The sequence below is a fragment of the Sphingomonas sp. FW306-1B-B10E genome, from assembly GCF_058782005.1.
Genome location: NZ_JBYSXG010000017.1, coordinates 1 through 53907 on the forward strand (window position 1 = coordinate 1; position 53907 = coordinate 53907).

Consider the following 53907-nt stretch of genomic DNA (forward strand, 5'->3'; position numbering starts at 1 on the left):
ACCCCTAACCCCTCCCTTGCCGGAAGGGGGATCAGCGTCGTCCTACTGCTCGCGCTCGCGTTTCCAGCGCACGCCCAGCAACTCTCGCCCGAGCAGGCGGCGCTACAAGCCCATGTCCAGTTCCTCGCCGCCGACGCGCTTCGCGGCCGCGAGGCGGGGACGCACGATTACGACATCGCCGCCGAATATGTCGCCGCGCAGATGCTTGGCCTAGGGCTCACCCCCGGCGGCGAGGGCGGCTGGCTTCAGCCGGTCGGGCTCGCGACCTACAAGCCCGCCGAAAAGGCGCAATGGACGCTCACCCGCGGCGGCACCGCGATCCCGCTCCAGTTCGGCATCGACTTCGTCAACCAGGGGATCGCGAACACGCCATCCTTCGCCACCGAGGGACAAGTTGTCTTCGCCGGTTACGGCGTGGTCTATCCCGAGGCGAAGCGCGACGATTATCGCGGGCTCGACGTGCGCGGCAAGATCGTCGCGCTCTATGCCGGGGTCCCCGCCGGGCTGCCCGACGATGTCGCCGCGCATCTCGGCGACGACGACCAGAAGGCGCGGCTCGCCGCGGCCCGCGGGGCCAAGGCGGTGATCATCGTCGAATCGCTCGAGCGCCGCGCCGAATTCCCGATCGAAGCGATGGCGCCGTATTATGACTACGAGCGCACCACCTGGATCGGCCCCGACGGCAAGGCGCACATCCTCTCCCCCGGCGCGCCCGTGGTCGGGCTGATCGGCCAGACCGGCGCCGAGAAGCTGTTCGCCGGCGCGCGAATCCGCTGGCGCGACGTGCTCGGCGCCGAGCTGCGCGGTAGCCGCATGCCCACCGGCCCGCTCGCCGGCACGCTCAAGCTCGCGGCGAAGACGGAAGTGCGCACCACGCGCAGCAGCAACGTCGTCGGCATCCTGCCCGGCGCGGACCCGGCGCTCCGGAACGAGTTCGTCGTGTTGTCGGCGCATCTCGACCATATCGGCGTCGGCGAGCCCGAGAAGGGCGACGCGATCTACAACGGCGCGCTCGACAATGCCGCCGGCATCGCGACGATGCTCGAAGTCGCGCGCGCCTTCCAGGCATCGGGCAGGCCGCCGCGCCGCTCGATCCTGTTCGTCGCGCTCACCGCCGAGGAAAAGGGGCTGGTCGGCTCGAGCTATTTCGCGACGCATCCGGGACTGCCCGCCGGCGCCAGCCTCGTCGCCGACATCAACCTCGACATGCCGATCCTGACCTACGCGCTACAGGACCTGGTCGTGCTCGGTGGCGAACGCTCGAGCCTCGGCGCGACCTATGCCGCGGCGGCCGCGGCCGAAGGGCTCAAGATCGTCCCCGATCCGGCGCCCGAGGAGAACTTCTTCGTCCGCTCCGATCATTACAGCTTCGTCCAGGCGGGCGTGCCCTCGATCTCGGTCGACACCGGTCCCGGCGGGCCGGGCGAGGCGGCGCAGCGCGAATTCCTCGCCAGCCATTACCACAAGCCTTCGGACGATCCGTCGCTGCCGATCGACTGGAATTCCGCGGCGAAGTTCACCCGCCTTAACTACGCTGCCGCCCGCGCGATCGCCGATGCCGATGCCCGCCCGCGCTGGAACAAGGGCGATTTCTTCGGAGCCGCGTTCGGGGGTTATGGGGGAAGATGATTTGATCCTCCCCCGGAGGGGGGCGCGCGCGCAGCGCGACGGAGGGGTATTCTCCGCAAGCGACGTCGCCCGTGGAGACTGCCCCTACACCAGCCTGCGGCTGGTCCCCCTCCCCCTCGGGGGGAGGATTTGCATATGCGCCTGCTGATCTTCGGCCTCGGCTATACCGGCAGCGCACTCGCGCGGCACCTCGCCCCCGGCGGCTGGCGCATCGCCGCGGTGACGCGCGACGGCCGCGACGGGACCATCGCTTTTGCCGACACCGAGCGCGTCGGCTTCGAGATCGCCCAGGCGACGCACATCGTCTCGACCGTCGCGCCCGAGGAGTCCGACGCGATCCTCGCCGCCTTCCACGCCGAGCTTTCGCAGGCCCGCGGCTGGCTCGGCTATCTTTCCTCGACCGGTGTCTATGGCGACACAAAGGGCGCCTGGGTCGACGAGACTGCCGCCACCGGCACCGGCCGCCGCACCGCCCGCGCCGAGGCCGATGCGCAATGGCTCGCGCTCGGTGCCCGCGTCTTCCGCCTCCCCGGCATCTACGGCCCCGGCCGCTCGCCGCTCGATCGCGCGGCACGCGGCGACGCGGCGCGGATCCACGTGCCCGGTCAGGTGTTCAGCCGCATTCATCTCGACGACCTGATCGCGGGGGTCACCGCCGGCTTCGACGCACCGCGCGGCGCCTACAACCTCGCCGATGATCTCCCCGCGCCGCAGAGCGATGTCGTCGCTTATGCCTGCGCGCTGCTCGGCATCGCGCCGCCGCCGCTGGTCCCGCTCGAACAGGCCGCGCTCAGCCCGCAGGCGCGTGCCTTCTATTCGGAGAATCGCCGCGTCGCGAATGGCAAGGCGAGGCGCGTGCTGCGCTGGCGTCCGCGCTTTGCCGACTACCGGTTGGGCCTGCGCGCCTTGAGCGCGAGCACCAGCCCGACCAGCACGAGCACCGCACCCGCCACCGCGAGCAGCGACCAGCGATAGCTCTCGTAGAGCGTCGACAGCAGCATCGCGATCACCGGGATCAGCACGCTGGTATAGGCCGCCTTGGCCGGGCCGATCGTGCGGATCAGCTGGAAATAGATGGTGAAGGCCAGCGCCGACCCGAACACGCCGAGGTACAGCGTCCCCGCGACATAGCTCCACCGGGTCTCGATCACTGGCGGCCCAGTAGTTGTCCAGGCGAACGCCGCATCGATCGCCGCGCCGATCAGCATCGCCCAGCCCAAGGTCGTCGCCATCGGATAGGCCTTGGCGGTCCGCGTCGCCTGCATGACGTTGGCGACCGAGGCCGAGAGCACGCCGAGCAAGGCGATGCCGATACCGATCAGCGCCGCCTGCGGCCCGGCATCGCTCAGCCGCGCCTCGTGGACGAATAGCAACGCCACGCCTGCCATTGCCACCGCCGATCGGATCAGCAGCTGGCGGCCCATAAGCTGGCCGAGGAAGATCCGCGCCAGAATCGCATTGGGGACCAGCAGCAGCGCATAGACGATCGCCACTACGCCCGAAGTGATGTGCTGCTCGGCGCGGTAGACGAAGTTGAAGTTGAGCACGAACTGCATGAAGCCGAGCAACGCCGCGAAGCGCCACCCACGCCCATCGAGCCGCAGCGGTTCGCGCCGCAGCAATGCCCAGCCGAGGATCACCACCCCCGCCACCGCGAAGCGATACGCCACCGACCAGCTCGCCGGCACCACCGAAAGCTGGTCGCGGATCACGATCCAGGTGGATCCCCAGATCAGCGTGACGACGAGGAACGGGATCAGGACCGACAGACGCGCGGAGCGAGGGGTCTGGTCCGACATCAACTCCTCCCCGGAAACGGGGAGGGGGACCGCGACGCGAAGCGGCGTGGTGGAGGGGGCGTGCCGCAAGTGGATCGCTCGCGGTGAGCCCCCTCCACCATGCTGCGCATGGTCCCCCTCCCCGTGCCGGGGAGGATCCGGCGGAAACCCCCTCACAACTTCGCGATCGCCTCAGCCAACGGCCGGATCGCCTCCGCGCTCTGGTCCCACGACGTCACCAGCCGGACCTCGCCCGGTGCCCAGTCATAGAAATCGAACCCGAGCCCGCGCAGCGACGCCGCCTCGTCCGGCGTAACCCGCAAGAACACCTCGTTTGCCTCGACGACGTGCACCAGCCGATCCCCCGCCGCATCCGCGAGCATCCGCGCCCCGGCATTGGCAGCACGCGCATTGGCCAGCCAAAGATCGCCCTCGAGCATCGCGAGCAATTGCGCCGCAAGGTAGCGCCCCTTGGAAAGCAGCAGCCCGGCGCGCTTGCGGCGGTACAGGCTGGCCTCTGCAAGATCTGTATCGAAGAAGACCAGCGCCTCGGCGCTCATCCCGCCATTCTTGACGAAGCCGAAGCTCAATACGTCCACCCCGGCGCGCCAAGTCACCTCTGCGGGCGCACAATCGAGGTAAGCGACCGCGTTTGCAAAGCGCGCGCCGTCCATATGCAGACCTAGTCCACGTGCCTTGGTGAGGTCGCCGATCGCCGCGACCTGATCGGGCGTATAGACCAATCCATATTCGGTGGCGTTGGTGATCGAGAGCGCGTGCGGCTGGACCCAGTGCACGCCCTTCTGGACACGGTCGAGCACCGCGGCGGCGCTTTCCGGGGTCAGCTTGGCACCCGGACCTTCCGCGAGGAGCAGCTTGGCGCCGTGGGTGTAGAATTCGGGCGCGCCGCACTCGTCGTTCTGAACATGCGCATCGCGGTGGCAGACCACCCCGCCGTGCGGCGGGCACAAGGCCGCCAGCGCCAGCGCATTCGCCGACGTCCCCGACGGTACCCAGAGGGCGCGCACCGGCGTTTCGAACAAATCCGAGAAAGCGCCGTCCAGCTGCTGCGACCAGCGATCGCCGTCATAGGCGGTGTCGAGCACGTTGACGCGGGCAAGGGCCTCGAGAACCTCGCTGCAGACCGGGGCGGCGTTGTCGGAGAAGAAGCGCATGCCCCGCCATTGCGGGCCGTGCGCGTCAGGTCAATTCCCCTATTCCTCGCCGCGCCGCCCGTCGGCTCCGCGCGGCGGCGGGCCCTGCTCGTCATCCTCGGGCGGGAATTGCTCGTCCTCCTGCGGGCGGTCGCGCGGCCCGACATCGGTCTGGATTCCCGACCCCTCGACGAAATCGCCGACGCTATTGAGCACGTCGTCGAGCGACATCGCATTGTCGTCTTCGTCCTCGACCACCGGCGCCGGCGGCAGCGAGACGCCCAGCGCCCGCATCATGAAGTCGCGCCACACCCGCGCGGGAATCCCGCCGCCCGACAGTCCCGGGATCGGCGAATTGTCGTCATTGCCGATCCACACCGCCGCGACGAGATCCCCGGCATAGCCGATGAACCAGGCATCGCGCGCATCTTGCGTCGTCCCGGTCTTGCCATAAGCCGGGATCGACAGCGCCGCGCTGCGTCCGGTGCCCGAGGTCACCACGGTCTGCAGCATCGAGCGCAGATCCTCGAGCTCCCCGCCCGGGATCCGCGTCGCCGAGCCCAGACGCGCGGCGAGCCAGTCGTCGGCCGAATCGTCGTCGTTCAGCCCGCGCGGACGCACCGGATAGCTGCCATTGGCGATCGCGGCATAGGCCGCGGTCAGCTCGAGCAGCGACACCGTCGACGTGCCCAGCCCGATCGACGCCTCGTTGGCGATCGGCGTGGAGATGCCGAGGTCGCGCGCCGCGCGGATCACCTTGCCGACGCCGATCTCGTTGGTCAGCCGCGCCGCGACGACGTTGCTCGATTTGGCGAAGGCCTGGCGCAGCGTGATCTTGCCGGCATAGCGCCCGTCGCTGTTGGTCGGCGACCATTCGCCGATCGTCACGCGCGAATCGTCGACGATGCTGTCGGGCGTCATCCCGGAACGCAGTGCCGCGAGATAGACGAACAGCTTGAAGGTCGATCCCGGCTGGCGCCGCGCCTGGGTCGCGCGGTTGAACGGGCTCTGCGCGTAGTTCTTGCCGCCGACCATCGCGACCACGCGTCCATCGGGCCGCATCGCCACCAAAGCGATCTGGGTCTTCTTGAGCCCCGCCCCGCGCACCGCGCGCTCGGCGGCACTCTGGATATTGCTCTCGAGCGTCGTGCGCACGGTCTGCTCGGTCGCCACCCCGCCGGCACGGTCGCGCGCCTCGGGAAGCACCCAATCGGCGAAATAGGTGCCGTTGGGCAGTTCCTTGTCCTTGCTCACGCGCAGCACCGCCGGGCGCACCCGCGCCGCCTCGGCCGCGCTCAGCGCCCCGCTCGCGACCATCGCGCCGATCACCAGCTTCTGGCGATCGCGCGCCCCCCGGAGGTTGCCGGTCGGCGCGAGCCGGCTCGGCGCCTTGACCAGCCCGGCGAGCAGGCTCGCCTGGCTCACCGTCAGATTCTCGGGCGCGACGCTGAAATAATGCTGCGCGGCGGCGCGCAGGCCGTAGACATTGTCGCCGAAATAGACGTTCGACAGATAGCGCGACAGGATCTCGTCCTTCGACAGCCACGCCTCCAGCCAGAAGGCGATCATCACTTCGCGCAGCTTGCGCGTCACGGTCCGGTCGGCGGTGAGGAAAGCGTTCTTGGCGAGCTGCTGGGTGATCGTGCTGCCGCCCTGCGAGCCGCCGTCGCTCGTCGTATTGTGGAGGAAGGCGCGGGCGATGCCGCGCGGGTCCACCCCCATATGCCCGTAGAAGCGCCGGTCCTCGATCGAGACGAACGCCGCGCCGACATGCTTGGGCAGCTTGGTCACGTCGACGGGCGCTGCGATCACTGCGCCGCGCCGCGCGATCGGCTTGCCGTCGGACGAGAGCAAGGTGATCGACGGCGGCGCCGGCGGCTGGAGCGACTTGGACAAGGGCGCGGTCAGCGCCAGCCACGCCACGGCGAGCACGAACAACAGGATGAACCCGGCGATCCCCCAGCTCAGCCAGCGCCAGCGAAAGCGGAAGCGTTTGCGGACCGCCGGCAGATTGGTACCGTCTTCGCCCGACGGCAGCCCCTCGGGCGGGGGCGGAGGCGGGGGTGCGCGCCAGAACGGATCGGGCGTCAGGCTGGGCCGGGACTCGGGCGGCGGCGCGTCGATCGTCCGCGGCGGCACCGGATCGGCGCGCTCCGGGCGCCAGGCACGCGGCGCCGGCTGCGAGCCGTCACTCGATTCGGGCGTCCGCCGCAGCGGGAAGCGGATGTCGCCGGAGCCGGGTTCGCGGGCCATCAGCGCCTCTTATCGGCTTGGAGCGATTGGGAAAAGCAATACGCCACGGTGTGTTGTTATTATAAGACAGTTCGCGAAGCAACAACGCTGCCGCGCCCATTCTTCATTTCGTGCAGCGCAGCAGGTCGGGCGCCGGGCTGTTGGGTCCGTCGGCATAGCCCGCCCCGATCAGCCGCTTGCCGTCCGGCGACAGCCGCAAGGTCGCGGATGCGGGCTCGTCGCCGTCATAGGTCGAAAGCGTGCCCTCGTAGCGGACGCTGTCGCGGCCGAGCACGGTGACGCGCTTGATCGTCACGCTTTCCTCATAATGCCCGATCTCGCGCGGGCCAATCGTCATGCCTTCGGTATTGTCGCCGCCCTTCGAGCCGCAATCGCTCAGCCGTACCGCCCATTCGCCCTGGAAGCGCGCGGGTATCATGCCCTCCGAAGCCATTGCGGGCGCGACGAGGAAACCAAGGGAAAACAGGATAGACATCTTCACTCCTCGACCGGACGGGCGTCGCCATAGACGCCGCGCCGCGATCGCCCAGCACTGAACGGAGATCAAGCCTCGAGCTCGACGTCCCAATAGAGCCAGTCGCGCCAGGTCTGGTGGAGATAATGCGGCGGGAAGCGCCGGCCATGCTCCTGGAGCTGCCAGCTGGTCGGGCGGATCGGCTCGATATGGAGCGGCATGCCGGCCTGCTTGGGGGTCCGCCCGCCTTTCTTGAGGTTGCACGGCGCGCAGGCCGTCGCGACATTTTCCCAAGTGGTGCGCCCGCCCTGGGCGCGGGGAATGACATGGTCGAAGGTGAGGTCGCGCGGGGTGCCGCAATATTGGCAGGAGAATTTGTCGCGGAGGAACAGGTTGAAGCGCGTGAAGGCAGGAAATTGCGAAGGCCGGACATATTGTTTGAGCGCGATGACCGAAGGAAGCTTCAGCCTCGCGCTGGGACTTCGCACCTCGCGCTCGTAATAAGAGACCACGTCGACGCGATCGAGGAACAGGGCTTTGATCGCGGTCTGCCAGGGCCACACGCTGAGCGGATAATAGCTGAGCGGGGTGAAATCGGCGTTGAGCACCAGCGCGGGGCAACCGTCGGGATGGCGGATCAGATCGGGATGGTACATGCGCTCCCTCACCTTTTGCGGCCGCCACTCCCTGGCCGGGATTGGTGACGGGCGCATGACAGCATATGCCGCGACTCGCGGTCAAGGGCCGGTTTGATGACAATCCACACCCGATTTGCGCCGAGCCCGACCGGGCGCCTCCATCTCGGCCATGCCTATTCGGCGCTCCAGGCGCACGATTTCGCGCGCGCCGCCGGCGGCCGCTTCAGCCTGCGCATCGAGGATATCGACGGCACCCGCAGCCGGCCCGAGCATGTCGACGCGATTTTGCGCGATCTCGAATGGCTCGGGCTCGGCTGGGACGGCGAAGTCACCTTCCAGTCGCAGCGGCTGGGCCTCTACCAGGAAGCGCTCGACCGGCTGCGCGGCATGGCCCTGCTCTACCCCTGCTTCTGCACTCGCGCCGACATCGCCGCGAGCCTGAGCGCACCGCACGGGCCCGAGGGCGCGCTCTATCCCGGGACGTGCCGCGGGCTGGAAGCGCCGGACCTGTCTCGCCCGCACAGCTGGCGGCTGGATATGGAGAAGGCACTGCAGATCCTCCCCGTGCCGGGGAGGATCTATACTGGCACGACGCCTTTGCCGGCTGGGTCCGCGCCGACCCGCTCGCGCACGGCGACGTCATCCTCGCCCGCAAAGATGCCCCGGCTTCTTACCATCTCGCCGTCACCGTCGACGATGCCGCCCAGGGCATCAGCCATGTCGTCCGTGGGCGCGACCTGTTCGAGGCCACGCATGTCCACCGCCTGCTCCAGGCATTGCTCGGCCTGCCCACTCCCGAATATCGCCACCACGATCTGCTGACCGGCCCCGGCGGCACGCGTCTTGCCAAGCGCCACGGCGCGCCGACGCTCGAGGCGATGCGCCTCGCCGGCGAGGACGGCCCAGCGCTCGCCGATCGCCTGCGCCAGGGGCTGCTTCCCATTGGATTCGCGTCGGCAAGCGCGTAGGAGGGCGGGATGACCTTCTTCCTCGCCGCCCTGCTCATTGCCGCGATGCTCGCGGTGGTCTTCGTGCTCATCAAGGGCCTGGTCAACATGGCCCAGACCACCACCAAGGATCTCGAGGGTGAGGGCCCGAGCGAGCGCGCGCTGCGCTCGAACAAGTTGATGCAGCAGCGCATCTTGCTCCAGGCCGTGGCGATCGGCATCATCGCGCTGCTGCTGCTGATCCTGTCCGCCAAGAGCTGACCGCCTGCTCAGCCGACCAGCATCACGACGCACCAGATCAGCACGACGAGCATCACGCAGATCAACACTTCGAGTTCGAGGTCGATAAGGGGTGGCCGTCGCACCGCCTCATCCCGCGCGGCTCATAGGAAGCCGAGATGCGTCACCAGGGATTGGTGCAGCGTTCCCTTGAACTTCAACCCGACCACGCCCTCGCCGGCCCAGGCGACGCGCGCGGGCATCGGCGCGAGATGCGCGATCGCGATCCACACTTCGTCGCCTTCGTGCAGCCCCCAGGTGTAGATCTTGCAGCCGTCGACCGAGACATCGGCGACCTCGCCCTTGATCCGCCGGACCTCGCCGCTCGCGCGGATCGTCGCGGTCAGCGCCGTCGAGGTGCGCGGGTTCGCACGCCGGTCGGCTTCGGCCAGCCGGGCGATCAGCGCATCGTTCTTGTCATGGTCACTCGGGCGCATACGGATTCCCCTCGCTGCGAGGCTAGGACCCATTGGTTGATTCCGCGTGCGCGAATCTGGTTAGCGGCGCATCAGCCATGTCAACGCAGCAACCCCGCTTCCGCCCCGCGGCTTCCCGGCGTAGGAGGCGCCGATGGTCAAGCTCAACAAGATCTACACGCGCACTGGCGACGATGGCAGCACCGGGCTGGTCGACGGATCGCGCGTGTCCAAGGCCGATCCGCGGATGGCCGCGATCGGCGATGTCGACGAGGCCAATAGCGCGATCGGTGTCGCGCGTGCTGCGATCGGGCCGGGCAGCTTCAGCGAGATGCTTGCGCGCATCCAGAACGACCTGTTCGATCTCGGTGCCGATTTCGCCACCCCGGTCGAGATCGAACCCGCGCTGCGCATCGTGCCGAGCCAGACCCAATGGCTGGAGGATCGGATCGACCATCTCAACGCCGCGCTCGATCCGCTGACCAGCTTCATTCTTCCCGCGGGCGAGCCCGGCGCCGCGGCGCTCCACCTCGCCCGTGCAATGGTCCGCCGCGCCGAGCGGACTGCGGTCGGCGCGGCGGCGCAAGTGCCGCTGCGGCCCGAGGCCCTTGCATACCTCAACCGGCTTTCCGATCTATTGTTCGTCGCCGCGCGCGCGCTGAACCGGAACGGTGCCGGGGACGTTCTCTGGGTGCCCGGGGCGTCGCGTTAACCTGGATTGATTTGTGTTGACGCCGGCATGGTCCCGACGTAAAGGAACATAATGAGAACGGAGCGCGACGTCAGCCTGGCTTCCTCCGCCCTTGCGTCGCGCTTTGCCGCGGTCCGCGCGCTCAGCGCCGACCTCGTCGCGCCGCTCTCGGATGCCGATGCTACGATCCAGTCGATGGACGATGCGTCGCCCGCCAAATGGCACCTCGCGCACACCACCTGGTTCTTCGAGACCTTCGTTCTGCGCGATCATGTGCCGGGCTACCGGATCCACGACGAGCGCTTCCCCTTCCTGTTCAACAGCTATTACGAGGCTGAGGGCCAGCGCCACGCCCGCCCGCGCCGCGGCATGCTGTCACGACCGTCGCTCGACGAGATCCTGCGCTATCGCGAAGCGGTCGACGCGGCGCTGATCGCCGCGCTGCCGCAGCTCGCCGAACCCGTCCAGGCGTTGGTCCTGCTCGGCTGCAACCACGAGGAGCAGCACCAGGAGCTGTTGCTCACCGACATCCTCCATCATTTCTCGGTCAATCCGCTCGAGCCGGCGGTGTGGCAGGGGGATCCCAAAGTGCCCGTCGCGATGCCCGGCCCACTCGACTGGATCCGTGGCGCGTCGGGCGAAGTTGCGACCGGCGCGCAGACCGCAACTTTCTCAACTTTGAAAGGCTTCGCGTTCGATTCCGAGACGCCGCGCCACGCCGCGTTGCTTTCTCCGCATGCGATTGCCAACCGAACGGTGTGCAATGGCGAATGGATCGCCTTCATCGAGGACGGCGGCTATCGCGACCCGCGGCACTGGCTGTCCGACGGCTGGGCGTGGGTGCAGGCGAATGCGGTCGAAGCGCCGCTTTACTGGCAGAAGCGCGAGGACGGCTGGACGCGATTCGGGCTCGACGGCCGCCGCCCGGTCGACCCCGCCGCGCCGGTCACCCATGTCAGCTTCTTCGAAGCCGATGCCTATGCGAGCTGGGCCGGCGCGCGGCTGCCGACCGAATTCGAATGGGAGGCCGCCGCGGCCGTCCATGATCCGAACGGCGGCAACCAGCTCGATCGTGCCGGCGCGGTCGAGCCGCGGCCGTCGCCGGGCGGCCCGGCCTTTTTCGGCGACGTCTGGGAATGGACCGGCAGCGCCTATCGCCCCTATCCCGGCTTCCGCGCCGCCGAAGGCGCGATCGGCGAATATAACGGCAAGTTCATGAGCGGGCAGTTCGTCCTGCGCGGTGGCAGCTGCGCGACCCCCCGCGGCCATGTCCGCGCCAGCTACCGCAACTTCTTCTATCCGCACCAGCGCTGGCAGTTCACCGGCGTACGCCTGGCCAAGGATCTGTAACCATGCTCAAGCAGGAACTGGAAGACGGCGACCGCAGCCTCGCCGATCCCAATTTTCGTGCCGACGTGCTGACCGGCCTGGCGGCACGCCCGCGCGCGATCCCGGCGCGCTGGTTCTACGATCGCCGCGGCTCCGAATTGTTCGAGGCGATCACCGACCTGCCCGAATACTACCCGACCCGCACCGAGACCGCGTTGCTGATGCAGATCGGGCCGCAGCTCGGCGCGCTCGCCGCGCCCAATGCCGCGGTGGTCGAGTTCGGCTCGGGCTCGTCGGCCAAGACCCCGATCCTGCTGCGCGCGATCCATCCTTCGGCCTATGTCCCGATCGATATTTCTGGCGAGTTTCTTCGCCATTCGGCGCGCGAACTGGCCAGGGGCTTTCCGGGCCTCCCGGTGCTCCCGGTCGAGGCAGATTTCCTGCGCCCGGTGCCGCTGCCGGACGAAGTTTCAGGGCTGCCAAAGCTCGGCTTCTTCCCCGGTTCGACGATCGGCAACATGCAGGCCTTTCACGCCGTCAACCTGCTGCGCGCGATGCGCGACTGGCTCGGCGACGGTGCGCGGCTGCTGATCGGGATGGACCGGGTCAAGTCGCCCGATATCCTGATCCCCGCCTATGACGACGCCCAGGGCGTCACCGCCGCGTTCAACCTCAACCTGCTCGAACGGATCAACCGCGAGCTGGAGGGCACGATCCCGGTCGATGCCTTCCGCCACCGCGCGATCTGGAATCCCGACGCGGCGCGGATCGAGATGCATCTCGAGGCGCAGCGCGAGGTGGCGTTCAGCGTCGACGGCCGTCCGTTCGAGATGACGGCGGGCGAGACGATCCACACCGAGAACAGTCACAAATACGGCCCCAATGGCGCTCGGCAGCTGCTGCGCGCTGGCGGCTGGACCCCGATCCGCGAATGGACCGACCCGCAGGACTGGTTCGGACTGATCCTCTGCGAAGCCCAGCCGCTACGCATGGCGCCTTAGTTGGAGGAAATGGAATAAAAATGCCCCTCCCCTTCAGGGGAGGGGTTGGGGGTGGGGCATGTCAATCTCATCGAGACCGTCGTTCGCCTGGACAGGCTCCACGCCACCCCCCTTGAAAGGGAGTGGCTCGAAACGCCTACCGCGCCGGAACCGCCTCCGCCTTCCAAATGCGCAGCCAGTTGGGCGAGCCGCGGCACTCGCCCATCGCCCGCGCCTCGACCATCTGGAACATCGCGCCGTCCCACACATAGGTTTCGTCGCTGCCGCAATCGCCGACGCCGCGCCCCTTGAGGTGGCTGTTGAGTTCGCCCTTCACCGGATCCCAGCCGGCGTTGACCAGCGTGGCGATGCCTTCCGCCTCGGTCCAGCCGGGCGGATAGTCGAACCGCGCCGCCACGGCCTTGCCGCCTTCGACGATATAGGCCACGCTCGAATAGTTATACGCGCCGTTGCCGCAAGGCACCAAGGCAAGCGTACGGCCCCCGCCGAGGGCGTGGGTCTCTATTTCTGGCTTGTCACCTTCCGTCCCGGCATAGGCTTCGTCGCACCCAGATTGCTTGTCCATCATCTGGCGCAACGCCGCCGGGATCGCCGCCGCCTTGCCGCTGGGGCGCACGAAGCGCACCTTCGGCGCGGCCGGAACGGCGAGAACCGCGCCCGCGGGCCTGGCGCCCTTGGCGACCAGCGCGGTTACGGTGTCCGCACGCCCCTGCTGCGCGTCGAAATAGCGCAGGGTTGCGGAAATCCCCTTGAGCGAGGCCTGGCTCAGCACCTTGCCGCCGCCGCGCAGCACCATGGTCTGCCCCTTGAGCATCGCGTCGGCGAGCTGCTGCGCCGCCGCGCCGCGCAGCACGACACTCTGGCCGGTAACGCTCCCGCTCGCCGCCATCTTGCCGTCCACCTCGATCCGCCAGGCGCCGCGATATTCGGGTTCCGGCCAGATATCGATCGCCAGCCCGCCCGCCGGCCCGCCCTCCCGCGTGATCGCAATTTGCGGGACATCGTCGAGCGCCTCGTTCGACACCAGCGACGCCGCCTCGCAATAATGCAGATTGTCGCAGGCGACCGCCCAATCGCCGAACGACTTGACGTCGGAGGGGCCGGTCGCGGCCTGTGCCACGGCGAAGAGCGCGAGGATCAGCATGGCGCGCACCCTAGCCGAACCGCCCGCGCGGCGGTAGGTGGCGCGAAAGACAATGGAGACGGATGATGCAGACGGTTGGCGTGATCGGGGCGGGGCAAATGGGCGCGGGGATCGCGCAGGTCGCGGCGCAGGCTGGATATACCGTGCTGCTCTCCGACATGGATCTCGCCCGTGCCGAAGCGGGCAAGGCGGGCATCTCGAAGCAGCTCGCCCGTCAGGTCGACAAAGAGAAGATCAGCGCTGCCGATGCCGAAGCGGCGCTCCGCTTGATCCAGCCGCTCGACGATGTCGCCGGCATGGCGCCGTGCGGCCTCGTCATCGAGGCGGCGACCGAGCGGGAGGCGATCAAGCGGACGATCTTCGAGACCGTCGGCAAGGTGCTAGGACCTGACGCGATCCTCGCCAGCAACACTTCGTCGATCCCGATCACCCGCCTCGCCCAGGCCGCGCCCGACCCGGCACGCTTCATGGGGGTGCACTTCTTCAACCCCGTGCCGGTGATGGGGCTGATCGAGCTGATCCGCGGCCTCGCCACCTCCGACGCGACGGTTGCCGCGGTCGAGAAGTTCGGCCAGTCGCTCGGCAAGCGCATCGTCCACGCCAATGACGCGCCGGGCTTCATCGTCAATCGCGTGCTGATGCCGATGCTCAACGAGGCCTGCTTCGCGGTGGGTGAGGGCGTCGCGACGATCCCCGACGTGGACGCCGCGTGCCAGCTCGGGCTCAACCATCCGATGGGCCCGTTCACCCTCGCCGACTTTATCGGGCTCGACACCTGCCTCGAAATCACCCGCGTCCTGTTCGAAGGCACCGGCGATCCCAAGTTCCGCCCCGCGCCGCTGCTGGTCAAATATGTCGAGGCCGGCTGGTACGGCCGCAAGACCAAGCGCGGCTTTTACGATTATTCGGGCGCCGAGCCGGTACCGACGCGCTGAGCGGACCGCTTGACCGCCCAACGTGCCAGCGCGTTGAACGCGATCGGGCTGTGGAAGGCGATGCCGGCCCGGCCGCCCTGCGCCCAGCGGACGATGCCGCGCCGCGGTTCGAGACCCGCAATGCCCAGCATGACCTCGTCGCCTTCGATCAAGAACCCGGCTTCAATCTTTGCGCCGCCTTGCGACAGGTCGAGCAGCGTGGCCCCCTGACGCGCGCCGTTGACGATCAGTGTCGCGGCGCAGTCGGCAGCCAGCCGCGGCATGCGCTGGACCGGCGCATCGCCGCGCTCGGGCGGATTAAGCACCGTCGCCACGTTGACGCGTTCATCGAAGCTTATGCCCACCTGCCCCTCTCGCGCCCAGACGACGCTGCCGGACACCTGATCACCCGAACGCATCTTCACTTCGACTCGCGCGCCTTCGACGAGCCCCGCCATCGAGCGGCACATCATGCCGCCGGCCGAGATGTTGCGGATCAGGCAAAGGCTTTCGTTGTCGTTCCAGCGCAAGGTCGCGGAACGATAGACCGACATCTTGGACCGCTCGTCGGCGCGGCGTGCCTGGACCGGCAGGCTCGGCGGACGCACCGGCGTCGCCGTCTCGGATGCGCCGCCGAAGCGAAACGCGGAGCGTCGGTCGTCTTCAATGAAATAGGCCGCGTTGAGACATTCGCGCAGCCATTCGAACGGAGCCCCTTCCGGGGCCGGCAACAATTGGTGATCCATCGACATACGTCCCTGATCGCATGCGCGGGCCCTTCCGAACCCGACAATCACCCTCCCGCGAAGCGCGCCTAACCTATATTTCGTTGCCGAAACGTGAAGGTATCGGCGGCGCGCAGCTAAGCCAGCAACAGTCCGGCGAGCGCCGCGCTCATCAGATTGGCCAGGCTGCCGGCGATCAGGGCGCGGATGCCGAGCTTGGCGATCAGCGGCCGCTGGTTGGGGGCGAGGCTGCCGGTCGCCGCCATCTGGATCGCGATCGAGCTGAAATTAGCGAAGCCGCACAAGGCAAAGGTGATGATCGCCACGGTGCGCGGCGCGAGGTCCTTCATCTCGCCGAGCTGGATGAACGCGACGAATTCGTTGAGCACCAATTTGGTGCCGAACAGCCCGCCCGCCTCGACCGCTTCGCGCCACGAGATGCCGAGCAGGTACATCACCGGCGCGAACACGCTGCCGATGATCTTCTGGAAGCTGAGGTCCTTGAACCATTGCGCCCATTCGGCATTGCCGCTGGCATAGACGATCCAGTTGCCCGCGCCGCCGAGCAGCCCGTTGGCGAGCGCCACCAATGCGACGAAGGCGAGCACCATCGCGCCCACCGCCACCGCGATCTTGACGCCGGTCGACGCCCCGCTGGCCGCCGCCATGATCAGATTGGCGGCGCGCTCTTCCTCAATGTCGTGCTCTGCGACCTTGATCACTTCGTCCTCGGGATTGTCGCCGAGCGGCAGTTCGCCCTCGGCGGCAACGAGTTCGTCGGGCATGATGATCTTGGCCATCAGCAGCCCGCCCGGCGCGGCCATGAACGATGCCGCGAGCAGATAGGGAAGCGCCTGCGGGCCGAGCAGGCTGGCATAGGCGGCGAGGATCGTCCCCGCGACGCCGGACATCCCGACGGTCATCACCGCGAACAATTGCGACGGGGTCAGCCGCGCCAGATAGGGACGGATCACCAGCGGCGATTCGCTCTGTCCGACGAAGATGTTCGCGGCGGCACAGAGCGATTCGACCTTGCTGGTGCCGACGACTTTTTCGATCCCCCCGCCGATCCAGCGGACGACGAACTGCATCACGCCGAGATGGTAGAGGATCGATACCAGGGCCGCGAAGAAGATGATCACCGGCAGCGCCGCGATCGCGAAGCTCTGCCCGCCGAGCTCGGGCTTGGCGAGCGGGCCGAACAGGAAGCTGGTGCCCGCGCCGGCATAGCCGAGCAGCGCCGAGACGCCGTTCGACAGTCCGTGCAACGCCGCCTGCCCCCAGCTCGTCCGGAGCACGAGGATCGCGACCCCTGCCTGGAGCGCGAACGCGGCCCCCACCACGCGCAGCCGGATCGCGCGGCGATTGCTCGACAGCAGCCATGCGATCCCGAGAATCACGACGATGCCGAAAATGCCGATCGGAAACTGAGTCATCCGCTGGTCCGTAGCCCCCGCGCCGGCGCCCCGATTTGGCCAGCAAAACCGAGACCATACACGCTGGGCGGGATCAGACCAGAGGGGCCGCCGCATCTTTCCCGCCGACATCTTTCGCGCTAGCGTCCCGCGATGGAAAGCCGTCCCTACATCACGCGTTCGCTGTTCTTCCTCTCGATCTTCTACGGCGGCATGGTCTGCATCGCCGGGGTGCTCGGTAACAAGCAGGTCTCGCTGGGTCCGATCTCGCAGATCGGGACCTGGGTCGGCGTCGGCCCGCTCGCGGTCGAGGCGGGAATCTTCGCTTTCCTGTTGCTGGTGTCGGTGTCGAGCGCAGTGGCCGAGCTCAACGGCCCGGATACCGCGCGGCGGCTGGTGCTCTGGGGCTTCATCCCGCTGGTGACCTCGGTGGTGCTGTCGCTGGTCGTGCTGGCTTTGCCCGCCTCGCCAAGCATGGAACCCGAGCGGCTCCACGCCTTCGAACTGATGATGTCGGGAACCCCGCGCATCTGGCTCGGCGGGATCATTGCCTATGGCATCTCGCAGATCCTCAACGTCACGATCTTCAGCGCGCTCAAGAGCGGTGGCGGACGGATGCTGTGGCTGCGCGCCGCAATCGCGAGCATGCTCAGCCAGATCGCCGATACGCTGATCTTCGTCTCGGTCGCCTTTTACGGCGTCTTCCCGATCGGCGAATTGCTCGTCGGCCAGATGCTCACCAAGGTCGTGCTGAGTCTCGTGCTGGTGCCGCCGATGATCTATTTCTTCGTCGGCTTAGGTCGGTTTCTCGACCGCCGGCGCTCGCTTTAACGGCAAAGCGCAACTCACCCTTGGGGTCCGGGCTGCTTTGCCCTAAGAGCGCGCGATGACCGATAACGCTCCCGACCCGGCGCTGCTCGCCAAGGCTGAAACGCTGACCGAAGCGCTTCCCTACCTCCAGCGTTATGCCGGCGCGACCTTCGTCGTGAAATATGGCGGCCATGCGATGGGCGACCCGGAGCTCGCACGCAAATTCGCCGAGGACGTGGTGCTGCTCCAGGCGATCGGGATCAACCCGATCGTCGTTCATGGCGGCGGGCCGCAGATCGGCGCGATGCTCAAGCGGCTCGGCGTCGAATCGCAGTTCGTCGGGGGCTTGCGCGTCACCGATGCCGAGACGGCGCGGATCGCCGAGATGGTCCTCGCCGGATCGATCAACAAGGAGATCGTCGGCTGGATCGGCCAGGCGGGCGGCAAGGCCGTCGGGATCTCGGGCAAGGATGCCGGGCTGGTCACCGCCGAGAAGGTCCAGGGCCGCGCCCCCAATCCGCTCAGCGGCATCGAGCGCCATGTCGATCTCGGTTTCGTCGGCGAGCCGGTCGCAGTCGATCCGTCGATCCTGCGCTCGCTCGCGGCGCAGGGCTTCATTCCGGTGGTAGCGCCGATCGCGCTCGGCACCGACGGGCATACCTACAACATCAACGCCGACACGATGGCGGGGGCGATCGCCGGCGCTTGTGGCGCGTCGCGCTTCTTCCTGCTCACCGACGTCGCCGGCGTCCTCGACAAGTCGGGCGAACTGATGACCGATCTCGATCCCGCGGGGATCGCCGCGCTCAGGACCGACGGCACGATCTCGGGGGGGATGATTCCTAAGGTGGAGACTTGCGTTGCGGCGGTCGAAGCGGGTGTCGACGCCGCGGTGATCCTGGACGGGCGGGTGCCGCACGCGATGCTGCTCGAGATCTTCACGCGGCGCGGCGCGGGCACGCTGGTCCACGCCTGAACCACGCGCTATCTACTGCCGAACCTTCCTTACGGAGAACGGGTTTGTTCCTGATCCTCGACATCCTCCAGATCATCCTGACCGTCGTCTGGTGGATCATCATCGTCCAGGCGATCCTGTCCTGGCTGATCGCGTTCAACGTGATCACCGTGCACAACGAATATGTCGGCGCGATCTGGCGCGCGCTCCAGACGATCACGGATCCGATCTACCGGCCGATCCGGCGGGTGCTCCCCGATTTCGGCGGGCTCGACCTCTCGCCGATGGTCGTGCTGGTGATCCTGCTGATCCTCCAGCAGGCAGTGATGCCCGCATTGTACCGCGCGGCGATGGGCGCACCGCTCTGAGCCGGCCGGGCGCGGCCTGGACGCTGCGCCCCGACGGGATCGAGATCGCCGTGCGGGTCACGCCGCGCGCAGCCCGCGACGCCTTCGCCGCGGGCACCGACGAACATTTCGCCGCCCGGCTGGCCGCGCCTCCGGTCGAGGGCGCGGCGAATGCGGCGCTGCTGCCGATCGTCGCCAAGGCGTTCGGGGTTCCCAAGCGCGCAGTGACCTTGCTCGCGGGCGACACCGCCCGCCTCAAGCGGCTGGCCATCGCGGGTGACGCGCAGGCGCTGGCGAAGATCGCCGCCAGCCTCTATGGACGCGAGCCATGAGCGCAGCATTGATCGACGGCAAGGCATTCGCAGCGGGCCTCCGCGCCCGCATCGCCGAACGCGTCCCCGCATTTCGCGAAGCCACCGGCCGGGCGCCCGGGCTCGCAGTGGTCCTGGTCGGCGAGGACCCCGCCTCGGCGGTCTATGTCCGCTCGAAGGGCAAGCAGACCCGTGAGGCGGGGATGGAGAGCTTCGAGCACAAGCTCCCCGCCGATGCCGACCAGGCGACCTTGCTTGCCCTGGTCGACCAGCTCAATGCCGATCCGGCGGTCGACGGCATCCTCGTCCAGCTGCCGCTGCCGGCACATCTCGACACCGAAGAAGTGCTGCTGCGGATCGATCCCGACAAGGATGTCGACGGCTTCCACCCGGTCAATGCCGGGCGCCTCGCCACCGGGCTGCCGGGCTTCGTGCCGTGCACGCCGCTCGGCTGCCTGATGCTGCTCGAGGATCGTCTGGGCGACCTGTCCGGCCTCGACGCGGTGGTGATCGGCCGCTCGAACATCGTCGGCAAGCCGATGGCGGCGCTGCTCACCGCCAAGAGCTGCACGGTGACGATCGTGCATTCGCGCACCCGGAACCTGCCGCATTATCTCAAGCATGCCGACGTGGTCGTAGCCGCGGTCGGGCGTGCGCACTTCGTCAGAGGCGAGTGGCTCAAGCCCGGCGCCACCGTGATCGACGTGGGGATCAACCGCACCGAAAGCGGCCTGACCGGCGACGTCGATTTCGACAGCGCCGCGAGCGTGGCCGGCGCGATCACGCCAGTGCCCGGCGGGGTCGGGCCGATGACGATCGCGGTCCTGCTGCGCAACACCCTCGTCGCGGCGCACCGCCGCGAAGGGGTGACGCTCGACGAGGCGCAGATCTGATGCTGGCGGCGCTGCTCCTCCAGGCGGCCGCGCCGCAAACGGCCGTGGAGGCGGAGCGCGCGTTCAACGCAGCGGCGCAGGCGAAGGGGCAGTGGAGCGCGTTTCGCGCATTCGCTGCAGCAAAGGCGACAATGTTCGTGCCCCAGCCCGTCGACGCGCAGACCTGGCTCAAGGACCGCAAGGACCCGCCCAAGTCGGTGGAATGGGCGCCGAGCGCCAGCTTCACCTCGTGCGACGGCGCGACGGCGATCAACACCGGCGGCTGGGCGCTCCCCAGCGAGCAGGGCTATTTTACCACCATATGGCGGCGCCAGGACGGCCGGTGGCGCTGGATACTCGATCAGGGTGATGCGCTGGCGACGCCGCGCGCGCGCCCGGCGCAACCGCGGCTGAGATCGGCCTCGTGCGCGCCGATCGACGAAGTGACCGCCGACATGATCGCCCCGCTCGGCAGCAAGACCGGCGACGGCCAATCGGGCGACGGCACGCTGCGCTGGTTCTGGGAAGTCTCGCCCGACGGCGCGCGGACGTTCACCGCCTGGATGTGGGACGGCGCCAGTTTCGTGACAATCGTCTCCGACACGGTGGCGGCGCCCAAATGATCGAGCTGTTCATCTCCAGCTTCATCACCTTCTTCGTGGTGATCGACCCGCCTGGCTGCGCACCGATCTTCGCCGGGCTGACCAGCGGCGCGAGCGCGGTGCATCGCCGGGCGATGGCAATGCGCGCGGTGCTCGTCGCCTCGGCGATCCTGTTCGGCTTCGCTTTGTTCGGCGAGGCACTGCTCAAGGCACTCGGCATCAGCCTCAATGCCTTTCGCATCGCGGGCGGGATCATGCTGTTCCTGATCGCGCTCGAAATGGTGTTCGAGAAGCGCACCGAGCGCCGCGAGGACCGTGCCGAGAAGATCCGCGCCGACGAGGCCGTCGATATCTCGGTGTTCCCGATGGCGATGCCGATGATCGCCGGGCCGGGATCTATCGCCTCGGTGATGCTGCTGATGTCCCAGAATAACGGGCTCGAGCGCTCGGCGGTGGTGCTCGCCGCAATGGTATCGATCCTCGCTCTGACTCTGCTCGCCCTGCTGATCGCCGGACCGATCATGCGGGTCGTCGGCGCCAAGATCGAGGCGGTGGTGTCGCGCCTGCTCGGCGTCCTCCTGGCAGCGCTCGCCGCGCAATTCGTGATCGACGGGATCCGCGCCAGTTTCAGCGCCGGGGCGGCGCTTTCGGGGCACTGACCGGCATGTCCGGCAGATCGTAGCGGATCCGCCACAGCCGGAACGGCGACTTTGCCGGCAGCGCCACCGGCTCGAGCCAGTTCGGCACCTGGCCGCGATGCAGCTGGCCGTAGAAGCCGTTGGGGCTGCGCGCGCGATATACCGTGGTCTCGGCCATGTCGGGGCAGACCAGCAGATATCGCGCCTTGTGCCGCGCCGCGATCGCGCGGAAGCCGCTCGCCGGGCCGGTAAAGGCGTGGTGCACGTCGAGGATCGCCGCGCCGTTGCGGTGATAGGGACCGGCAACGCCGTCGTGATGCGTGATCGTGATCAGCCGCGGCCCCATGTCGACATGGCTGAACAGGATCGCTCGGGGGATCGCGTTGAGCGGCAGCAGCGAGGACATCCGCGCGCAGGCGGCGTTGGCCTGGGCGACCTTGTCGGGGCCGGTCTTGCCGGGTTTGGCCTCCTTGTTGGGCGCCCAGGGGGCCGTGAAATGCTCGGGGATCCAAGGCAGCGCGAGCCCGGCGAACAGCCCGGAGACGAGCAGGAAGGCGGCGGCCGTTCCAAACACTCGCACCAGCATCGACGACCGCGCGAGGAACCAGGGAATCACAATCCAGGCCAGCGCAGTGGCGCCGGGGACGCTCAGCATCTGTGCCGCCGGGCCGGCGCGCACCTGCCAGAGCAGCATGGCGCCGGCAAAGGTAATGAACAAGGCGATCGCGGCCCAGGCGACCGCAGCTTCGGTTCGGCGCGCACGCCAGGTTGCGACCAGAGCGCCGATGATGCCGATCACCGGCAGCGCCGCGATCGGGAAGCCGGTCTTGAAGCTGTGCTTGTAGATCGGCCGCGCCTCGCGAACATTGTTGAGCCAGGTACGCGCAAGCTCATCCGAAACCTGTTCGGGCCGTCCGAGGCATTGCGGAAAGAGCGAGGCGAAGCCGGCGACGATCACGGCTCCGGCTGCCGCCGCCAGCGCCAGCCGCACTCCGCGATTATCGGCGCGCACCAGCGACAAGGCGAACAGCAGGCTGCCCGTCGCCACCGTCACGCTCAGCCAGACCGGCGTCAGCGCGTCGCAGCGCATCGCCTGGTTGGCGTTCGACGCGAACAGCGCGAAGCCGAGCGCGGATCCGCCGGCCAGCGTCAGCCCATGCGCCGCCAGGCGCGGCGCATCCTTGCGGTCCCAAATCCAGCGCAGCACGATGATCGCGTCTGCCATCGCGCAATAGGGCAGCATTTCCAGTCCGATGGTCAGCGACACGGCGCTCGACAGGCCCACCGTCGCGCCTCCGCGTGCGCGCTTGGTATCGGCCAGTCCCGCAACCGCCATCGCCAGGCAGGCAAGCTGCCAGCCATGGTGATCGATGCGCATCGGCGCATACATCACCATCGTCGCGGTGCAGCCCATCAGGACTATCGAGGCCAGCAGCCAGGCCTGCCGCGCGACCAGGCGGCGGACGGTGAGGCTGAGCCCCGTCATCGTCACCAAGAGCGGCAGCAACGGCGCGAGCCCGCATGCCCATTTCTCCGCGGTCGCCATCCCGACGAACGGCTTGAGCAGCAGGATCAGCCCGGCAATCGGCAGGTCGACGATGCGCGACCAGTGAATGTCGAAGCCGCCCAGCGCAGGATCGAGCCGATATTGCCGCAGATCGTACCAGCCCTGCCCGGCAAGCCATGCGCGCACCTGCATCAGCCGCATATTGTCGTCGGTGTCGCCGAGCACGAGCCAGTGGATGTTGCCCTGGCGCTGCCACAGATACCAGAGGACGACGCCCAGCCAGAACAGCAGCACGCCCGCCCGCCAACGCCGGTCCAGTTCATGCTCGACCCGCAAATCGCTCAGCTTCAAAATCGCTTCCCCTTCGCTCGGCTCCTCTCTAGTGGCCGGCGCGAACATCGGAAATCCCATCCGTTCGCCCCGAGCTTGTCGAAGGGCGGTTTCTCTAGGCAGGAAATACGGCGCTTCGACAAGCTCAGCGCGAACGGACGGTGGCAGTGGCAGCTATACAGAGACACGTGGAGTCCCTGCGCGCGAGCGGGATGCTCGGCCAATTGGTCCGCTTCGGCATCGCCGGCGGAATCTCCACGCTGATCTACTCGGCGGTGTACCTGCCGCTGACCTTCTATGTGTTCGATCGCAGCCACGCGGTCTATGCGGTGCCGTTTGCGTTCGCGGTTGCAGTGACCGCGGGCTTCTTCCTGCACAGCCGCTGGAGCTTCAAGGGCCATGGCACCCGCGAGAGCGGCGGCACGCAGCAGGCCAAGTTCGTCCTGGTGCAGGCGTCGGGAATGGCGCTCAACGCCGTGATCACCTGGATCGGAACTGCGTTGCTCGGCTTCCCGGCCTGGGCGCCGCTCTTGCCCGCGGTGCTGCTCGCGACGATTTTCACCTTCATTCTCAACCGCTGGCTGGTATTCGGCTGATATGGACCGCATCGTCTACGAACGCATGGCCGCGCACGACACCACCCATTGGTGGTATCGCGCCCGCCGCGACATCCTCGCCGATTACCTGACCCGCTGGGGCGATTTGCCCAAGGACGCGCGCATCCTCGAGATCGGCTGCGGCACCGGGCACAACCTGCCGATGCTCGCGCAGTTCGGCGAGATCGACGCGATCGAGATCGACGAGACCGCGGGCGCCAAGGCCAGCGAGCGGCTGGGCAAGCCGGTCGGCACCTCGCCGCTTCCCGAATTGGTGGGGATCGAACCCGGCAGCTACGATCTCGTCGCGGTGCTCGACGTGATCGAGCATGTCGACGACGATGTCGCGGCATTGAAGGCGATCGCGGGCGCACTCAAGCCCGGCGGCCGGATCCTGATCACCGTCCCTGCGCACCAATGGATGTGGAGCGCGCACGACGTGGTAAACCACCACAAAAGGCGCTACTCCAAGGCGGGGTTCGCGGCGCTGCTGGAGAAAGCCGGACTGCAGGGCCGCAAGCTCGGCTACTTCAATTCACTGCTCTTCCCGGTCGCGGTTGCGGCGCGCTTCGCGGGCAAGCTGATGGGCAAGGACGACAGCGATGATTCGCCGCCGCCCAAGCCGCTCAACGCATTGTTCGAGGGAATCTTCCGAGTGGAGCGGCATTTGGTGGGCCGCATGCCGCTGCCGCCGGGACTGTCGCTGATCACGCTGGCTTCGAAGAAATAGTCCGACGCCTGCCGTCTGCGCTCCGCTCCCGCTTGCGGGAGGTGTCGGGGGAGGGGGCTGTGGTCCACGGGGTCGGATGGAACCGCCCCGTCGCAGCCTCCCCTAGCCTCTCCCGCAAGCGGGAGGGGAATTATTCCGCCTCGTTCCTTGTTACCTGCGGCGACACGCTGACTTCGCCCGAATCCTCGAAGCGATAGCCGAGCGAGGCATGGCCGAGCACCGGCCCGGCGACGTCCGCGACGAGATAGAGCGGGCGCCGCTTCGACTCGACATAGAGCCGCCCGAGATATTCGCCGATCATCCCCAGCACGAACATCTGCACCGCGCCGAGCACGACGACGACGAGCATCAGCGAGGTCCAGCCGGCGATTGCCGCGCCCATCATCCACGCGACGAGGATATAGAGCACCAGCAGCGCCGATGCGCCGGTGAGCAGCAGCCCGACATGGCTGGCGAAGCGCAAGGGCGCGGTCGAGAAGCCGGTGATCGCGTCGAGCGCGAAGCGGATCATCTTGCCGAGCGGATATTTGCTCTCGCCGGCATGCCGTTCGTGCCGGTCGTAAGGGAAGGGCACCTGCTTGAACCCGATCCACGCGACCATCCCGCGGATGAAGCGCGCCTGTTCGGGGAGCGACAGGAACGCGTCGAGCGCCCGCCTGGTCATCAGCCGGAAGTCGCCGGTGTCGAGCGGGATCGGCGTGTCGGTGATCCGATCGAGCATGCGATAGAAGAACGCCGCGGTGATCTTCTTGAAGATCGTCTCGCCGTCGCGCTTGCGGCGGACCGCATAGACGACGTCGGCGCCCTGGCTCTTCATCGCCGCGCGCATATCGGTGAGCAATTCGGGCGGATCCTGGAGATCGGCGTCGATGATCAGGATTTCCTCGCCCGCGCACAGATCGAGCCCGGCAGTGAGCGCGAGCTGGTGACCGTGGTTGCGCGAGAGGTTGATCGCGACGAGGCGCGGGTCGCTTTCCGACAAACGCTGCATCACCTTCCAGCTCGCGTCGCGCGAGCCGTCGTTGATCAGCACGATCTCATAGTCCTGGCCCACCGCCGCCTGCGCCGCGGCCGAGATGCGGCCGTGGAGCATCTCGAGGCATGCCTCTTCATTGTAGCAGGGGACGACGACGGAAAGCTTGGGCCTCTTCATGACCGGCCGCTGTAACGCCGTCGCAGCGCAGGCGCCAGCGTTCGCGAGGCATATGTCAGATCCGCTCGGCCCAGTTCACCACGTCGGCCGCGCGCAACGCGGCGAGCAGGCGCATCAGATGCGCGGCGTTGCGGACCTCGAGGTCGATCGTGTTGGTGTGGAAGGTGGTGTCGCGATTGTCCATGCGCAGGCCGAGGATATTGGCCTTTTGCCCGCCGATCAGCGTCGCGACGGCGCCGAGCGCGCCGGGCTCGTTCTTGAGCGTGACCGCGATCCGCGCGATCCCGCCCTCGGCCTTGTCGCCCCAGGTGAGGTCGACCCAATCCTCGTCGTCGGTGTCGGCGAGCCCGGCGCAGTCGATGCGATGGACTTCGATCGGCTGGCCCGCGCGGCGCACGCCGACGATACGGTCGCCGGGGACGGGGCGGCAATCCTCGGCGAAGTGGAACGCGACGCCCGCGGTCAGCCCCTTGATGTCGATCGCGCGCGCCTGGCTCGGCATCTCGTGCTCGACCCCGTCGGTCGAGCCCGGCATCACTGCCTCCAGCACCTGCGCGTCGGTGAGCTGGCGCCGCGCGATCGCCTCCATCAATGCGGCCTCGTCGGCGCACTTCAGCCGCTTGAGCGCATCGGTGAGCGCGCCTTCGCCCGCCGGAGTCGGCAGCCGCTGGACGATCTCGTCATAGAGCTTGCGCCCCAGCGCCACGGTCTCGTCGCGCTCCTTGTGGCGGATGTGGCGGCGGATCGCCGCGCGCGCCTTGCCGGTGATCGCGAAGTTGAGCCAATTGGCCTGGGGCTGCTGCGCCTTGGAGCGCAGGATCGCGACCTGGTCGCCCTGCTGGATCTCGGTGCGCAGGGGCACGACCTTGCCGTTGACCTTGGCGCCGACCGCCTGGTCGCCGAGATCGGTGTGCACCGCATAAGCGAAGTCGATCGGCGTCGCGCCCTTGGGCAGCTGGATCAGCTCGCCCTTGGGCGTGAAGGCGAAGATCCGATCCTGGTACATCGCCATCCGAGTGTGCTCGAGCAATTCCTCAGGGCTCTCGGCATGTTCGAGGATCTCGATCAGGTCGCGGATCCAGCTGACCTGCGTGTCCGGCCGAACCGAATCCTGCTTGTACGCCCAGTGCGCGGCGAGCCCGAACTCGGCGCGGGCGTGCATGTCGCGGGTGCGGATCTGGATCTCCACGCGGGTGTCGCCGGCGTGCATGATCGTCGTGTGGAGCGAGCGATAGCCGTTGCGCTTCGGCGTCGAGATATAGTCCTTGAACCGCCCCGGCACCAACGGCCAGCGGCGGTGGATCACGCCCAATGCGCGGTAACATTCCTCCTCGGTCTCGACGATCGCGCGGAACGCCATGATGTCGCTGAGCTGATCGAGCGACACGTGACGCTCGGACATCTTCTTCCAGATCGAATAAGGATGCTTCTCGCGCCCCGAAATCTCGGCCTCGACGCCGCCGCGCGCGAGCAGCAGCTTGAGGCCCGAGGCGATCTTGGCGACGCGGTCCTCGCCCTCGACCTTGAGGCTGTCGAGCCGCTTGGTGATGCTCTCATAGGCTTCGGGCTCGAGTTCGCGGAAGGCGAGCGTCTGCATCTCCTTCATGAACTCGTACATGCCGATCCGCTCGGCGAGCGGGGCGTAGATCTCCATCGTCTCGCGGGCGATGCGCTTGCGCTTGTCCGGGTTCTTGATGAAGTGGAGCGTGCGCATGTTGTGCAGCCGGTCGGCGAGCTTGACCAGCAGCACGCGGATGTCGTCGGACATCGCGAGCAGGAACTTGCGGAGGTTCTCCGCGGCGCGCTCGCTCTCGGTCTGCGCCTCGATCTTGGAGAGCTTGGTCACCCCGTCGACCATCCGTGCGACATTGTCGCCGAACAGCCGCTGGATCTCCTCCGGGGTGGCGACGGTGTCCTCGATCGTATCGTGGAGGATCGCGGTGGCGATCGTCTCGTCGTCCAAGTGCAGGTCGGTCAGGATGCCCGCGACTTCGATCGGATGGCTGAAATAGGGATCGCCGCTCGCGCGCTTCTGGCTGCCATGCGCGTTGACCGAGAACACATAGGCGCGGTTGAGCAGCGCCTCATCGGCTTCGGGGTCGTAGGACAGGACCCGATCTACAAGTTCATACTGACGCAGCACGGGACTAGATGGCGCCCCGGGCTGCTGCATTGCAATGTTTTTCGCGCATTTTTGACGCTGTTAGCGCGCCGCACCAGCCCGCACCCCCACCCGGCCGCCCAGAATATACTGCCGTTGGGTGGCCGGTGGGCGCGCGGGCCGGCACCGCCTAGATTAGTGCGCCTTGGCGTTGCACTTGGCGAGCGCATCGGCGTCGAAATCGGCGCCATTGGCGCGGAACGACTGGAGCTGGCCGACCTCGCGGGCGACGAGTTCGCAGACGATGTTGTCGCGCGCATTGGCCTTGGACGCGACGCAGACGCCCTCGCCGCACTTCCAGATGGTCGATCGCGTGACCAGGCTGGCCTTTTCGGGCGCCGTCACCGGCGTGGCGGCGTAATAGCCGCGCGCGGCCTGAGCGAAGCCGGTCGCGGGGGTGAGCGCCAGCGTGGCCGCGGCGGCTGCCGCGACAGCGAGAAATCGGGTCATGTCGTCCTCCTGGGGAAGGTCTGGGCGCAACAGGGGTTGCGGATCGCAAGCTAATTGACACTAAGGTAAGTTGCAAGCAGAAACTATTGCTGCGTCGCAAGACGTTATGCCGTTTCCCTGAGTCGGCAATTTGGAGTAATGTATTCAGTCATGGGTGGTGCGGTTCGAGAGTCGCTGCGGGCGCTGGCGAAAGAGTGCAGCCTTCCGGCCGCGCTGGAGGCGATGGGCGAGCGCTGGTCGTTCCTGATCCTGCGCGGATCGTTCAACGGGCTCCACCATTTCGAGGAGTTCCAGTCCGAGCTCGGCATCGCACGCAACATTCTCGCCAATCGTCTGGCGCGGCTGGTCGACAAGGACATTCTCGTGCGGCGACCTTGCCCCGAGGACCGGCGCAAGATCGAATATCGCCTCACCGACAAGGGCTATGCATTGCTCCCGACGATGATCGCGCTGCGCCAATGGGGCGAGCGCTGGGAGACCGGCGTGCCGGCCTTTCCGGTGCTGGTCGATGCGCGCGACCGCCGGCCGATCGCTCCGGTGACCGTGCAGGCGCAGGACGGCCGCGTCCTCCAGAAGGGCGATCTGGTATGGGCGCTTCCCGAGGAAGTGGAGGACGAGCCGGAGGTGCGCGCCGCCGAATAGCGTCGCGTCCGAACCGTGGCTTTTATGCAACGGTTTTCAAAATGTGCGGCTTTCTGTCCAGTTGCAGCGCAACAAAAGAGTCGCTCGTTGCTTCTGCTCCCACCGATGCCGCGTGTGCCCAGCGTATCCGGGTTGCGGCATCGGGAGTATTCACCAGCGTAACAAGGTCCTTCCCACATGCGTACACTCATCGCCGTCGCGGCACTCGCCGCGGCCCTCCCGACTGCTGCCTTCGCGCAGGACACCGCCGCCGATGCCAATGTCGAGGCCGGCCAGGCGCCCGACGGATCGCGCGGCTTCGGCATCGAACCCTATGTCGGCATCATGGGCGGCTATGAGCAGTTCGACGACAATCCCTATAAGCGCGTCGCAGGCATCCCGGGCGCGCCCGGCGGCCGCGACTTCGACGGCGGTATCGTCCAGGGCGTAGCCGGCGTGAACGTGCCGCTCGGCCCGGTCTTCGTCGGCGTCGAGGGCAATGCCACCAAGGGCTTCAAGGGCGCGATCGACTGGGAATATGGCGTTGCCGGCCGCGCGGGCTTCCGCATCGGCGACAGCGGCTTGATCTACGGCAAGGCCGGCTATCAGTGGGTCAATTTCGACGCGCTCGGCGATGACAGCCGCGACTTCCACGACATCACCGCCGGCCTCGGCGTCGAAGTCGGGCCCAAGGACATCGGCCTTGGCGGGATCACCAGCCGCTCGGGCGTGCGCTTCCGGCTCGAGGTCAACAGCTTCGGCGACTTCAACAGCTTCCAGCCGGTCGCCGGCATCATCGCCCACTTCTGACGCTACGGCGCGGCCGGGAATTCCCGGTCGCGCCCCTTGTTGCGCCGCAAAAAAGTTAACGGCGTTTACCCTTCGTTAACGCTTCGGGTTCATCTTTCGATAACGGTTTTCGACAATCTCGGACGTGGATCGGGGGTGGCCAAATGTATCGGCGCATCGTCACGCTTATCTTGAGTGCAACGCTCGCCGCCTGCGCGGCAAAGACTGCGCCGCCACAGGTGCTGCTGGTCAGTCCCGTCGCGGTCGAGACGCCGCCGGTCTGGCGCACGTCGATCCGCCCCGAGGACGAGACGCGCCTCGCCGACCTGCAAACCCGCTGGGGCGGGCTCCACGCCAAGCTGGCGCCGCGCGTGCGCACCGCCCAGGGCCGGCTGGTCGATCCCAAAGCCGGGCTCGAAATGCCGGGCGTGACCCCGGGCGCCTATCGCTGCCGGATCGTCAAGCTGCGCACCCCGCCGCGCGGCGCCGCGACCGCACGCAGCTCGACGAACGACTTCTGCTATCTTTCGGACACGCCCGAGGGCGTCGCCTTCGTCAAGCAGACCGGCAGCGATCCGGCCGCCGGCTATTTCTATCCCGACGGCAAACGCTACGTCTTTCTAGGCGCACGCCAGCGCCGCGCGGGCGACAACTCGATCGGCTATGGCAACGAGCCGGCACGCGACATGGTGGGCGTGGTCGAGCGCGTCGGCGGCTTTCGCTGGCGGCTTGCGGTGGCCGGCGCCGATAGCCGTCAGCTCGACATCTACGAGCTCACGCCAGTGCCCGTCGACCAGCAGCCGCGCAGCTGAACTCGGCGCCGGCGCGGCTCAGTTGGAGCGGTGCTCTTCGGATTTGCGATATTTGTCATGGCACGCCCCGCAGCTGGCGCCGACTTCGCGCAGCTGCGCCTTGAACCCTTCGGCATCGCCCGCCGTTGCCAGCGCCGCGAGCTTGTCGGCCGCGGCGGCATAATCGGCGGCGCGCGCCTCGAATCCGGCGCGGTCGCTCCACACCGTCGGCAGCGCCGCGCTCTTGCCGCCGCCGCTCCCGGCGGGGAACATGCCGGGAATCGCGCGCGCCCAGCCCGCGAGGCTCCGCGCGGCAAAGGCCTGGCTCTTCGGATCGCCGCCGCGCTCGCCGGCGGCGCGAAGCCCGCCGAATAGGGCGCCCGACATCCGGAATGCCGCCTGCCGCCCGGCGATCACGGCCGGGTCAGGCGCCGCGGGATGCGCAGCCGGGGCAGCTTCCACCGATCCGATGAGCACCAGTGCCGCCGCTGCCATCGCCACCGTCGTCCGCCGCATCGCCGCTCTCCCAGCCGATATGTGGCATAAGCTATCGTGCAGCCGGCCTTGCGGCAACCGTCGCGCAAACGCCTCCATTTCGGAGTCATTTTCGTCCGAAGCGGACGCGAATCGTGCCAGATTGTCCGCGTGGCAGAAGGCGGCACTCCTCGGGTAGAATATGCGTGCGAACGCTGCGGCAGCGCAGCGGTGACGCGCGACGCATGGGCCGAATGGAATCTGGAAAGCCAGGCCTGGGTGCTCAGCGAAATATTCGATTTCGCCTTCTGTCACACCTGCCACCGCGAGACACGCCTGAGCGAACGCGCGGCGCGGTGATTATCTTTGCTCCGGCGCAATGTCGCGCAGCTTACCCGACAGGGCGTGGATATCCGCCAGATCATAGGCCAGCGAGCGGCGCACATTCGATGGCGGCCGCTTGGCCAGAGAGAGGCCGGGCCGCCATTCGGTCGCCGGCCGAATGGGCCGAGGGGTGAAGCCGCCGCCGCAATTGGGGCAGACATTGAACAGCCTGGTCTCGACGCACGCCGCACAAAAGGTGCATTCGTAGGTGCAGATACGTGCTTCCGTCGCCGCAGGCGGGAGATCGCGGTCGCAGAATTCACAGTTCGGACGAAGTTCCAATGCCATGATGCCCCCCTTGCCGGAGGCCGCCCCCTACGGATTCGGTGTTCGATCGGCAACGGTCGCCGCAGCTATGCCTCGACCCCCAGCTGCCACAGCACGAACGCCATCTCCTCGGCCGATTCCTTGAGGCTCTCCCAGCGGCCCGACTTGCCGCCATGGCCAGCGCCCATGTTGGTCTTGAGCACGAGCACATTGTCGTCGGTCTTGGTCGCGCGCAGCTTGGCCGCCCATTTGGCGGGCTCCCAATAGGTCACGCGCGGATCGTTGAGCCCGCCCGAGATGAACAAGGGCGGATAGTCCTGCGCGCGGACATTGTCGTAGGGCGAATAGGCGCGGATCCGCGCGAACGCCTCGGGGTCCTCGATCGGATTGCCCCATTCGGGCCATTCGCCGGGGGTCAGCGGCAGTTCGGCGTCGAGCATCGTATTGAGGACGTCGACGAACGGCACGTCGGCGACCACCGCGCCCCACAATTCGGGATCCGAATTGACCACCGCGCCCATCAGCTCGCCGCCCGCCGAGCGTCCGGCGATCGCGATCCCACCGGCATGCGTGAAGCCCCGCGCGATCAGCCCCTTCGCCACGTCGACGAAGTCGTTGAAGGTGTTCTCGCGCTTCTCGAGCTTGCCGTCGTGATACCAGGCCTGGCCGAGATCGTCGCCACCGCGGATATGCGCGATCGCGAAGGCCATGCCGCGATCGAGGAACGACATCCGGCTGGTCGAGAAGCCCGGCGGGATCGCATAGCCGTACGCGCCATACGCGTAGAGATAGAGCTTGCCGCTGCCGTCGCGGGGAAAGCCCTTCGGATAGACGATCGACACCGGCACTTGCGTCCCGTCGCGCGCGGCGATCTTGAGCCGCTCGGTCGCGTATCTTGACGCGTCGTACCCGCTCGGGATCTCCTGGACCTTGAGCGTCTCGATCGCCCCGGTGGCGACGCTGTAATCCTGCACCGTGCCGGGGGTGATCATCGATTCGTAGCTGAGCCGCAGCTTGTCGACGGCATATTCGGGATTGTCGGCGAGCCCTGCGACGTAACTTGCCTCGGGAAATTCCAGCCGCACCGGCGCCACCGTGGAATCGTAGCGGTGCAGTTCGACCTGATCGAGCCCGTCCTCGCGCCCCTCGACGATGAAGAAGTCGGCGAAACACGCCACCCCGGTCATGTAGAAATGCGGCGACGGCGCGATCCGCTCCGCCCATTCGCCGGGATTGGCGAGGCTGGCGGTGGCGAGCCGGAACTGCGGGTCGGTGTCGTTGGTGTGGATGAACAAGGTGTCGCCGTGGAGATCGACATCATATTCGCGGCCGGTCTTGCGCGGGCTGACCAGGATCGGCTCGGCGAGCGGATTGTCGGCCGGATAGAGCCGGATCTCGCCGGTCTCGTGGTCGCTGGTGGTGAGCAGGATCCACTTGCGGTCGCTGCTCAGCTCGACGCCGACCGAGAAGCCGAGCTCCTCCTCGAAATAGATCACGACGTCGTCGGCAGGATCGGTGCCCAACCGGTGCAGCTTGATCGTGCGCGTCCGCCAATTCTCGTCGGTGACGCCGTAGAGGATCGCGTCGCCACCGCTGGTGAACACGATATTGCCGATCGTCCCTTCGATCGAGACGTCGCCCCATTTGCCCGCCGCGCCCCGGATCTTCTCGCCGATCGCGGTGCCGCCGCCCAGATCCTTGAAGCGGATCGTGTAGCGCTCCGACCCGTCATCGTCGGTCGAATAGGCCATCAGCGCGCCGTCCTCGCTGATCGTGATCGCGCCGACGCGGAAATAGTCCTTGCCCGCGGCGAGCGCCGGCTCGTCGAGGATCAGTTCGTCCGCGCCGCCGGCGGCGGGCTTGCGCCACCAGCGCGGATATTCGCCGCCGGTCTCGTAATCGGTCCAGTAGAGCCAGTCGCCGTCCTTTTGCGGCACGGTCGATTCGTCTTCCTTGATCCGCCCGCGCATCTCCTGGAACAGCCGGTCGCTGAGCGGCTTGTGCGGCGCCATCACCTGCTCGAAATAGGCGTTCTCCTCTTCGAGATAGGCGAGCACTTGCTTGTCGGTAACTTCGGGATAGCCGGGATCGCGCAGCCACGCCCAGGGATCGTCGATAGTGACGCCGTGCGCGGAGAATTGATGCGGACGGGTGGCGGCGACGGGGGGCTTGGGAAGATCGGTCATCCCCCGCCCTTATCGCAGCTTGGCGCCGTGTCGAAGCCCCTGCTTCAGCCGAGCGGCAATGCGGGCTGGCCGCTGCGATTGGCGCGGACGATGCGGTTGCGTCCGGTCTCCTTGGCTTCGTACAGCGCCTTGTCGGCGCAATTGATCGTGTCTTCGAGCTGGTCGCCGCCGAAGCGGCAGATGCCCGCCGAGAAGGTCAGCGCCTGCCCGTCGAGCACGATCAGCGGCGTCGCGATCAGCCGCTGGCTCACCCGGGCGAGCACCCGCGCGGCTTCCTCTTCGGTCGCGCCGCGGAACAGCAAGGCGAATTCCTCCCCGCCCCAGCGCGCGACGAGGTCGCCGCGGCGCAGCTCGGAGGACAGCCGCACCGCGAAGTCGCGCAGCACGCGGTCGCCCTCGTCATGGCCGAAGCGATCGTTGACTGCCTTGAACTGGTCGAGGTCGATCAAGGCGATCGTGCCGCGGCGCTCCTCGGGCAGGAAATCGGCGATGTCGGCGATGAACCCGCGGCGGTTGCGCACCCCGGTGAGCAGATCCTCCTTCGAGGCGAGATCGAGCTCGCGCATCCGCGCCTCGGCCGCGCTCGCCGCGCGGTTGACGCTGCCGAGCAGGCTGCCGATCACGTCCTCGCTGCCCTCGGGCAGCGGCGCCACCGCCCCGCCCTGCTCGAGCGTGGTGAGCGCATCCTGGGCGACATGGATCGGCGCCAGCATCGCGCCGATGCCGAACAAGGCGATTCCCATCCCGACGACGGTCGCGAACAAGAGCAGCAGGAACTCGGTAAGCGCCAGCCGCCCCGTCGCCGCGCCCCAGCCGACATAGGTGAGGAGCGGCACGTGCGTCGCGACGAAGCAGATCGCGAATACGCGCAGCCGAAAGCTGCGCGGAAACAGGAACGAGCTGGCAAGGTAGAAGCGCATGATTCCTCGCTTGATATGGCGAGCCTCGCCTCTCCGGCCTTCACCTCAACAAAATGTAAAGTGCAACCCGCCGCACCGGCGACGGGCGTTGCCATGCGGCGAGATGTGCCGCGCGGCGGGTCAGCTTTGTTCGAGATCGTTGCCGCTGATGATCGTCCGGTCGCTTCCGTCGAACCGTGCCAGCGCGCGGGTCGCGGCGCGCGCGATCTCGTCTTCATACGCCTGAACCAAAGCGGCGCCATCGCCGTCGGGGACGCGCGCGCTCAGCGCCTCGAGCACGTCATATTGCACGGCGAAGTCGTAGCGCTCGCCGCTCGCCTCGCCAGCAAACTCGACCTGGCGGTCGTCGCTATTGTCGAGCAGGGTCGCAAGGTCGATCGTCACGCGGTCTTCGGCCATCTGGTGTCTCCGTTTGTCGGCGAGACAAGCGCCCGGCGGCCGAAGCGGTTCCTCAGCTCGAACAGCCGCGCGCCGTAACCGGCCAGGTGTCGACCACCGCCTCTCCTTCCACGATCTGGTAGCGATCGTAGAGATTGACCGTCGGGTCGCAGTGCGGCGGCATCAGCGTCACGCGCGCGCCGAGCGGCGGCAGGTCGTCGCCGAAGAGCGCGCCATGCTCGTCGCCGGTGAAGGCATAGCGGCTCTCCCGCGGCGCCCCGGCGAGCACCACCGGCACGCCGGCATCGGTCGCGAATGCCTTGAGCCCCGAATCGACCGTCACCATGCCGGGCGTATTCGCGCTGACCACGGTCGCGTCGACGAACAAGGCGGGTTCGAAGGCCGGTCCGGCGAGCTCGCAATCCCCATATTCGCGGTCGAGGAAGACGTAGGATCCGACCTGCAGCTCGGTAAACACGCCCAGCGCCGCGTCGATCGCGAAAGTGCCGGTGCCGCCGCCGGTGACGATCGGCACCTCGAACCCCGCGCCGCGCAATGCCGCCAATACGGTGCCGAGATAGTCGGTGCGCTCCACGATCGCCGCGCGCCGCTGGGCGAGGCTCTGGATATGCTGATGCGAGCCGCAATAATATTGCACACCGCCGAGGCGGAGCGTGCCGGTCGCGGCGATCGCCTGCGCGAGGTCGATCGCCGCTGCGGGCGAGGTCACGCCGGTGCGATGACTCCCCGGATCGACATCGATGAATACCGTCAGGCCCGGCGCCCCCGCCCCCAGGGCCCGGGCATTGTCGGAATGATCTACCACCACGGAGAGCGTGATCCGCTCCTCGAGCGCCGCCAGCCGCGCGATCGCCTGGGAGGTCACCACGGGCGAGGTCAGATGAATGTTACCGATCCCGTCCTTGGCCAGCGCCTCGGCCTCGGCGAGCTTGGCGCAGCAGATGCCGACCGCGCCCGCCGCGATCTGCCGCCGGGCGATCTCGCCGCTCTTGTGCGTCTTGGCGTGCGGCCTGAGCGCGACGCCCTGCTCGGCCGCGAAGGCTGCCATCGCGGCGATGTTCCGCCCCAGCGCGGCGCGATCGACGATCAAGGCGGGCGTGGCAAGGTCGCGACGGGGAAACGGCGTGGTCATCGCACGGGCATAGCGCTTCCCATTCGCGATTCCATCGGCCAAACGGTCGGCAATCCAGCCGCCGACTCGCGCGTCGATCCCGCGGTCCGCGGCGTCCCGATGTCCGAGGAACCGCCATGTCCAGCTATGCCGACCGCCTCCAAGCCCTTCGCGAACAATTGAAGCGCGACCGGCTCGACGGCTTCGTCGTTCCCCTCACCGACGAACACATGTCCGAATATGTCGGCGCCTATGCCCAGCGCCTCGCCTGGCTGACCGGTTTCCAGGGCAGCGCCGGCAGCGCGGTGGTGCTGTCGAGCGAAGCGGCGATCTTCACCGACGGGCGCTACACGCTCCAGGTCCGCCAGCAGGTCTCTGCGGATGACTGGCAATATGTCCCGGTGCCGCAGGTCAGCATGGCCGCCTGGCTGGGCGAGCACGCTCCCGATGGCGGGCGGATCGGTTACGACCCATGGCTGCACACCCGCGCCTGGGTCGAGGAGGCACGCAAGGCACTTGCCGAGAAAGGCGCCGAACTCGTCGCGGTCGACACCAATCCGGTCGACGCGGTCTGGCCCGATCGACCCGCCCCCTCGGATGCGACGTTGAGCGTCCAGGACGACGCCGCGGCCGGACGCAGCTCGGCCGCCAAGCGCGCCGAGATCGCCGAGTGGCTGTCCGAGCGTAAGGCCGACGCGGTGGTGCTGTCGGCGCTCGATTCGATCGCCTGGGCGTTCAACATCCGCGGCAACGACGTGAGCCATACCCCGGTTGCGCTGGCGTACGCGATCGTCAATGCCGACGGCACCGCCGACCTGTTCGTCAGTCCTGAGAAGATCACCGATGCGGTCCGCCAGCATCTCGGCAATGCGATTCGCGTGCACGACCGCGCCGCCTTCGCGCCCGCGCTTGCGGGTTTCGTTGGCAAGCGCGTCGCCGCCGATCCCGAGCGCGCGGTCGCCGCGATCTTCGATTCACTCGATGCCGGCGGCGCGAAGATCCTCAGCCTCCGCGATCCGGTCGTGCTCGCCAAGGCGCTCAAGAACCCCGCCGAGATCGCCGGGCACAGGGCCGCGCAGGCGCGCGACGGCGCCGCGCTCGTCCGCTTCCTCAAATGGTTCGAGGAGACTGCGCCCGCCGGCGGGCTCACCGAGATGTCCGCCGCCGACAAGCTACGAGCGTTCCGCGAAGCGACCGGCGTGCTCAAGGACCTGAGCTTCGATACGATCTCGGCGACCGGCCCGAACGGTGCGATCCCGCATTACAAGGTTACCGACGAATCGAGCCTGAAGATCGAGCAGGGCCAGCTCTACCTCGTCGACTCGGGCGGCCAATATGCCGACGGCACCACCGACGTGACCCGGGTGATGCCGGTCGGCGAGCCCAGCCCCGAGATGCGCGACCGCTTTACGCGCGTGCTCAAGGGCCATATCGGCATTGCCACTGCGATTTTCCCCGACGGCACCACCGGCGCGCAGCTCGACAGCTTCGCGCGTGCGCCGCTCTGGGAAGTCGGGCTCGATTTCGGGCACGGCACCGGCCACGGCGTCGGCGCCTATCTCTCGGTGCACGAAGGCCCGCAGCGGATCGCCCAGCCTTTCTATCCTGGCGGGCAGAGCCTCGAACCCTTGCGCGCCGGCATGTTCCTGTCGAACGAGCCCGGTTATTACAAGGCGGGCGAATACGGCATCCGCATCGAGAATCTGGTGCTGATCGTTCCTGCCGAGATCGCCGGCGCCGAGCAGGCGATGCTGCGCTTCGAGACGCTCACCTTCGCGCCGATCGAGCGCCGCCTGATCGAGCCCTCCCTGTTAACCCCAAAGGAACTTCAGTGGGTTAATGCCTATCACGCGCGGGTGCTCGAAGTGGTCGGCCCGCAATTGGGCGGGGATGAAAGGCAATGGTTGGAAGCGAAGGTCGCACCAATCGGATGATGTGGTTCCTGGCAGGTGCCGTCACCATGGCGATCTACCTGATGGGTCCCCACGCCATTCTGAACAAAGGCTATGATTTGGGATCGTTCGCCGCGGCCTGGGTGCAATCGCGCTGAGGCTCTGAGGGGCTCGCCTGTGCGCGCGCCTGCTGCTTGCGTTTCCGCAAATTGGCCCTGAGCGCCTCGGCGCGCCGGGCCTGTTTTTCCGCATCGTTCATGCGGAGCATCGATAAACCGGCCGGCTTCGGGTTGACAATCACTCGCCCCCAAGCACATAGGCCCCTCCCGCCCGGTCCCCGACCGGCGAGTGCTGCCGTAGCTCAGTGGTAGAGCGCATCCTTGGTAAGGCTGAGGTCGTGAGTTCAATCCTCACCGGCAGCACCATTTTTCCGGTTCGATCCAGGCCCAGTCTCGGGGCGTGCGCGCCTGCGGTCGCCGCCGTCCGGAAATGCCGGGCGAATCAGCGCTGCGGCCCGCCGACCAAATCGGCGAGCCGTTGCATGCGACGGTGCCATTCGGGGCGTTGCGCATCGATCCATCGGGACAGCGCGTCGAGGCCCTCCTCGCGCAACTGACAGGTGCGGACGCGCCCGATCTTCTGGGTGACGACCAGTCCGCACGCCTCGAGCACGCGCAAATGCTGCCCCACCGCCGTCAGCGACATATCGAACGGCTGCGCCAACGCGGAAACGGACAGCGGGCCTCGCCCGAGCAATTCCACCATCTGCCGACGGGTGGGATCGCCCAGGGCATGCAGGATGGATCCCGCGTCGAGGCCCGGTTCGGAAGCGTCCATATCCCGTTATGCGATGGTGTCGGCCAGCCTGTCGACAAGCGTTCGCCACCCCATCTCGCGGATCTGGGGCCCGTCGGCGCCTTCGAAAAAGGCGCCCTGGAACGTGATCGTCAGTTCGGTGGCATCCTCGACGGCGGCCAGCTCGACCGTGACGAGCGCGGCGGAAATGTCGGCATCGCCGAACGTCATCCTGGATGCCCAGATGATCCGAACGTCTGGCACCAGGCTGAGCACCGTATCGCTATTGGCGACGCGCATCCCGGCAAAGGGCGTGCCGTCGCGGAAGCGATAGCGAAGCCGCTCGGTGGCGCCTTCGCGCAGGTCGCACTCGAACGCCTCCACCTCATGCTGGTCGCCTTCGGCGAACCACCGCCGTTTCAGCTCCGGCTGGGCGAAAGCCTCGAACACCCGCGCGGGCGGCGCGGGCAGGATACGGCTGAGTGTGAAGCTTGCGTGCGTGACCTGATTGCCGGACATGAAGCATCTCCAATAGTGAAGCTCTCCCTTCACTATTGGAGATGCTGAAATAGTCAAGTATATACTTCACTATGGCACATGCGACGTTCGGAGAGCGAAGCTCGGCGCTTGCAACCGTCAGCCCTTTCGCGGATCAGGCGCCAAGCCATTTCGGGAGACGCCCCATGAAGACCAGAGCCGCCGTCGCATTCGAGGCGAAGCAGCCGCTCGAGATTGTCGAGCTCGATCTCGAAGGCCCCAAGGCCGGCGAAGTGCTGGTCGAGATCATGGCCACCGGCATCTGCCACACCGATGCCTACACGCTCGACGGGCTCGATTCGGAGGGCCTGTTCCCGAGCGTGCTCGGCCATGAGGGCGCGGGGATTATCCGCGAGGTCGGCGCCGGGGTGACCAGCGTCGTCCCGGGGGATCATGTCATCCCGCTCTACACCCCCGAATGCCGCCAGTGTAAGTCGTGCCTGAGCGGCAAGACCAATCTGTGCACCGCGATCCGCGCCACCCAGGGCAAGGGGCTGATGCCGGACGGCACCACCCGGTTCAGCCACAAGGGCCAGCCGATCTACCATTATATGGGCTGCTCGACCTTCTCGAACTTCACCGTGCTGCCCGAGATCGCCGTGGCCAAGATCCGCGAGGACGCACCGTTCCAGACGAGCTGCTATATCGGTTGCGGCGTCACCACCGGGGTTGGCGCAGTGGTCAACACCGCCGAGGTCCAGGTCGGCGACAATATCGTCGTGTTCGGATTGGGCGGGATCGGGCTCAACGTGCTCCAGGGCGCCAAGATGGCGGGTGCGGGCAAGATCATCGGCGTCGACATCAACCCCGACCGCGAGGAATGGGGCCGCCGGTTCGGGATGACCGACTTCATCGACGGGCGCGGCAAGTCGCGCGACGAGACCATCGCCGCGATCCTGGCGCTGACCGACGGCGGCGCCGACTTCACCTTCGACTGCACCGGCAACACCGAAGTGATGCGCACCGCATTGGAGGCGTGCCATCGCGGCTGGGGCACCAGCATCATCATCGGTGTGGCCGAGGCGGGCATGGAGATCGCCACGCGGCCGTTCCAGCTGGTCACCGGGCGCAACTGGCGCGGCACCGCCTTCGGCGGCGCCAAGGGCCGCACCGACGTGCCCAAGATCGTCGACTGGTACATGAACGGCAAGATTCAGATCGACCCGATGATCACCCACGTGCTCACCCTGGAGGAGATCAACAAGGGCTTCGACCTGATGCACGCCGGCGAGAGCATCCGCAGCGTCGTGGTCTATTGAGAGGCACCCATGTTCAATCACGTCGTGATCGGCTCGAATGACATCGAGCGCTCGAAGCAATTCTATGACGCCGTGCTCGGCACGCTCGGCTTTTCGGGCGAGGCGCTGCGCAACGTCGCGGCCACCGGGCACCAACGGCTCTTCTATCGCCATGACGGCGGGACGCTGGGCATCTCAGAGCCGATCAACGACGAGCCCGCGACCTGCGCCAATGGCAGCACGATCGGCTTCCGGTGCAGCTCGGCCGAGCAGGTCAAGGCGTTCCACGACGTCGCGGTCGCGCATGGCGGGCGCTCGATCGAGGACCCGCCCGGCGAGCGCGACGGCGGTGCGCTTGGCACGATGCATTTGAGCTATGTGCGGGACCCCGACGGCAACAAGCTCTGCGCGATATGGCGCATGCCGGCGTGAGCGAGGCGGTCAATCTCGACGAGAAGTTCGCGGGCTTCACCGAGCATTGGGCGCCGCGGCTGGTCGCGACCTATAACGGCAACGATGTGCGCATCGTGAAGGTCGAGGGCGCGTTCGTCTGGCACACGCACGACGACACCGACGACTTCTTCCTCGTCCTCGACGGCATACTCGACATCGAAATGCGCGACCGGACCGTGACGCTCGGCCCGGGCGAGTTGTTCGTCGTGCCGCGCGGTGTCGAGCACCGCCCGGTCGCGCGCCACGGCGAGGTGCGGATGATCAACATCGAGCCGGGCGGCACGCATAATCTGGGCGAGGGTTCGCCGCAGCGTCCGATCGTCGCAGGCTGATGCCGCCATCCTGGATCCTCACGCTCGACTGCGCCGACCGCCCCGGCATCGTCGCGGCGGTCAGCGGCTTCCTCGCGGAGCGCGGCGGATTCATCCTCGACAGCCAGCAATATGCGGATCTCGAGGCCGGCCGCTTCTTCATGCGCGTCGAGTTCAAGGCAGTGGATGCGCCGTTCGAGACCGAGACCCTGCGCGCGGCGTTCGTGCCGGTGGCCGAGCGGCTGGCGCTGAACTGGGAGCTCTCCGACACGGCGCAGCGCCCGCGCGTGCTGATCGCGGTGTCGCAAGGGTCGCATTTGCCTCAACGACCTGCTCCACCGCTGGCAGACGCGGTCGCTCGGCGTCGAGATCGTCGGCGTGGTGTCGAACCACGACACGCTGCGTGCGCTCACCGAGTGGCACGGGCTGCCCTTCACGCTGCTGCCGTCGGACAAGGCCGCGCAGGAGGCCGAACTGCTCGCGCGGTTCGAGGCGCTGGCGGCCGATTATCTGATCCTCGCGCGCTACATGCAGATCCTGTCGCCCGCGCTTGCCGAGCGGCTGGCGGGGCATTGCATCAATATCCACCACAGCTTCCTGCCCAGCTTCAAGGGCGCGCGGCCCTACCACCGCGCGCACGCGCGCGGGGTGAAGCTGATCGGCGCGACGGCGCATTTCGTGACCAGCGAGCTGGACGAGGGGCCGATCATCGAGCAGGCGGTCGAGCGGATCGACCACCGCGCCTCGGTCGACGACATGATCCGCATCGGCCGCGACATCGAGGCGCAGGTGCTCGCCCGCGCGGTGCAATGGGTCGGCGCGCGGCGGGTGCTGCTGAACGGCATCCGCACGGTGGTTTTCCGGTAAAGGGACGGAACATGGAGACGGTTTCCACCAACAAGGCGCAGGGCGGCGTGCAGGGCGTGTATCGCCACGCGGCGCTGTCGACCGGTACCGAGATGACCTTCTCGGTCTATGTCCCGCCGCATGCCGAGGGCGCCAGGCTGCCGGTGCTGTGGTATCTCTCGGGGCTGACCTGCACCCATGCCAACGTCACCGACAAGGGTGAATATCGCCGCGCCTGTGCCGCGCAGGGCTTGATCCTGGTCGCGCCCGACACGTCTCCGCGTGGGGAAGGCGTGCCCGACGATACGGCCTATGATTTCGGCCAGGGCGCGGGCTTTTATGTCGACGCGACCGAAGCGCCCTGGGCGTCGCATTTCCACATGCGCAGCTATATCGAGCAGGAACTGCCCGACCTGATCGCCGCGGAATTTCCCGCCGACATGGACCGGCAGGGCATCACCGGCCATTCGATGGGTGGGCACGGCGCACTTACCGTGGCGCTGCGCAATCCGGACCGCTTCCGCAGCGTGTCGGCCTTCGCGCCGATCGTCGCGCCGAGCGTGGTGCCCTGGGGCGAGAAGGCGCTGATCGGCTATCTCGGTGAAGACCGCGCGTCGTGGCGGCCCTATGACGCCTGCGCACTGATCCTCGACGGGGCGCGTGTGCCCGAGCTTTTGGTCGATGTCGGTGATGCCGACCAGTTCCTCCACGAGCAGCTCCGCCCCGAGCTGCTCGAAGCCGCCTGCGACGCCGCCGGCATCCCGCTCACGCTGCGGCGCCAGCCGGGCTACGACCACAGCTATTATTTCGTCTCGACCTTTCTCGCCGAGCATGTCGCGTGGCACGCCGAGCGGCTCAAGGCATGAGCCGGTACGACGTCCTGATCGTCGGCGCGGGGCATGCCGGGGCGCAGGCGGCGATCGCGCTGCGCCAGAACAAGTTCGAGGGCAGCATCGCCTTGCTCGGCGACGAGCCCGAATTGCCCTATGAGCGCCCGCCGCTGTCCAAGGAATATCTCGCCGGCGACAAGCCGTTCGAGCGGCTGCTGATCCGCAACGCTGCCTTTTGGGACGAGCGTGCAGTCACGCTGCTGCCCGGCTGCACCGCAACCCGCGTCGATCCGGTTGCGCGCGAAGTCGCCACCGGCGACGGCACGACGATCGGCTATGGCACGCTGATCTGGGCGACCGGCGGCAAGCCGCGCCGGCTCGCCTGCCCGGGCGGCGACCTGACCGGGGTCCACACCGTGCGGACCCGCGCCGATGTCGACCGGATGATCGCCGAGCTGCCCGAGGTCCGCCGTGTCGCGGTGATCGGCGGCGGCTATATCGGGCTCGAGGCGGCGGCGGTGCTCGCCAAGCTCGGCCGCGAGGTGGTCGTGCTCGAGGCGCAGGACCGCGTCCTCGCCCGCGTCGCGGGCGAACCGCTGTCGCGCTTCTTCGAGGACGAGCACCGCGCGCATGGTGTCGAGATTCGCCTGGGCGTAACCGTCGAGGCGATCCTCGGCGACACCCGCGTCACTGGTGTGCGGCTGGCCGATGGCACGATTGTTGACGCCGAGATGGCGATCGTCGGCATCGGCGTCGAGCCTGCGGTCGCGCCCTTGCTCGATGCCGGCGCCAATGGCGGCAACGGCGTGCTGGTCGATGCGCAATGCCGCACTTCCTTGCCCGACATCTTTGCGGTCGGCGACTGCGCGCTCCACGCCAGCCGCTTTGCCGAGGATCGCTGCATCCGGCTCGAATCGGTGCAGAACGCCAACGACCAGGCGACCGTCGCCGCGAAGACCATCGCCGGGATCGAGGCACAATATGACGCGGTGCCGTGGTTCTGGTCGAACCAGTACGACCTCAAGCTCCAGACCGTCGGCATCTCGACCGGGCATGACGAAACGGTGCTGCGCGGCGATCCGGCGAGCCGCAGCTTCTCGGTGATCTATCTGCGCGCCGGACGCGTGATCGCGCTCGACTGCGTCAATGCCACCAGGGACTATGTGCAGGGGCGCAAGCTCGTCGTCGACGCGGCGGCGATCGATCCCGCGCGGCTGGCCGACATCGCCACGCCACTGAAGGAACTCAGCTGAATGCGTAGTGCGAACATCAACCCATTCGAGAGAGAGCTTTGTCGATGATGAAGTTGCTGCGATCGTTGCTGGCGGCCCTCGCATTTGCTTGCGCGGCACCCTCGCATGCCCAGGCACTCAAGGATGCCGATCCGGCCTTGTGGGTGGTGCAGGACGCCGACACCACGATTTATCTGTTCGGCACCGTCCATGTGCTCAAGCCCGGGCTCAGCTGGTTCGACGAGGCAGTCTGGGCCGCGTATAATGAGAGCAGCGAAGTCATGCTCGAAATGATCGAGCCCGACCAGGCGGCGATGGGCGCGATGGTCATGAAGCTCGCGGTCAACCCGACGGGGCCGACGCTGACTGAGAAGCTGCCCGCGGACAAGCGTGCGGCCTATGCGAAGGCGCTCACCGAGATCGGCATGCCCGCCGCCGCGCTCGACCGCTTCGATCCGTGGTTCGCCGCGGTGACGCTGAGCGTCGCCGGCCTGCCCAAGCTCGGCTATGATCCCGCGAGCGGCGCCGAGCGCACGATCACGACCGCGACCAAGGCCGCCGGCAAGAAACTGGGCGGTCTGGAGACCCCCGAACAGCAGCTCGGCTATTTCGACTCGCTGCCCGAGCGGCTGCAGATCGACTTCCTCGTTTCCACCATCGACGACTTTCCCAAGATGGGCGGCGAGCTCGACAAGATGGTGGCGAGCTGGGCGGCGGGCGATCCCGATTCGCTCGCCGCGACGCTCAACGAAGGCATGCGCGAGACTCCGGAGATCGCCAAGATCCTGCTGTCGGACCGCAATGCGCGCTGGGCGGAATGGATCGCGCAGCGGATGCAGCAACCCGGAAAAGTGTTCATTGCGGTGGGGGCGGGGCATCTTGCGGGCGCCGACAGCGTTCAGACCTGGCTGGCCAAGCGCAAGCTCGTCGCCAAGCGCATCCGTTACTGACCGATTTCGGAGAGACTCGCATGTCCCAAGGCCCCCGCCCGTTTCTCGGGCTCCTCGCCGGCGTAGCTGCGGGACTGGTTGCCTCGGCGGCGATGGCGGCCTTCCAGGCGCAGGCGCAGAAGCTGCTGCCCGACAGCGGCAGCGACGACGATCCCGCGACGGTGAAGGCGGCCGACGCCGCGAGCGAGGCCGTGATCGGCGATCCCGTTCCCGAGCCGTATCGTGCGCCGGCGGGACAGGCGGTGCATTACCTCACCGGTGCGGTGCTCGGCGGGATCTACGGCGTGATCACCGAATACAAGCCCGAGGCGAGCGCCGGATTCGGCAGCGCCTATGGGATCGCGACCGCCGCATTGGTCGACGAAACTGCAGTGCCCGCGGCGGGGCTGGCGGACGGTCCGAGCGAGACGCCGCTCGCGCTGCACCTCCACGGCGCCGCGTCGCATCTTGTCTATGGTTGGGTGCTCGAAGGGATGCGCACACTGATCGCCGGGCGGCGCTAGGGCCATTTCACTCCTCCCATTCGCCCTTCGACAGGCTCAGGACGAATGGTGTGCAGAATAGCCCTAAAGCAGCAGGTCCTGCGTCGCCGACTTGCGGCCTACCGAGCCGCCGCCGGTGCGTCGGATATGCTCCTGCTGCGCGGTGTGGCGGACGTCCACGTCGCGGTCGTTGAGGAAACCGGCGAGCGAATCGTCGTCGATTTCGCTCCATTCCTTGCCGCGATCGGGGCCGTAGCGGACGCGCGGCAGCAGCCCCGGCTCGTTGGACCAGGCGATCAGCTGCTCCACGCTCGCTTCGTTGAGCATGTCGCGCAGTTGGAAGGCGGTAACGTAGGCGTCGGGAAAGGCGCGGTGCGCGGGGAGCCCGCGTTCATGGACCAGCCCGTCGGGCTTGCGCCAGTAACGCAGCATCTGGTTCGAAAAGCCCGGCGAGCCCGGCCATAGCCGCATCGCGCACTTCCAGGTGCAGATCCAGTCGGCGCCGCGCGTGAGCGACGCGGTGCAGAATTGCTGCTCGAAATCGGCACGGTGCGCGGCGAGCGCGATTCGGCGCGGCCAGGGATCGAGCACTGGGCGCGCGACATCGTGCCAATAGGGCGCGTCGGCGACGTCCTCGTCGCGGATATGGTGCACCGCCATGGTCAGCGGCGGGATCTGGCGCCCGGGATTGACCATCCGGTTGCCGCCCTCGCCGTAAATTTCCCAGCGGCCATCGGGCTGGAGCACGACGTCCTGCCAGCCGATCTCGCACACGCCGTGCGTGGGCGGTGACTGACCGGTGGTTTCGAGATCGATGACGCGAATGAGCGAGGGGGCGCGGGAGGCCATTCGGGCTAGGTGGGACGTGACGTCATGAAATGCCAGCCGAAACTTGCGCGTTTGCGCGGCGCGGCCTCAATCATCACCGGCATTTTCGCGCTCGGCGCGGGCCTTGTGCCGCTGCAGCAAGTCCTCGGCGCGCTCGGACAGCTCCTTGGTCGCCTCGATGCTCTCGCGGAGCGCGGCTTGCGCGTCCTCGATCGCTGCGATGTCGCTCAGGCTCTTTTCATTCACGGCAGGTCCCACTCACGCGCAAGAACTCTTGATCCAGATCAAGGTTCCGCGCGCGAGTTGGTGCAGTTCGAATTAATGCGCGGCCTGTGGCCCCCGCTCGAGTCCGCTCGCCGCGAGCTGCGCGTCGATCTGCGCCATCAGCCGGTCGAGCCCTTCCTGGCTCTTGGCCTCGGCACGCGCGACGAGCACGTCCTGCGTGTTCGAAGCGCGCAGCAGCCACCAGCCATCGGTGGTGTTGACGCGCGCGCCGTCGGTGCGGTTGACGTCGGCGCCCTCCGCCTCGAGCCGTTCGAGCACTTCGTCGATCACTGCGAACTTACGCGATTCGTCGACCTGGAAACGCATCTCCGGCGTGTTGATCATCGCCGGCATGTCGTCCTTGAGCTGGTTCATCGACTTGCCGGTCGAATGCACCGCGCGGATCAGCTGGACGGCGGCGAACTGCGCGTCGTCATAGCCGTAATAATCATAGAAGGTGTCGGCGAAGAAGATGTGGCCGCTCATCTCGCCGGCGAGCGGCGCATGGGTTTCCTTCATCTTGGTCTTGATCAGGCTGTGCCCGGTCTTCCACATCACCGGCTTGCCGCCCAGCTCCGCGACGCGGTCATAGAGCGCCTGGCTCGCCTTCACGTCGGCGATCACCGTCGCGCCCGGCTCGGCCTTGAGCAGAGGTTCGGCCAGAATGGACAGAAGCTGATCGCCCCAGATCACGCGGCCCTGCCCGTCGACCGCACCCAGGCGATCGCCGTCACCGTCGAAAGCCAGTCCGAAATCGAGCTGCTTCTCGGCGACGAGGCGCTTGAGATCGGCGAGGTTCTTCTCCTCGGTGGGATCGGGATGGTGGTTGGGGAAATTGCCGTCGACCTCGGTGAAGATCGTATGATGCTCACCTGGCAATTGCTGCACCAGCTTCTCGATCACCGGACCGGCGGCGCCATTGCCCGTATCCCATCCGACGCGATAGGCGCCGCCGGCATAGCCCGCCACCAGCCGGCCGACATAGGCGTCGACGATGTCATAATCGGTGACCGTGCCGGGCGTGTCGGCTTCCTCCCAATCGCCCTCGGCGGCCATCTTGCCGAGCGTCTGGATGTCGTCGCCGAAGAACGGCCGGTGTTGGAACACCATCTTGAAGCCGTTGTAATTGCCGGGATTGTGGCTGCCGGTGATCTGGATGCCGCCGTCCACCTCCAGCGTCGCCTCGGCATAATAGAGCATCGGCGTGGGGCCGAGGCCGATGCGCACGACGTCGCAGCCCGAGGCGGTCAGCCCTTCGACCAACGCCGCCTCGAGCTCGACCGACGAGACGCGGCCGTCGCGGCCGACCGCGACTCGGTGTCCGCCGGCGCGGCGGAGCAGGGTGGCGAAGCCGCGGCCGATCGCGCGGGCATCGTCGGGTCCGAGCGCTTCTCCCACGATTCCCCGAATGTCATATTCGCGCAGCGAAGTGGGGTCGAAACGGTGCGTCATGATGCCTCCGGGAGAGATGTTGCGGGCCTAATTCGCAGGTGCGGCAAAAGTTCAATTACGCAGGTGCAACAAGACCGAAGCGGCGGTCCGTGGCGCCTATGCGCTACGGCGAAGCAACGTATCGCGCGCCGCGTTGATCCGTCGGGTCAATTCCGCGGATCCGCCTTTGTCAGGATGCACTGCAGCAACCAGCCGGCGGTGGGCGCCGCGAATCGCCTCCTCGTCCGCCTCCGGGCCCAATCCGAGGATCGCCCGCGCCTCGTCCTGCGGCATGCGTGGCGCACGCGGCTTGGGCTTGGGCTTGAGGAACAGCTGATACAGCGCGAAGAGGATCAGCGCCGCGAGGATCGCCTTGGCCATCAGGCGAACAGCGGCATGGCGACTTCGGGGAGCGCCAGCCCCGCCATCATCTCGCGCAGCTCCTGCCGCGCGGCGACGTGGCTCAGGCCCATCTCGCCGAATTCGCGGCTGTCGAGCATCGTCAGCCCCTGCGGGAACAATTCGCGGTAGATCACGCGCTCGCTGAGCCCCGAGATCACTCGGAAGCCGACACGCTTGGAGAGCTGGTCGATCGCCTCGGAGACTCGGCGCATGTTGCGCGCCTCGATATGCTGCATGCGGTTCCGGAGGACGACCCAGTCGATCGTCTCGCCATCGGCCTTGGCGCGGCGCTTGCGCGATTCCCAGATCAGCTCGGAATAGAAGCTCGGCCGGGTGACCTTGTAGGTGTCGGGATCGACATGGCCGATCAGGTCGAAATCGACGAAACTGTCGTTCATCGGCGTGACGAGCGTGTCGGCATTGGTGACGGCGATCCGCGCGAACTTGTCGTCGCGGCCGGGGGTGTCGATGACCAGGAAATCGGCATTGGCGCCGAGCCGCTCGAGCGTCTCGCCGAAGAATTCCATGCTCTCGCCGTCATGCGTCTCATATTCGGGCGTGGGCAATTCGCGCCCCATCCGCTTGATCGTCGCGCGGCGATTGTCGAGATACCGCCCCATCGTCCGCTGGCGATGATCCAGGTCGAAGCACGCCACCCGCGCGCCCTTGGCGGAAAGCGCGATCGCTGCATGGACCGCCGTGGTCGACTTGCCGGTGCCGCCCTTCTCGTTGGCAAAAACGAGCACGTGCAAGCGCTTAGCTCCGTCGGTCAAGCGTACAACTTCCTTTATTGATCCAGCCGCCCGCGCCCCATAGAAGGCCGGCCTCCCGTTGTATCGAAAGTGGTCAAGCGTGCAAACCGTCCGTCAGCTGGATGCCCTTCGCGGCGCCGTTGCCACCTGGCGCGAGGCGGGCGAGCGCGTTGCGCTGGTCCCGACGATGGGCGCGCTTCATGACGGGCACATGGCGCTGGTCGAGGCGGCGAAGCGTGCGGCCGAGCGCGTGGCGGTGTCGATCTTCGTCAATCCCAAGCAGTTCGGCCCGAACGAGGACCTCGCCAAATATCCTCGCAAGGAGCTTGCCGACTCGCGGATGCTGGCAGCGGCGGGTGTCGACCTGCTGTGGCTGCCCCCGGTCGAGGTGATGTACCCCGAGGGGTTCGCCACCAACATCTCGGTCAGCGGGATCAGCGAGGTGCTCGACGGCGCTCACCGCCCCGGCCATTTCGACGGCGTCGCGACGGTGGTCACCAAGCTGTTCAACCAGGTCCGCCCCGATGTCGCGCTGTTCGGCGAGAAGGACTGGCAGCAGCTCGCGGTGATTCGCCGGCTGGTCGCCGATCTGGACCTGGACCTCGAGATCCAGGGAGTGCCGACCCAGCGCGAGGATGACGGCCTCGCCCTCTCGTCGCGCAACGCCTATCTGATCCCGGAAGAGCGCACCCAGGCGGTGGCGCTGCCCCGCGCGCTGGGGCTCGCCGAGCGCGCCATCGCCAAGGGCGGCGATCCCGAGGCCGCGCTGGCGCAGGCCAGCGAGATGCTGGCGGGCGCGGGCTTCGAGGTGGATTACGTCGTGCTCGCCGATGCCGAGACGCTGGGCGATCCGATCGAGGGCCGGCCGATGCGGCTGCTCGCTGCGGCGCGGATCGGTGGAACGCGGCTGATCGACAACATTCCCGTGGCCACGACGGACTAACCCGCTACGCGCGAATACGGTTAACCGCTTTAACCTTTTGTTTCCCGCTTACCTGCCAATCCTTGCAACATTGAGGATGGCAATTGGGTAGGCGGACATGGGCAACAGTCTCAAGAGCGCACGTTTTCTCGTCGAGAGCCGGCTTCGCGACGCTGCGCGCGGCGACGCCAAGGCCTGTTTCGATCTAGGCATCGTCTATTCGAGCGGCGCCGAAGGCGTCGACGTCGATCTGGTCGAGGCGCATAAATGGTTCAACATCGCCGCCGTCTCGGGCAGCGAGCGCGCCGCGGAGTTCCGCGCGGAGATCTCGGAAGACATGACCGCGCGCGAGATCATCGATGCGCAGAAGTCCGCCCGTGCGTGGCTGCGCGGCCTCGAGGTGCGCGCGGCCTGAGGTTTCAGGACGATCGGCCTGCGAGGCAGGCCTGGATCAAGGCACGCTCGACCCTGTGCACAGGCCGGCCGTCGCGCGTGTAGAAACGCACGATCCGGGCGGCTCCAGCTTCAATGACTTCGACGCGGGTATGCCGCGCGTTATTCGCCGCGCTCGCGACATTTGGGGCATCGACGCGCGTCTGCCAGGTTCCACCCCTTCGATCGATCGCCAGACCGTCGATTCGCGGGTCCTCGAGGCAGCGGCGCAAGTCTCTGGCCGGCTGTGCACTCCGTCCTTCGAACGCGAGCTTCGACCGGCCGGCTTCCTTGCCGGCCGTCGCCGCTACCATCCAGAAGACCCACGCCAGCATTCCGCCGACGAGAAGGATGGCGATCACCGCACCGCAGCGGGGTCCTGGGGACAAACGCAGCGCTTGTGAACCGCGCATGCTATTTCTTTGCCGCTGCCTTCTTGGCCGGCGCCTTCTTCGCAGCGGCCTTTTTCGGCGCAGCCTTCTTCTTTCCCTTGCCCTTGGCCGGACCGGCCGCGGCGCGGGCGTCGATCAGTTGGGCGGCTTCCTCGAGCGTCAGCTGGTCCTTGTCGATCGACTTGGGCAAGGTCGCATTGGTCTCGCCGTCGGTGACATAGGCGCCGTAGCGGCCCTCCATCAGCTTGATCTCGGCCTCGCTGCGCGGATGCTTGCCGAGCATTTTGAGCGGCTCGCGAGGGGCGCCGCGCGCCGGGCGGCCGCCATTCGCCGCGGCTTCGGCGAGCTTGACCACGGCGGCGTTCATGCCCGTCTCGAACACCTCGGCGGTCGACTGCAGCCGGGCATATTTGCCGGCATGCGCGAGATAGGGACCGTAGCGGCCGATCGACGCAGTGATCGGCTCGCCCGTCTCGGGATGGTTGCCGACGGTGCGCGGCAGCTTGAGCAGCTTCAATGCCCATTCGAGATCCAAGTCGATATCCTTGGGGATCGACGCGCGTGCCGCTTCCTTGCCCTCGCCCAGCTGGATATACGGGCCGAAGCGCCCCGACTTGCGCTCGACATTGAGCCCCGTATCGGGGTCGACGCCGAGCACCTCCGGACCGCTATCCTCGCCCGAACCGCCCGGCTCGCCGAAGCGGCGGGTGAACTTGCACTCCGGATAGTTCGAGCACGCCACGAACGCGCCGAACTTGCCGCCGCGCAGCGCCAGCCGGCCGTTGCCGCAATTGGGGCAGAGCCGCGGGTCGCTGCCATCGGCCTTGGCGGGGAAGAGATAGGGTTCGAGGAACAGGTCGAGCGCTGCGGTGACTTCGCTCGGCTTCTGCTCCATCACCTCGGTGGTGCGGGGCTTGAAGTCCTTCCAGAAGGATTCGAGCACAGCCTGCCATTCGGCGCGCCCGCCCGAGACATCGTCGAGCTCGTCTTCGAGCTCGGCAGTGAAATCATAGCCGACATATTTCTCGAAGAAGCGTTCGAGGAAGGCCGTGACCAGCCGGCCGCTCTCCTCGGCGAAGAAGCGGTTCTTCTCGACGCGGACGTACGACCGGTCCTTGAGTGTCTGGATGATCGAGGCATAGGTCGACGGGCGGCCGATGCCGAGTTCTTCCAAGCGCTTGACCAGCGAGGCCTCGGAGAAGCGGGGCGGCGGCTGGGTGAAGTGCTGCTCGGCGTTGACCGCCTTCTTGGCGGGCGCATCGCCCGCGGACATGCGCGGCAGGCGGCGGCTGTCCTCGTCGCCCTCGTCGTCGCGGCCTTCCTCGTAGAGTGCTAGATAGCCGGGAAAGAGCACGACCTGGCCGGTGGCGCGCAGACCGTGCTGGCCGGTGCCGTCCTCCAAATCGATCGTGGTGCGCTCCATGCGCGCCGACGCCATCTGGCTGGCGAGCGCGCGCTTCCAGATCAGCTCGTACAGGCGACCATGATCGCCGCTGCCGGCCTTGTCCTTGGAGAAGTCGGTCGGGCGGATCGCCTCGTGGGCTTCCTGGGCATTCTTGGCCTTGGTCTGATACTGGCGCGGCTTGTCCGGCACATAGCCGCCGTCATAGCGGGTCGCGATTGCCTTGCGCGCTTCCTGGATCGCCGACCCGTCCATCTGGACACCGTCGGTCCGCATATAGGTGATTGCCCCGTCCTCGTAGAGGCCCTGGGCGATCCGCATCGTGTGGCTCGCCGAGAAGCCGAGCTTGCGGGCCGCCTCCTGCTGGAGCGTCGAGGTGGTGAAGGGCGGCGGCGGATTGCGCATCGCCGGCTTGGTCTCGACCGCGGCGACCGAGAAGCGGCCTTCCTCGACCGCCTTCTTGGCGGCGAGTGCCGTGCCCTCGTCGCCAATCGACAGTCGGTCGAGCTTATCGCCCTTATACTTGACCAGCCGAGTGACGAACGGCGTGCCGTCTTGCTCCATATCGGCAGTGACCGACCAATATTCCTGGTGCTTGAAGCCTTCGATCTCGCGCTCGCGCTCGACGATCAGCCGCAGCGCGACCGACTGGACGCGGCCGGCCGACTTGGCGCCGGGGAGCTTGCGCCACAACACCGGCGAGAGCGTGAAACCGACGAGATAATCGAGCGCGCGGCGGGCGCGATAGGCGTCGATCAGATCGGTATCGAGCTCGCGCGGCGCCTTCATCGCGGCGAGGATCGCGGGCTTGGTGATCGCGTTGAAAGTGACGCGCTCGACCTCCTTGGGGAGCGCCTTCTTGTTCTTGAGCACTTCCTGGACGTGCCAGCTGATCGCCTCGCCCTCGCGATCAGGGTCGGTCGCGAGGATCAGCCGGTCGGCCTTCTTGGCGAGATCGGAGATCTCCTTGAGCTGGCGCGACTTATCGGCATAGGGCTCCCACTCCATCGCGAACCCCTCTTCGGGGTTCACCGAGCCGTCGCGCGGCGGCAGGTCGCGGACATGGCCGTAGGAAGCGAGGACGCGGTAATCCGAGCCGAGATATTTTTCGATGGTCTTCGCCTTGGCGGGCGATTCGACGATGACGAGCTGCATGGGGGTTAGGTGATCCTCACGTGTACGCGTGTAAGGTGGGGACCCGTTTGCGCGGTCGTCAAGCGGGTGGTTGCGGAACCGGGACGATCTCGGCGCGTATCCCGGCGATGTCCACTGCGGAATCCGTTTCGTCCCCGCCCCCGCCGCCCCGCCCGGCGTTTCGCAGGCGGCGGCTGTGGATCATTGCGGT

Annotated in this window: 59 protein-coding genes, 1 tRNA gene and 2 pseudogenes (1 of these 62 only partly in view); 34 read left to right on the top strand and 28 right to left on the bottom strand. The window is 67.3% G+C overall.

Annotated elements, in window-relative coordinates; all coding sequences use genetic code 11:
- Both AC3WJI_RS08795 and AC3WJI_RS08800 read left to right on the top strand, forming a co-directional pair.
- A partial coding sequence (locus AC3WJI_RS08795) for a M20/M25/M40 family metallo-hydrolase (RefSeq protein WP_492756880.1) occupies window positions 1-1629 on the top strand: 1629 nt, incomplete at its 5' end.
- 135 nt (window positions 1630-1764) lie between these two features.
- Window positions 1765-2604, top strand: a complete 840-nt coding sequence (locus AC3WJI_RS08800) for a Rossmann-fold NAD(P)-binding domain-containing protein (protein WP_492756881.1) — start codon at window positions 1765-1767, stop codon at window positions 2602-2604.
- On the opposite strand, the gene AC3WJI_RS08805 is transcribed toward AC3WJI_RS08800, so the two are convergent.
- From AC3WJI_RS08805 to AC3WJI_RS08825, 5 genes are all read right to left on the bottom strand, one after another.
- Window positions 2514-3428, bottom strand: a complete 915-nt coding sequence (locus tag AC3WJI_RS08805) for a DMT family transporter (RefSeq protein WP_492756882.1) — start codon at window positions 3426-3428, stop codon at window positions 2514-2516. The two genes, AC3WJI_RS08800 and AC3WJI_RS08805, sit on opposite strands and share 91 nt — an antisense overlap.
- Before the next feature lie 152 nt (window positions 3429-3580).
- Window positions 3581-4582, bottom strand: a complete 1002-nt coding sequence (locus tag AC3WJI_RS08810; RefSeq protein ID WP_492756883.1) for a threonine aldolase family protein — start codon at window positions 4580-4582, stop codon at window positions 3581-3583.
- A 39-nt stretch (window positions 4583-4621) separates the two neighbouring features.
- The gene (locus AC3WJI_RS08815) at window positions 4622-6814 is read right to left on the bottom strand and encodes a transglycosylase domain-containing protein (protein ID WP_492756884.1); all 2193 of its coding nucleotides are present in this window, start codon (window positions 6812-6814) and stop codon (window positions 4622-4624) included.
- 103 nt (window positions 6815-6917) lie between these two features.
- Window positions 6918-7289 (bottom strand): hypothetical protein, encoded by a 372-nt coding sequence (locus tag AC3WJI_RS08820; RefSeq protein WP_492756885.1) that lies wholly within the window; start codon window positions 7287-7289, stop codon window positions 6918-6920.
- Between the two features lie 68 nt (window positions 7290-7357).
- Complete coding sequence (locus AC3WJI_RS08825; RefSeq protein ID WP_492756886.1) at window positions 7358-7924, bottom strand: HNH endonuclease; 567 nt, start codon at window positions 7922-7924, stop codon at window positions 7358-7360.
- Between the two features lie 96 nt (window positions 7925-8020).
- Here AC3WJI_RS08825 and gluQRS point away from each other — a divergent pair.
- A pseudogene (gluQRS, locus tag AC3WJI_RS08830) lies at window positions 8021-8874 on the top strand (tRNA glutamyl-Q(34) synthetase GluQRS).
- Window positions 8875-8883: 9 nt separating this feature from the next.
- Entirely contained in the window at window positions 8884-9114 is a 231-nt protein-coding gene (locus AC3WJI_RS08835) for a twin transmembrane helix small protein (RefSeq protein WP_492756887.1), read from the top strand.
- 122 nt (window positions 9115-9236) lie between these two features.
- Here AC3WJI_RS08835 and AC3WJI_RS08840 read toward each other — a convergent pair whose 3' ends face one another.
- Window positions 9237-9569, bottom strand: a complete 333-nt coding sequence (locus tag AC3WJI_RS08840) for a PilZ domain-containing protein (protein ID WP_492756888.1) — start codon at window positions 9567-9569, stop codon at window positions 9237-9239.
- Window positions 9570-9702: 133 nt separating this feature from the next.
- Between AC3WJI_RS08840 and AC3WJI_RS08845 the strand changes: the two genes are divergently transcribed.
- From AC3WJI_RS08845 to egtD, 3 genes are read left to right on the top strand one after another with little or no spacing between them, the layout of a single operon-like run.
- Window positions 9703-10260, top strand: coding sequence for a cob(I)yrinic acid a,c-diamide adenosyltransferase (locus tag AC3WJI_RS08845; RefSeq protein ID WP_492756889.1), 558 nt, complete (start codon window positions 9703-9705; stop codon window positions 10258-10260).
- 51 nt (window positions 10261-10311) lie between these two features.
- On the top strand, window positions 10312-11589 hold the full coding sequence (gene egtB, locus AC3WJI_RS08850; protein WP_492756890.1) for an ergothioneine biosynthesis protein EgtB: 1278 nt from the start codon (window positions 10312-10314) through the stop codon (window positions 11587-11589).
- 2 nt (window positions 11590-11591) lie between these two features.
- Window positions 11592-12569: an L-histidine N(alpha)-methyltransferase gene (gene egtD, locus AC3WJI_RS08855; protein WP_492756891.1), complete on the top strand. Its 978-nt coding sequence runs from the start codon at window positions 11592-11594 to the stop codon at window positions 12567-12569.
- Window positions 12570-12705: 136 nt separating this feature from the next.
- On the opposite strand, the gene AC3WJI_RS08860 is transcribed toward egtD, so the two are convergent.
- A complete protein-coding gene (locus tag AC3WJI_RS08860; protein ID WP_492756892.1) occupies window positions 12706-13713 on the bottom strand; it encodes a DUF1176 domain-containing protein in 1008 nt (335 codons plus the stop codon).
- A 65-nt stretch (window positions 13714-13778) separates the two neighbouring features.
- On the opposite strand from AC3WJI_RS08860, the gene AC3WJI_RS08865 reads away from it, so the two are divergent.
- Window positions 13779-14648: a 3-hydroxyacyl-CoA dehydrogenase NAD-binding domain-containing protein gene (locus AC3WJI_RS08865; RefSeq protein WP_492756964.1), complete on the top strand. Its 870-nt coding sequence runs from the start codon at window positions 13779-13781 to the stop codon at window positions 14646-14648.
- Here the strand turns inward: AC3WJI_RS08865 and AC3WJI_RS08870 are convergent.
- Both AC3WJI_RS08870 and AC3WJI_RS08875 read right to left on the bottom strand, forming a co-directional pair.
- Window positions 14615-15424 (bottom strand): PilZ domain-containing protein, encoded by an 810-nt coding sequence (locus AC3WJI_RS08870; RefSeq protein ID WP_492756893.1) that lies wholly within the window; start codon window positions 15422-15424, stop codon window positions 14615-14617. The two genes, AC3WJI_RS08865 and AC3WJI_RS08870, sit on opposite strands and share 34 nt — an antisense overlap.
- Before the next feature lie 65 nt (window positions 15425-15489).
- A complete protein-coding gene (locus AC3WJI_RS08875) occupies window positions 15490-16788 on the bottom strand; it encodes a NupC/NupG family nucleoside CNT transporter (protein WP_492756894.1) in 1299 nt (432 codons plus the stop codon).
- A 132-nt stretch (window positions 16789-16920) separates the two neighbouring features.
- Between AC3WJI_RS08875 and AC3WJI_RS08880 the strand changes: the two genes are divergently transcribed.
- The 7 genes from AC3WJI_RS08880 to AC3WJI_RS08910 are packed head-to-tail and all read left to right on the top strand — an operon-like array spanning window position 16921 to window position 21323.
- Complete coding sequence (locus tag AC3WJI_RS08880) at window positions 16921-17598, top strand: queuosine precursor transporter (protein ID WP_492756895.1); 678 nt, start codon at window positions 16921-16923, stop codon at window positions 17596-17598.
- Window positions 17599-17653: 55 nt separating this feature from the next.
- Window positions 17654-18553, top strand: a complete 900-nt coding sequence (gene argB / locus AC3WJI_RS08885; protein ID WP_492756896.1) for an acetylglutamate kinase — start codon at window positions 17654-17656, stop codon at window positions 18551-18553.
- A 44-nt stretch (window positions 18554-18597) separates the two neighbouring features.
- A complete protein-coding gene (locus AC3WJI_RS08890) occupies window positions 18598-18900 on the top strand; it encodes a YggT family protein (protein WP_492756897.1) in 303 nt (100 codons plus the stop codon).
- 38 nt (window positions 18901-18938) lie between these two features.
- Window positions 18939-19211, top strand: a complete 273-nt coding sequence (locus tag AC3WJI_RS08895) for a DUF167 domain-containing protein (protein WP_492756965.1) — start codon at window positions 18939-18941, stop codon at window positions 19209-19211.
- Window positions 19208-20083 (top strand): bifunctional methylenetetrahydrofolate dehydrogenase/methenyltetrahydrofolate cyclohydrolase FolD, encoded by an 876-nt coding sequence (gene folD / locus AC3WJI_RS08900; RefSeq protein WP_492756898.1) that lies wholly within the window; start codon window positions 19208-19210, stop codon window positions 20081-20083. Before AC3WJI_RS08895 ends, folD begins: the two co-directional genes overlap by 4 nt.
- Window positions 20083-20685, top strand: a complete 603-nt coding sequence (locus AC3WJI_RS08905; protein ID WP_492756899.1) for a hypothetical protein — start codon at window positions 20083-20085, stop codon at window positions 20683-20685. Before folD ends, AC3WJI_RS08905 begins: the two co-directional genes overlap by 1 nt.
- Window positions 20682-21323, top strand: a complete 642-nt coding sequence (locus AC3WJI_RS08910) for a MarC family protein (protein ID WP_492756900.1) — start codon at window positions 20682-20684, stop codon at window positions 21321-21323. Before AC3WJI_RS08905 ends, AC3WJI_RS08910 begins: the two co-directional genes overlap by 4 nt.
- Here AC3WJI_RS08910 and AC3WJI_RS08915 read toward each other — a convergent pair.
- Entirely contained in the window at window positions 21292-23154 is a 1863-nt protein-coding gene (locus AC3WJI_RS08915; RefSeq protein WP_492756966.1) for an AcrB/AcrD/AcrF family protein, read from the bottom strand. The two genes, AC3WJI_RS08910 and AC3WJI_RS08915, sit on opposite strands and share 32 nt — an antisense overlap.
- Before the next feature lie 197 nt (window positions 23155-23351).
- On the opposite strand from AC3WJI_RS08915, the gene AC3WJI_RS08920 reads away from it, so the two are divergent.
- Both AC3WJI_RS08920 and AC3WJI_RS08925 read left to right on the top strand, forming a co-directional pair.
- Window positions 23352-23735, top strand: a complete 384-nt coding sequence (locus AC3WJI_RS08920) for a GtrA family protein (RefSeq protein ID WP_492756967.1) — start codon at window positions 23352-23354, stop codon at window positions 23733-23735.
- Between the two features lies 1 nt (window position 23736).
- Window positions 23737-24465: a class I SAM-dependent methyltransferase gene (locus tag AC3WJI_RS08925; RefSeq protein WP_492756901.1), complete on the top strand. Its 729-nt coding sequence runs from the start codon at window positions 23737-23739 to the stop codon at window positions 24463-24465.
- Between the two features lie 130 nt (window positions 24466-24595).
- Here AC3WJI_RS08925 and AC3WJI_RS08930 read toward each other — a convergent pair whose 3' ends face one another.
- The 3 genes from AC3WJI_RS08930 to AC3WJI_RS08940 form a co-directional block, all read right to left on the bottom strand.
- Window positions 24596-25618: a glycosyltransferase family 2 protein gene (locus tag AC3WJI_RS08930; RefSeq protein WP_492756902.1), complete on the bottom strand. Its 1023-nt coding sequence runs from the start codon at window positions 25616-25618 to the stop codon at window positions 24596-24598.
- 55 nt (window positions 25619-25673) lie between these two features.
- Window positions 25674-27761 (bottom strand): RelA/SpoT family protein, encoded by a 2088-nt coding sequence (locus tag AC3WJI_RS08935; RefSeq protein WP_492756903.1) that lies wholly within the window; start codon window positions 27759-27761, stop codon window positions 25674-25676.
- A 153-nt stretch (window positions 27762-27914) separates the two neighbouring features.
- Window positions 27915-28229, bottom strand: a complete 315-nt coding sequence (locus tag AC3WJI_RS08940) for a CC_3452 family protein (protein ID WP_492756904.1) — start codon at window positions 28227-28229, stop codon at window positions 27915-27917.
- A 150-nt stretch (window positions 28230-28379) separates the two neighbouring features.
- On the opposite strand from AC3WJI_RS08940, the gene AC3WJI_RS08945 reads away from it, so the two are divergent.
- The 3 genes from AC3WJI_RS08945 to AC3WJI_RS08955 all read left to right on the top strand — a co-directional run bounded on the left by AC3WJI_RS08945 (window position 28380) and on the right by AC3WJI_RS08955 (window position 30451).
- Entirely contained in the window at window positions 28380-28871 is a 492-nt protein-coding gene (locus tag AC3WJI_RS08945) for a winged helix-turn-helix transcriptional regulator (protein ID WP_492756968.1), read from the top strand.
- Between the two features lie 177 nt (window positions 28872-29048).
- The gene (locus tag AC3WJI_RS08950) at window positions 29049-29660 is read left to right on the top strand and encodes an outer membrane protein (RefSeq protein ID WP_492756905.1); all 612 of its coding nucleotides are present in this window, start codon (window positions 29049-29051) and stop codon (window positions 29658-29660) included.
- A 143-nt stretch (window positions 29661-29803) separates the two neighbouring features.
- Window positions 29804-30451, top strand: a complete 648-nt coding sequence (locus AC3WJI_RS08955) for a DUF4893 domain-containing protein (protein ID WP_492756906.1) — start codon at window positions 29804-29806, stop codon at window positions 30449-30451.
- An 18-nt stretch (window positions 30452-30469) separates the two neighbouring features.
- Here AC3WJI_RS08955 and AC3WJI_RS08960 read toward each other — a convergent pair whose 3' ends face one another.
- Window positions 30470-30946, bottom strand: coding sequence for a c-type cytochrome (locus AC3WJI_RS08960; RefSeq protein ID WP_492756907.1), 477 nt, complete (start codon window positions 30944-30946; stop codon window positions 30470-30472).
- A gap of 36 nt (window positions 30947-30982) precedes the next feature.
- Between AC3WJI_RS08960 and AC3WJI_RS08965 the strand changes: the two genes are divergently transcribed.
- Entirely contained in the window at window positions 30983-31264 is a 282-nt protein-coding gene (locus AC3WJI_RS08965) for a hypothetical protein (RefSeq protein WP_492756908.1), read from the top strand.
- On the opposite strand, the gene AC3WJI_RS08970 is transcribed toward AC3WJI_RS08965, so the two are convergent.
- From AC3WJI_RS08970 to AC3WJI_RS08990, 5 genes are all read right to left on the bottom strand, one after another.
- Window positions 31265-31576, bottom strand: coding sequence for a DUF1272 domain-containing protein (locus AC3WJI_RS08970; protein ID WP_492756909.1), 312 nt, complete (start codon window positions 31574-31576; stop codon window positions 31265-31267).
- Window positions 31577-31641: 65 nt separating this feature from the next.
- The gene (locus AC3WJI_RS08975) at window positions 31642-33741 is read right to left on the bottom strand and encodes a S9 family peptidase (protein WP_492756910.1); all 2100 of its coding nucleotides are present in this window, start codon (window positions 33739-33741) and stop codon (window positions 31642-31644) included.
- Between the two features lie 44 nt (window positions 33742-33785).
- Window positions 33786-34661 carry a GGDEF domain-containing protein gene (locus AC3WJI_RS08980; protein WP_492756911.1) on the bottom strand — a complete coding sequence of 292 codons (876 nt, stop codon included), beginning with the start codon at window positions 34659-34661 and terminating at the stop codon, window positions 33786-33788.
- Window positions 34662-34781: 120 nt separating this feature from the next.
- Window positions 34782-35060: a hypothetical protein gene (locus AC3WJI_RS08985; RefSeq protein WP_492756912.1), complete on the bottom strand. Its 279-nt coding sequence runs from the start codon at window positions 35058-35060 to the stop codon at window positions 34782-34784.
- A 52-nt stretch (window positions 35061-35112) separates the two neighbouring features.
- Window positions 35113-36234, bottom strand: a complete 1122-nt coding sequence (locus AC3WJI_RS08990) for a DSD1 family PLP-dependent enzyme (RefSeq protein WP_492756913.1) — start codon at window positions 36232-36234, stop codon at window positions 35113-35115.
- A gap of 74 nt (window positions 36235-36308) precedes the next feature.
- Here AC3WJI_RS08990 and AC3WJI_RS08995 point away from each other — a divergent pair, with 74 nt between their 5' ends.
- Both AC3WJI_RS08995 and AC3WJI_RS09000 read left to right on the top strand, forming a co-directional pair.
- Window positions 36309-38105: an aminopeptidase P family protein gene (locus tag AC3WJI_RS08995; RefSeq protein WP_492756914.1), complete on the top strand. Its 1797-nt coding sequence runs from the start codon at window positions 36309-36311 to the stop codon at window positions 38103-38105.
- 308 nt (window positions 38106-38413) lie between these two features.
- Window positions 38414-38488, top strand: a tRNA-Thr gene (locus AC3WJI_RS09000).
- A 76-nt stretch (window positions 38489-38564) separates the two neighbouring features.
- Here AC3WJI_RS09000 and AC3WJI_RS09005 read toward each other — a convergent pair.
- Both AC3WJI_RS09005 and AC3WJI_RS09010 read right to left on the bottom strand, forming a co-directional pair.
- Window positions 38565-38900 carry an ArsR/SmtB family transcription factor gene (locus AC3WJI_RS09005; RefSeq protein WP_492756915.1) on the bottom strand — a complete coding sequence of 112 codons (336 nt, stop codon included), beginning with the start codon at window positions 38898-38900 and terminating at the stop codon, window positions 38565-38567.
- Window positions 38901-38906: 6 nt separating this feature from the next.
- Entirely contained in the window at window positions 38907-39377 is a 471-nt protein-coding gene (locus tag AC3WJI_RS09010) for an SRPBCC domain-containing protein (RefSeq protein WP_492756916.1), read from the bottom strand.
- Window positions 39378-39541: 164 nt separating this feature from the next.
- On the opposite strand from AC3WJI_RS09010, the gene AC3WJI_RS09015 reads away from it, so the two are divergent.
- From AC3WJI_RS09015 to AC3WJI_RS09050, 8 genes and pseudogenes are all read left to right on the top strand, one after another.
- The gene (locus tag AC3WJI_RS09015) at window positions 39542-40654 is read left to right on the top strand and encodes an S-(hydroxymethyl)glutathione dehydrogenase/class III alcohol dehydrogenase (protein WP_492756917.1); all 1113 of its coding nucleotides are present in this window, start codon (window positions 39542-39544) and stop codon (window positions 40652-40654) included.
- Window positions 40655-40663: 9 nt separating this feature from the next.
- Window positions 40664-41065, top strand: coding sequence for a VOC family protein (locus AC3WJI_RS09020; RefSeq protein ID WP_492756918.1), 402 nt, complete (start codon window positions 40664-40666; stop codon window positions 41063-41065).
- On the top strand, window positions 41047-41418 hold the full coding sequence (locus AC3WJI_RS09025) for a cupin domain-containing protein (protein ID WP_492756919.1): 372 nt from the start codon (window positions 41047-41049) through the stop codon (window positions 41416-41418). Before AC3WJI_RS09020 ends, AC3WJI_RS09025 begins: the two co-directional genes overlap by 19 nt.
- Window positions 41418-42264 (top strand): annotated as a pseudogene (gene purU / locus AC3WJI_RS09030) (formyltetrahydrofolate deformylase). Before AC3WJI_RS09025 ends, purU begins: the two are co-directional and overlap by 1 nt.
- 11 nt (window positions 42265-42275) lie before the next feature.
- Complete coding sequence (fghA, locus tag AC3WJI_RS09035) at window positions 42276-43109, top strand: S-formylglutathione hydrolase (protein WP_492756920.1); 834 nt, start codon at window positions 42276-42278, stop codon at window positions 43107-43109.
- Window positions 43106-44326: an NAD(P)/FAD-dependent oxidoreductase gene (locus AC3WJI_RS09040; protein WP_492756921.1), complete on the top strand. Its 1221-nt coding sequence runs from the start codon at window positions 43106-43108 to the stop codon at window positions 44324-44326. Before fghA ends, AC3WJI_RS09040 begins: the two co-directional genes overlap by 4 nt.
- Before the next feature lie 44 nt (window positions 44327-44370).
- Window positions 44371-45255, top strand: a complete 885-nt coding sequence (locus tag AC3WJI_RS09045; protein ID WP_492756922.1) for a TraB/GumN family protein — start codon at window positions 44371-44373, stop codon at window positions 45253-45255.
- 20 nt (window positions 45256-45275) lie between these two features.
- Complete coding sequence (locus AC3WJI_RS09050; protein WP_492756923.1) at window positions 45276-45758, top strand: DUF1440 domain-containing protein; 483 nt, start codon at window positions 45276-45278, stop codon at window positions 45756-45758.
- 63 nt (window positions 45759-45821) lie between these two features.
- Here the strand turns inward: AC3WJI_RS09050 and AC3WJI_RS09055 are convergent, their stop codons facing one another.
- From AC3WJI_RS09055 to AC3WJI_RS09075, 5 genes are all read right to left on the bottom strand, one after another.
- Window positions 45822-46586, bottom strand: coding sequence for an exonuclease domain-containing protein (locus AC3WJI_RS09055; protein ID WP_492756924.1), 765 nt, complete (start codon window positions 46584-46586; stop codon window positions 45822-45824).
- A gap of 66 nt (window positions 46587-46652) precedes the next feature.
- A complete protein-coding gene (locus AC3WJI_RS09060) occupies window positions 46653-46811 on the bottom strand; it encodes a hypothetical protein (protein WP_492756925.1) in 159 nt (52 codons plus the stop codon).
- Between the two features lie 72 nt (window positions 46812-46883).
- The gene (pgmG, locus tag AC3WJI_RS09065) at window positions 46884-48281 is read right to left on the bottom strand and encodes a phosphoglucomutase/phosphomannomutase PgmG (RefSeq protein WP_492756926.1); all 1398 of its coding nucleotides are present in this window, start codon (window positions 48279-48281) and stop codon (window positions 46884-46886) included.
- A 96-nt stretch (window positions 48282-48377) separates the two neighbouring features.
- Complete coding sequence (locus AC3WJI_RS09070) at window positions 48378-48641, bottom strand: DnaJ domain-containing protein (RefSeq protein ID WP_492756927.1); 264 nt, start codon at window positions 48639-48641, stop codon at window positions 48378-48380.
- A complete protein-coding gene (locus AC3WJI_RS09075; protein ID WP_492756928.1) occupies window positions 48641-49414 on the bottom strand; it encodes a division plane positioning ATPase MipZ in 774 nt (257 codons plus the stop codon). Before AC3WJI_RS09075 ends, AC3WJI_RS09070 begins: the two co-directional genes overlap by 1 nt.
- Before the next feature lie 100 nt (window positions 49415-49514).
- Here AC3WJI_RS09075 and panC point away from each other — a divergent pair, with 100 nt between their 5' ends.
- Together panC and AC3WJI_RS09085 are read left to right on the top strand one after the other, a co-directional pair.
- Entirely contained in the window at window positions 49515-50357 is an 843-nt protein-coding gene (gene panC, locus AC3WJI_RS09080; RefSeq protein ID WP_492756929.1) for a pantoate--beta-alanine ligase, read from the top strand.
- Window positions 50358-50454: 97 nt separating this feature from the next.
- Window positions 50455-50751: a hypothetical protein gene (locus AC3WJI_RS09085; RefSeq protein WP_492756930.1), complete on the top strand. Its 297-nt coding sequence runs from the start codon at window positions 50455-50457 to the stop codon at window positions 50749-50751.
- Between the two features lie 4 nt (window positions 50752-50755).
- On the opposite strand, the gene AC3WJI_RS09090 is transcribed toward AC3WJI_RS09085, so the two are convergent.
- On the bottom strand, window positions 50756-51130 hold the full coding sequence (locus tag AC3WJI_RS09090) for a hypothetical protein (RefSeq protein ID WP_492756931.1): 375 nt from the start codon (window positions 51128-51130) through the stop codon (window positions 50756-50758).
- 52 nt (window positions 51131-51182) lie between these two features.
- Window positions 51183-53717 carry a type I DNA topoisomerase gene (topA, locus tag AC3WJI_RS09095; RefSeq protein WP_492756932.1) on the bottom strand — a complete coding sequence of 845 codons (2535 nt, stop codon included), beginning with the start codon at window positions 53715-53717 and terminating at the stop codon, window positions 51183-51185.
- 107 nt (window positions 53718-53824) lie between these two features.
- On the opposite strand from topA, the gene AC3WJI_RS09100 reads away from it, so the two are divergent.
- Window positions 53825-53907, top strand: partial view of a DUF4403 family protein gene (locus AC3WJI_RS09100; RefSeq protein WP_492756933.1) — the 5' end (the start) only. 1459 nt of this gene lie beyond the right edge of the window; only the first 83 of its 1542 coding nucleotides appear in the window; its start codon is at window positions 53825-53827; its stop codon lies off the right edge, out of view.

Coding starts and splice junctions, on each gene's coding strand:
- AC3WJI_RS08970 (WP_492756909.1), bottom strand. CDS start 31,576: ATGGCATTGGAACTTCGTCCGAACTGTGAATTCTGCGACCGCGATCTC.
- egtB (WP_492756890.1), top strand. CDS start 10,312: ATGAGAACGGAGCGCGACGTCAGCCTGGCTTCCTCCGCCCTTGCGTCG.
- AC3WJI_RS09020 (WP_492756918.1), top strand. CDS start 40,664: ATGTTCAATCACGTCGTGATCGGCTCGAATGACATCGAGCGCTCGAAG.
- AC3WJI_RS08875 (WP_492756894.1), bottom strand. CDS start 16,788: ATGACTCAGTTTCCGATCGGCATTTTCGGCATCGTCGTGATTCTCGGG.
- AC3WJI_RS08955 (WP_492756906.1), top strand. CDS start 29,804: ATGTATCGGCGCATCGTCACGCTTATCTTGAGTGCAACGCTCGCCGCC.
- fghA (WP_492756920.1), top strand. CDS start 42,276: ATGGAGACGGTTTCCACCAACAAGGCGCAGGGCGGCGTGCAGGGCGTG.
- AC3WJI_RS08820 (WP_492756885.1), bottom strand. CDS start 7,289: ATGTCTATCCTGTTTTCCCTTGGTTTCCTCGTCGCGCCCGCAATGGCT.
- AC3WJI_RS08950 (WP_492756905.1), top strand. CDS start 29,049: ATGCGTACACTCATCGCCGTCGCGGCACTCGCCGCGGCCCTCCCGACT.
- AC3WJI_RS08975 (WP_492756910.1), bottom strand. CDS start 33,741: ATGACCGATCTTCCCAAGCCCCCCGTCGCCGCCACCCGTCCGCATCAA.
- AC3WJI_RS09015 (WP_492756917.1), top strand. CDS start 39,542: ATGAAGACCAGAGCCGCCGTCGCATTCGAGGCGAAGCAGCCGCTCGAG.
- AC3WJI_RS08930 (WP_492756902.1), bottom strand. CDS start 25,618: ATGAAGAGGCCCAAGCTTTCCGTCGTCGTCCCCTGCTACAATGAAGAG.
- AC3WJI_RS09070 (WP_492756927.1), bottom strand. CDS start 48,641: ATGGCCAAGGCGATCCTCGCGGCGCTGATCCTCTTCGCGCTGTATCAG.
- AC3WJI_RS08905 (WP_492756899.1), top strand. CDS start 20,083: ATGCTGGCGGCGCTGCTCCTCCAGGCGGCCGCGCCGCAAACGGCCGTG.
- AC3WJI_RS08810 (WP_492756883.1), bottom strand. CDS start 4,582: ATGCGCTTCTTCTCCGACAACGCCGCCCCGGTCTGCAGCGAGGTTCTC.
- AC3WJI_RS08985 (WP_492756912.1), bottom strand. CDS start 35,060: ATGGCCGAAGACCGCGTGACGATCGACCTTGCGACCCTGCTCGACAAT.
- AC3WJI_RS09005 (WP_492756915.1), bottom strand. CDS start 38,900: ATGGACGCTTCCGAACCGGGCCTCGACGCGGGATCCATCCTGCATGCC.
- AC3WJI_RS09055 (WP_492756924.1), bottom strand. CDS start 46,586: ATGGCCTCCCGCGCCCCCTCGCTCATTCGCGTCATCGATCTCGAAACC.
- egtD (WP_492756891.1), top strand. CDS start 11,592: ATGCTCAAGCAGGAACTGGAAGACGGCGACCGCAGCCTCGCCGATCCC.
- AC3WJI_RS08995 (WP_492756914.1), top strand. CDS start 36,309: ATGTCCAGCTATGCCGACCGCCTCCAAGCCCTTCGCGAACAATTGAAG.
- AC3WJI_RS08800 (WP_492756881.1), top strand. CDS start 1,765: ATGCGCCTGCTGATCTTCGGCCTCGGCTATACCGGCAGCGCACTCGCG.
- AC3WJI_RS08980 (WP_492756911.1), bottom strand. CDS start 34,661: ATGCGCTTCTACCTTGCCAGCTCGTTCCTGTTTCCGCGCAGCTTTCGG.
- AC3WJI_RS08960 (WP_492756907.1), bottom strand. CDS start 30,946: ATGCGGCGGACGACGGTGGCGATGGCAGCGGCGGCACTGGTGCTCATC.
- AC3WJI_RS08940 (WP_492756904.1), bottom strand. CDS start 28,229: ATGACCCGATTTCTCGCTGTCGCGGCAGCCGCCGCGGCCACGCTGGCG.
- AC3WJI_RS08925 (WP_492756901.1), top strand. CDS start 23,737: ATGGACCGCATCGTCTACGAACGCATGGCCGCGCACGACACCACCCAT.
- AC3WJI_RS08860 (WP_492756892.1), bottom strand. CDS start 13,713: ATGCTGATCCTCGCGCTCTTCGCCGTGGCACAGGCCGCGACCGGCCCC.
- AC3WJI_RS08825 (WP_492756886.1), bottom strand. CDS start 7,924: ATGTACCATCCCGATCTGATCCGCCATCCCGACGGTTGCCCCGCGCTG.
- pgmG (WP_492756926.1), bottom strand. CDS start 48,281: ATGACGCACCGTTTCGACCCCACTTCGCTGCGCGAATATGACATTCGG.
- AC3WJI_RS08945 (WP_492756968.1), top strand. CDS start 28,380: ATGGGTGGTGCGGTTCGAGAGTCGCTGCGGGCGCTGGCGAAAGAGTGC.
- AC3WJI_RS08880 (WP_492756895.1), top strand. CDS start 16,921: ATGGAAAGCCGTCCCTACATCACGCGTTCGCTGTTCTTCCTCTCGATC.
- AC3WJI_RS09040 (WP_492756921.1), top strand. CDS start 43,106: ATGAGCCGGTACGACGTCCTGATCGTCGGCGCGGGGCATGCCGGGGCG.
- folD (WP_492756898.1), top strand. CDS start 19,208: ATGAGCGCAGCATTGATCGACGGCAAGGCATTCGCAGCGGGCCTCCGC.
- AC3WJI_RS08805 (WP_492756882.1), bottom strand. CDS start 3,428: ATGTCGGACCAGACCCCTCGCTCCGCGCGTCTGTCGGTCCTGATCCCG.
- AC3WJI_RS09010 (WP_492756916.1), bottom strand. CDS start 39,377: ATGTCCGGCAATCAGGTCACGCACGCAAGCTTCACACTCAGCCGTATC.
- AC3WJI_RS08865 (WP_492756964.1), top strand. CDS start 13,779: ATGCAGACGGTTGGCGTGATCGGGGCGGGGCAAATGGGCGCGGGGATC.
- AC3WJI_RS09045 (WP_492756922.1), top strand. CDS start 44,371: ATGATGAAGTTGCTGCGATCGTTGCTGGCGGCCCTCGCATTTGCTTGC.
- AC3WJI_RS09025 (WP_492756919.1), top strand. CDS start 41,047: ATGGCGCATGCCGGCGTGAGCGAGGCGGTCAATCTCGACGAGAAGTTC.
- topA (WP_492756932.1), bottom strand. CDS start 53,717: ATGCAGCTCGTCATCGTCGAATCGCCCGCCAAGGCGAAGACCATCGAA.
- AC3WJI_RS08920 (WP_492756967.1), top strand. CDS start 23,352: ATGCTCGGCCAATTGGTCCGCTTCGGCATCGCCGGCGGAATCTCCACG.
- AC3WJI_RS08910 (WP_492756900.1), top strand. CDS start 20,682: ATGATCGAGCTGTTCATCTCCAGCTTCATCACCTTCTTCGTGGTGATC.
- AC3WJI_RS08835 (WP_492756887.1), top strand. CDS start 8,884: ATGACCTTCTTCCTCGCCGCCCTGCTCATTGCCGCGATGCTCGCGGTG.
- argB (WP_492756896.1), top strand. CDS start 17,654: ATGACCGATAACGCTCCCGACCCGGCGCTGCTCGCCAAGGCTGAAACG.
- AC3WJI_RS08815 (WP_492756884.1), bottom strand. CDS start 6,814: ATGGCCCGCGAACCCGGCTCCGGCGACATCCGCTTCCCGCTGCGGCGG.
- AC3WJI_RS08840 (WP_492756888.1), bottom strand. CDS start 9,569: ATGCGCCCGAGTGACCATGACAAGAACGATGCGCTGATCGCCCGGCTG.
- AC3WJI_RS09085 (WP_492756930.1), top strand. CDS start 50,455: ATGGGCAACAGTCTCAAGAGCGCACGTTTTCTCGTCGAGAGCCGGCTT.
- AC3WJI_RS08845 (WP_492756889.1), top strand. CDS start 9,703: ATGGTCAAGCTCAACAAGATCTACACGCGCACTGGCGACGATGGCAGC.
- AC3WJI_RS09050 (WP_492756923.1), top strand. CDS start 45,276: ATGTCCCAAGGCCCCCGCCCGTTTCTCGGGCTCCTCGCCGGCGTAGCT.